We start from the raw sequence: 54,679 nt of genomic DNA, 5'->3' as shown, positions 1-54,679 counted from the left end.
AACGGGCAGTCAGGGCGGGGCGCCAACCCTTCGGGCAACTTCGTGCGCATCCTGCATGACGACGGCACCATGGGTGTGTATCTGCATCTCAAGCAGGGTTCGGTGAGCGTCAGGGAAGGCGAGCGCGTGGCCGTGGGGACGCCGCTGGGGCGTTCGGGCAACACCGGCAACAGCACCGGGCCGCATCTGCATTTCGTGGTGCAGCGCAACGTGGGGCTGGCGCTGGAGTCGATCCCCTACGAGTTCGCCCAGCCGGTGCAGAACCTGCCCAATTTCGCAATTGGCGGGAATTGATTGCACCTGTGGGAGCGCGCTTGCCAGCTCCTGATGCGTGGTAACGCCGCCCCGGACGCTCCGCGTCCGATGGCTGGCCGACGCAGAGCGTCGTGGGATGCATTCCCACGCGGAGCGTGGGAACGATCACGGCGTCTGGTGGATCAATCCAGCTTCAAGACCTTCGCCAGCACGATCTTCGGGCCTTTCATCTTTTTGATGATGATGCGCAGCCCTTCGACTTCCATCACTTCCTCTTCCTCAGGCACGCGCTTGAGGCTGTCGTAGATCAGGCCTGCCAGGGTTTCGGCCTCGACGTGGTCCAGATCGATGCCCAACAGGCGTTCGACCTTGAACAGCGGCGTGTCGCCTCGTACCAGCAGTTTGCCGGGCTGGTAGGCGAGGATGCCGCGCTCGGCCTTGCGGTGTTCGTCCTGGATGTCGCCGACCAGCACTTCCAGCACGTCTTCCATGGTCAGGTAGCCGATGACCTTGCCGTCGGCTTCCTCGACCAGCGCGAAGTGCGCGCCACCCTGGCGGAACTGCTCCAGCAGGCGCGACAGCGGCATGTGCTTGGACACGCGCTCAACCGGGCGAATCAGTTCGGCGAGGTTGAAGGATTCAGGAATGTGATCCAGCGCCGCCAGCTCCAGCAACAGGTCCTTGATGTGCAGAATGCCTTCGAACTCGCCGCTTTTTGCGTCGTACACCGGGTAACGGCTGAATTTGTGGCGGCGGAACAGCGCAAGAATTTCTTTCAGCGGCGCGTTGGAATCCAGGGTAACGAGGTCTTCCCGGGAGTTGGCCCAGTCCACCACTTCGAGCTCGCCCATTTCCACGGCCGAGGCCAGCACGCGCATGCCCTGGTCGCTCGGGTCCTGGCCACGGCTGGAGTGCAGGATCAGTTTCAGTTCTTCGCGGCTGTAGTGGTGCTCGTGATGCGGGCCAGGCTCGCCCTGGCCGGCAATGCGCAGAATGCCGTTGGCGCTGGCGTTGAGCAGGTAGATCGCCGGGTACATGACCCAGTAGAACAGGTACAGCGGCACCGCCGTCCACAGCGACAGCAGCTCGGGCTTGCGGATGGCCCAGGACTTGGGCGCCAGCTCGCCGACCACGATGTGCAGGTAGGAGATCACGAAGAAGGCGGAGAAGAACGACACGCCCTTGATGACTTCCGGCGAGCCGATGCCGACAGCTTCCAGCAGCGGTGCCAGCAGGTGCGCGAACGCCGGCTCACCGACCCAGCCAAGGCCCAGCGAGGCCAGGGTGATACCCAGCTGACAGGCCGACAGGTAAGCGTCGAGCTGGCTGTGAACCGTGCGCAGGATGCGGCCGCGCCAGCCGTTCTTGTCGGCGATGGACTCCACGCGCGTGGCGCGCAGTTTGACCATGGCGAACTCTGCCGCAACGAAGAAACCGTTGAGCAGGACCAGGATCATTGCGAAGAGAATCATGCCGAAGTCGGCGAAAATTGAAGCCAGGCTAATACCAGGGGAAGGGTCCATGATGGAGTTTTGCAGGTTCCGTATAAGTGCAGGGATGAAATAAACCCTCACAAATGGAGGGCATAAGCAGCGCAATTTAGCGGCTATCTGCCGCCTTTACTAGGCCTTGGTCATCTGGACCGGGGCAAAGTTGCAGATAAACACACTGCCTTTGCCCAGCACGCTGTTGATCTCAAGCGAGCCACGGTGTCGCAACAGCACGTGCTTGACGATCGCAAGGCCCAGCCCCGTGCCACCGGTGTTGGAGGCGCGGCTGGAGTCCACCCGATAGAAACGCTCGGTCAGGCGGGGGATATGTTTGGGGTCGATGCCAATGCCAGAGTCCTGCACGCTCAGGTGCACGCCCCGGCCGTCGACCCACCAGCGGATGCGGATCTGGCCTTCGGCCTGGGTGTATTTGACCGCGTTGAAGATCAGGTTGGAGAACGCACTGCGCAATTCCGCTTCACTGCCCTTGAGGCTCGTGTCGCTATCGATATCCAGCGTGATCTTCTGATTCTTGCTGCCCGACAGCGCCTGCGCGTCGGCGGCGATGCTCTGTAGCAGGGCGGGTACCGCGATAGGCTGGTTGTCGGAGGGGTAGTCGGTGGCTTCGAGCTTGGCCAGCAGCAACAAGTCATTGAGTAGCGTCTGCATGCGCCCGCCTTGCTGCTGCATCTGTTGCAGCGCGCGGGCCCAGCGCGGGTTGATCTCGTCCACGTTGTCCAGCAGCGTCTCCAGGTACCCGCAGATCACGGTCAACGGCGTGCGCAGTTCGTGGGACACGTTCGCGACGAAGTCCTTGCGCATCTGCTCAAGCTGATACAGCCGGGTCACATCGCGCACCAGCATCAGGTGCTCATTGTTGCCGTAGCGGGTAATCAGCATCTGGATGCGCAGGCGGTCGTTGACCGGGGAGGGGATCTCAAGCGGCTCGGCGTAACTGCCTTGTTCGAAGTATTCCTTGAAGCGCGGATGGCGCACCAGGTTGGTCACCGGCTGGCCGCTGTCCTGGGGCGTCTTGAGGCCCAGCAGGGTTTCAGCGGCGCGGTTCCACCACTCCAGGTTGCCCTCGCTGTCGAGCATGATGACTGCGTCTTTGAGCGCTGCGGTGGATTCCTGAACACGGTCGATGACCGCCTGCAGGCGGCCTCGCACGCGCTGGTCGCGGCGTTGCAGGTGATAGATGCTGTCGAAGACTTCGCCCCACAGGCCGTATCCATCCGGTGGCGGCTCGTCAGGCTTGTGATGGCGCAGCCAGTGATGCAGGCGCATCAGCTGTTTGAGGGTCCAGGCCAGGTAAAAGCCCAGGCCGATTGTCAGGCACCAGCCGTAATGGCCGCTGACCAGGCCCGCCAGCAGCGAGACTGTAATCAACAGCAGCAGATGGCGGATCAGGGTGCCATGCCAGTTGTGGTTCAATTAACGCGTCCTTGTCTTCAGCGAACGGATTCGCTCCCAAAAGCTGTCTCAGCTTTTGGTGGAAAAACGGTAGCCAGTACCGCGGACGGTTTGTACCAGATTTTCGTAGGCATCACCGAGTGCTTTACGCAGGCGACGAATGTGTACATCAACGGTGCGCTCTTCGACGTAGACGTTGCCGCCCCAGACCTGGTCCAGCAACTGCCCGCGGGTGTAGGCGCGTTCCTGGTGAGTCATGAAGAACTGCAGCAGGCGGTATTCGGTCGGGCCCATCTCGGCAGGTTTGCCGTCGATGGTCACGCGGTGGCTGATCGGGTCCAGCAGCAGGCCGCCGACTTCGATTGGCGATTCGCCATCGTTGGGGCCAGCGCGGCGCAGCACGGCCTTGAGGCGTGCGACCAGCTCGCGAGGAGAGAATGGTTTGGTGATGTAGTCATCGGCGCCGACTTCAAGACCCTGGATCTTGTTGTCTTCTTCACCCTTGGCCGTGAGCATGATGATCGGGATGTCACCGGTCAGCTCGTCGCGCTTCAGGCGGCGGGCCAGCTCGATGCCGGACGTGCCGGGCAGCATCCAGTCGAGCAGGATCAGGTCGGGTTTGCGGTCGACGATGACGGCGTGAGCCTGTTGAGAGTTCTCCGCCTCCATGCAGTCATAGCCGGCCATTTCCAGCGCAACGGCGATCATTTCGCGAATGGGCGCTTCGTCGTCGACGATCAGAATGCTCCTGCCAACCATGCCTCGAACCTCATGTCATTTAACTGTCTTGGGGCGCATTAGATAACGGAATTATTGCAGTCGTGTGACAGGTTAGTTGGCCACGGGCGTAATGTCCGGTCCAGAGCTACGCTTGTGGTCTTGTCCCACAAAGATTGTCCCACCCTGGATCAACAAAAAGAGGATGTACCTATGGCTAGAATTTCCACTGCTGTTATGGGTCTCTTGGGCGCTGCCGCGCTGGCATCGTCCACACTGGCCTTCGCTCATCATCAGGCGATGGAAAAGGACGGCGTACTGACCGACCACCATGGCATGACGCTCTACACCTTCGACAAGGACACCTCGGCCGGCAAGTCGGTCTGCAATGACCAGTGCGCAACCAACTGGCCGCCGCTCAAGGCCGGTGCCGAAGACAAGGCCGAAGGCGACTGGACCATCATCAAGCGCGACGACGGTGCCTCGCAGTGGGTCTATAAAGGCAAGCCGCTGTACACCTATAAGGAAGACAAGGCCGGTGACAAGACCGGCGACGGTAAAGGTGGCGTCTGGCACGTTGCCAAGCCTTGAACTAGAGGCTGACGTTGCGCTGGCCTGCGGTCAGCGCAACCACCGCTTTACCTCAACCAATAGTCCAGCACGATCCCCACGAAAATCGCCAGTCCCGCCCAATGGTTATGCAGGAATGCCTTGAAGCAGGCCTGTGGATCCTTGCTGCGCGTAGACCAGAATTCCCAGGCGAAACAGCCGGCCGCCACCAGAAGGCCGAGGAAGAAATACAGCCCAAGCTCGAAGCGCGAACCGGCCAGCATCAGGCAGAACAGCGCCAGGCATTGCAGGGTCAGGATGATCACGCGGTCGGCATCGCCGAACAGCACAGCGGTGGATTTCACGCCGATCTTCAGGTCGTCCTCGCGGTCGGTCATCGCGTAGTAGGTGTCGTAGCCCACCGTCCATAACAGGTTGGCGATGTACAGCAGCCAGGCGGCGGCGGGCAGGTTGCCGGTCTCGGCGGTGAACGCCATCGGCATGCCCCAGGAGAACGCAGCGCCCAGCACCACCTGCGGGTAATAGGTGTAGCGCTTCATGAAGGGGTAAGTCGCGGCCAGCGCCAGGCCGCCGAATGACAGCCAGACTGTCGTGGCGTTGGTTAGCAGTACCAGCGCGAAGCTCAGCCCCACCAGCACCGCGAACAGCATCAGCGCTTCCCTGGAAGTGACCTTGCCGCTCACCAGCGGGCGCTGCTCGGTGCGTTTGACGTGGCCATCGACCTTGCGGTCGGCAAAGTCGTTGATCACGCAGCCGGCGGCACGCATCAGGAACACGCCGATCACGAAAATCAGCACGTTGCCCAGCGACGGCGAACCCTTGCCCGCGATCCACAAGGCCCACAGCGTCGGCCACAGCAGCAGGTAGATGCCGATGGGTTTATCGACGCGGGTCAGTTGAATGAAGTCCCAGGTGCGTGGGTGCAGGCGGTTCAGGGACTTGAGCAGCGACAGGTACATCAGTGACGCTCCTTGTTGAAGTCGGCGGCTTGATCGATGGCGTGCCAGACGGTGGGCAAAAACACTTCGGCCACCAGAATGCTCAAGCCACCACGGCTAAAGCACGACCGGCGCCCCCACAGGCCGTGCGCGGCATCGGCGTTCGGCAGCCATTCTTGCGGGTATTGGCAGATCTGCAACGGGCCGCGGGTGAAGGCGCGGTCGCTGAACAGCAGCTCGCCCAGTGAGCGGGTGCCCAGCTCATCCATGTGCAGGCCGTCGTGTTCCAGCGCCTGGCGGCCGGCCACACTGCGGGCGAACACCCACTTCTGGCCGTGGCCTTGCAGGTATACCTCGCGCACCCAACCCTCGCTGCCCTGGGGCAACTGCAAGGCGCTGCACTCATCGGCGCGCAGGGTCTGCCAGCCTTCGAACTGTGGCGCGACGCTGAAGCCATCGTGGGACAGGCGGGTCAGGCGGCGGGTCAGGGAGTCTTCGTGGAACAGCCACTCGAGGACGACAGGTTCGGGCGTTTGCGTCAGTTCATCGCGCAGCAGCCATCGGGGCGTCGGACTTGCAGGATTTTGCTGGATCACAGTGAGCAAACATTGGCAGTAATCGAGGCGGCGAGCTTAGCATGATTGCAGGGCCTCACTTGAAGCCGGGACGCGGCTTTGGCGTCAATGAAACTTGCGTCATCGCCCCCCGATCAGTAAAACGCCCTGACCCGGTTGAAAACCTGCGCGAGCACAGCGCGGCGGCCGGGCACGTTTAGCCTTGGAAAACGAGAGAACCGAACCATGAAAAAGTGGCAATGCATTGTCTGTGGCCTGATCTACAACGAAGCCGATGGCTGGCCTGATGACGGCATCGCGCCGGGCACCCGCTGGGAAGACGTACCCGAAGACTGGCTCTGCCCGGACTGCGGCGTAGGCAAAATGGACTTCGAAATGATCGAAATCGCCTGATCCGCCATTCCCCAAACGACTCAAGGAGAAATGAATGAACGCACCTGTGGTGATTGTCGGTACTGGCCTTGCGGGCTACAACCTGGCCCGGGAATTTCGCAAGCTCGATGGCCAAACGCCGCTGCTGCTGATCACCGCCGATGACGGGCGTTCCTACTCCAAACCCATGCTCTCCACCGGCTTTGGCAAGAACAAGGATGCCGACGGCCTGAGCATGGCCGAACCCGGCACCATGGCCGAGCAACTGAACGCCGAAGTGCGCACCCACACCCGGGTCAGCGGCATCGACCCTGGCCACAAGCGCCTGTGGATCGGCGAGGAAGCGGTGCACTATCGCGACCTGATCCTGGCCTGGGGCGCGCAAACGGTAAGCGTGCCGGTGGAAGGCGACGCCGGCGATGCGATCTTCCCGATCAACGATCTGGAAGACTACGCCCGCTTTCGCGCGGCGGCGGCAGGCAAGCGCCGGGTACTGATCCTGGGCGTGGGCCTGATCGGCTGCGAGTTCGCCAATGACCTGATCGTCGGCGGGCATGAGGTGGATCTGGTCGCGCCCTGTGAGCAGGTGATGCCGACGCTGTTGCATCCTGCAGCCGCAGCGGCGGTGCAGGCCGGGCTCGAAGGCTTGGGCGCGCGATTCCATCTGGGGCCGGTGCTGACGCGACTTTCGCGCCGTGAAGATGGCCTTGAGGCGCATCTCTCCGATGGCCAGGTGATCGAGTGCGATCTGGTGGTCTCGGCCATCGGCCTGCGCCCGCGCGTCGATCTGGCCGCCGCTGCCGGCCTTGAGACGGGCCGGGGCGTGGTGGTGGACCGTCACCTGAAAACCTCTCACGCCAACATCTACGCGCTGGGTGACTGCGCCGAGGTCGATGGCCTGAACCTGTTGTACGTGATGCCGCTGATGAGCTGCGCCCGGGCGCTGGCGCAAACCCTGGCGGGCACGCCGAATGCCGTCAAATACGGGCCGATGCCGATCACCGTGAAAACCCCGGTGTGCCCGCTGGTTGTCTCCCCCGTGCCCAAGGGCATGGAAGGCGTATGGACAGTCGAAGGGCAGGGCGCGGACATCAAGGCGCTGTGCCACGCCGCTGACGGAAGCCTCTTGGGATATGCCCTGACAGGCGCGGCGGTGATGGAGAAACTGGCCCTGAACAAGGCGCTGCCGCCGCTGCTGGCGTAAATAACTGTCGTTCTGTCGGATAAGGCACGTTTTTGTTGATACAAACGTCGCTCACGCACTGGCGTCGGAATCGGCGCCATGCCATCCTCATTGCGGTCTGCCGCTACGTAGAGCCGTTGCGGCACCTGCTCGCTGCCCCTGGAAGGGCTGCACGGGACATAAAAACAAAAAACCGTAAAAGAGGCTTCATATGCGTAAACCAGAACTCGCAGCCGCTATTGCTGAAAAAGCAGATCTCACCAAAGAACAAGCCAATCGTGTCCTCAACGCCGTCCTGGATGAAATCACCAACGCCTTGCACAAGAAGGACAGTGTGACGCTGGTTGGCTTTGGCACCTTCCTGCAACGCCATCGCGGCGCACGCACAGGTAAAAACCCACAGACCGGCGAGCCGGTGAAAATCAAGGCCAGCAACACCGTTGCGTTCAAGCCGGGCAAGTTCCTGAAAGACAGCGTCAATCCGTAATACCACGCTGGACGCCTTGCGGAGGGCGAACAGCGTACAGATGGGCATACCCGGACAGCGGGATGCCCATTTTTATTGCCCGCGTTTCGTGTGGTGCCACAACCACTTTGCGACCGGCAGGTTCTGCTTCTGTCCCTCATCATCAAGCCCGATACACTGCCGCTAAAAGCTGCATTGGCTGCTCAACGGTAGAGGTCTTGGACATGAAGTTTCGTTTTCTTCTCTGGATGCTGGGGCAGTTGATGGCCCGCGCCAGCCGCAACAACCCCGCATTCCAGCAACAACTGGCGGGCAAGGATCTGACCTTTCAATTGCAGACCACCGACGGCAAGGTGGCCCGGCATTTTGTCGTGCGTGATCAGCGTGTCGTCAGCCGGGGTGGCGCGGTAGCATCGCCAGCGTTCGCCATCTCATTCCGGGACGCCGCCTACGGCTTCGCCACGATGCAGGCGAAGAACAAGCAGTTGGCGTTCATGCAGGGGATTCAGGACAAGAACATTCAGGTGACCGGCAACACCGGCCTGGTGATGTGGTTTCAGGGCCTGACGAAGTACCTGAAACCGAAGAAGAAATAACGCGCAAACCCGTAGCAGTCCGGCTTGCCGGCGTCGACGCCCTCAAGATTGCCATCGTCCGGATGCGGCCCAGGCCAAGCGCGCTCCTACAAAGGGCTTGTGTTCACCTCAAACCCGTAGCAGCCGGGCTTGCCCGCGGGAGCGATCTTGAAGACGCCCCCGCCGGCAAGCCGTGCTGCTACGGGTCATGCGGTGTCAGTGAAACTGCGAAGCCAGTTCGCGCAGCAGCACTTCGGCTTCGAGCACTTTTTGCACCACTTCTTCGGCTTTCTCGCGCGGCAGCTCCAGGCGCTCGAACAGCTCGTCCGGGATGCCTTCCACCGGTCCCGAGCCAATGCCTTCCTTGCGCAGCAGACGTACCGCCAGGCACACCAGGTTGGCGTACTCGTGGTATTCGCCGGCGTACTGCGGGTCGTGCTGGAAGCGCAGGGCGGTCGCCAGTTCTTCGGGCATGTCCCAGTTGCGCATCAGCCAGGAACCGATCTGCTCGCGGCTGATGCCCAGCAGGTGCTGCTCCACGAAGCTGTGGTGCAGGTGCGGGTTCACTTCGATCTGGCGGCAGATCAGCGAGAAGTGCGGCGGAAACACGTGAGCCAGCAGCAGATAGCCGAAGTTGTGCAGCAGACCGGCCAGATAAGTCAGGCCGCTTTCCGGGCGCTTGGCGCGCGGCATGGCGCGGGTCAGGCCTTCGATTACCGCAGCGGTGTAGATCGACTGCTGCCAGTAAGGCGTGGCGTGCTGCGGATGGTCCTTCGGCAGTTCGAGGGTCTTGCCCAGTGCCAGGCCCAGGGCCAGGTTGATGACCAGGTCAAAGCCCAGCACGCGAACGATGGCGTCCTCGACCGAACGGATCTTGCCGGCAGAACCGTAATACGGCGATGCGGCCCAGCTGACGACCTGCGCGGCCAGCGCCGGATCGGTTTCCACGACGCCAGTGATGTCATCGATGGTGGCGTCCGGGTCTACTCGCAGCTTGATGATCTTCTGCGCGGTGTCGGCCAGCGGTGGAATTTCCACGGTCGCTTCCAGACGCTGCTGGATCCGGCGGGCCGTGAAGTTCTGCACCGCCTTGGTGATTTCCTCGCGGTCATCGTCAGGACGGGTCAGGTTCGGCTGCACGGAGGTGACGGGCTCGCCAAAACGCGCGGCGCTGGCTTTGCTCAGCAGGGTCTTGAAGTCGTCGCTGCCTATTTCCAGCAGCAGGCCTGGCTCGCCAGAATCGATCAGCACGGTCGATTCCTGCAGCACGCGCTCATCGTACAGGCAAGGCGAGCTGGTCAGCGCCGGAAGCGCCGGCAGGGCATGCAGATTGTTCTTGCCCAGCATCTGGCTCAGATGATCCTGCGAGACCGCCGTCAGCTTGCGCCCGGTGAGTTCGGTCAGGCGGTTGAGATCCAGCAGCTGATTTTGCGGGAACAGGATCAGCAATGCGCCGACGGAATCGTGTACCAGAATGGCCTGGACCTTCTGCGCGCTGGGGAGGTTTTCGTCGTCCATGACTTCGCGGTAGCTGATGGCAGCTTTGCCAAGCAACTGCCGGATGACAGACGGGGCGTGTTGGGTTGCGTCGATTTGGGCAACTTCTGTCATGGCCTGTATCCAGATTCCTACAATTGCTGAAGTATAACCAGCTTAGTTGTCGTATAGGTGAGACAAGTTCTTATTGCTGACTGAATCACACTTGCCCGTATTGCTGCCCGTGCCGCAGCCATCTTTCGAGCAAGGGGCTGACGTGTTGCGGCCAGCGTTCCAGCAGCGCCTGAGCGGCGTCTCTGACCGCGGGCAGCAGGTCGGCGTCGCGCATCAGGTCCGCGACCTTGAACTGCAACAGGCCCGTTTGTCGGGTGCCGAGCATCTCGCCCGGCCCGCGCAATTCGAGGTCTTTCTCGGCGATCACGAAGCCGTCGTTAGTCTCGCGCATGATGCCCAGACGCTGCTTGCCGATCTGTGACAATGGCGGGTGGTACAACAACACACAATGACTGGCCGCGCTACCCCGGCCAACCCGCCCGCGCAACTGGTGCAACTGCGCCAGGCCCAGGCGTTCCGGGTTCTCGATAATCATCAGGCTGGCATTGGGCACGTCCACGCCGACTTCGATCACCGTCGTCGCCACCAGCAGTTGCAGGTTGCCCTGCTTGAACTCGGCCATGACCGCAGCTTTTTCGGCGGGCTTCATGCGGCCGTGGATCAGCCCGACCTTGAGCTCGCCCAGTGCGCTGGTCAGTTCTTCAAAGGTGGTCTCGGCGGCCTGGCAGGTCAGCTCTTCGGATTCTTCGATCAGCGTGCACACCCAGTAGGCCTGACGGCCTTCGGCGCAGGCATTGCGCACGCGCTCGACCACCTCGATACGGCGGCTGTCGGCCACCAGCACGGTGTTGACCGGCGTGCGGCCCGGCGGCAGTTCGTCGAGGATCGAGGTATCTAGGTCGGCGTAGGCGCTCATCGCCAGGGTTCGCGGAATCGGCGTTGCGGTCATGATCAGCTGATGCGGGCACATCAGGCCGCCCACGCCTTTCTTGCGCAACGCCAGGCGCTGCTGCACACCGAAGCGGTGCTGTTCGTCGATGATGACCAGGGCCAGGTTCTTGAACTGCACCTCGTCCTGGAACAGCGCATGGGTGCCGACGACCATCGGCGCGCCGTTGGCGATCTGTTCCAGCGATGCGGCGCGGGCCTTGCCCTTGAGCTTGCCCGCCAGCCACGCAGTCTCGATGCCCAGCGGTTCGAGCCAGCGGGTGAAGTTGATGTAGTGCTGCTCGGCCAGAATCTCGGTGGGCGCCATCAGCGCGACCTGATACCCGGCTTCCAGTGCCTGCAATGCTGCCAGCGCCGCGACCACGGTTTTGCCTGCGCCGACGTCGCCCTGAATCAGCCGCAGCATCGGTTCCTGCTGACTGAGGTCGTAGGCGATTTCCTTGCCCACACGTTGCTGCGCGCCGGTAGGCGGGAAGCCGAGGTTGGCGAGGAACTGTCTGGGCAGGCGCTTGGCAATCGGCAGCGCCGGGGCGCGTTGGGAGCGCAGGCTTTCACGCAGGCGTTGCTGGGAAAGCTGGTGCGTCAGCAGTTCTTCGAATGCCAGCCGGTGCTGTGCCCAGTGATGGCCCAGCGCGAGCTCTTCGACATCGGCGTCGGCCGGCGGGTGATGCAGGTAGTGGATGGCATCGGCCAGCGGCGCCAGTTGGTAGTCCCGGGCCAGTTCGTCCGGCAGCCAGTCCGGCAGGCTGCGCGGGCCGAGCATGCCCAGGCTCTGCTGGGTCAACTGGCGCAGGCGCTGCTGGGTCAGGCCTTCGGTGGTCGGGTAGATCGGGGTGAGGGTCTGCTCCACCGCGATGTGCTCTTCGCCGGTGATGGCGCGGTATTCGGGGTGATAGATTTCCAGCCCCGACGCGCCGGGCCGGGCTTCGCCGTAGCAACGTACGTGGGTCCCACGCTTGAGACCGTCTTTCTGGGCATTGCTGAAGTGATAGAAGCGCAGGCTCAGCACGCCCGTGCCGTCACCCAGCCGCACCAGCAGGCTGCGGCGCTTGCCCATGACCACGTCTGCGCCACTGACCACGCCTTCGATTACCGCATCCTGCCCGGGCCGCAAGGCGCCGATGGGCACGACGCGGGTGCGGTCCTGATAACGCAGGGGCAGGTGGAACAGTACGTCCTGGATATTTTCCAGTCCGACTTTCGCCAGCTTTTCAGCCATGGCCTCGCCGACGCCCTTGAGCGCCGTGACCGAGACGTGAGACAGCTCCGTCATACCGCTACTTAGCTCGCCTGTGCCTGGGCTTTGGGGCGGGCTACGGAGCACAGGCGGATCGAGTCGGCCAGGATCTCGATGGCCTTTGGACGCGGGAAACTGGCACGCCAGGCGATGGCGACGGTGCGGAACGGAACCGGTGCGGACAGCGGACGAACCTCGATCACGCCGGGGGCGTAATGGTGGCTGTCAACGGCCGACATCGGCAGGATCGAAACGCCCAGGCCCGAAGCCACCATGTGGCGGATGGTTTCCAGCGAGCTGGACTCGACCGTGGTGTGCTTGGCGCTGTCGCCGCCCTTGACCAGGGTCGGGCAGGCTTCGAGCACCTGGTCGCGGAAGCAGTGGCCTTCGCCCAGCAGCAACAGGCTCTTGTCGTTGAGCGCTGCGGCGTCGATGGAGGTCTTCTGGGTCCAGGGGTGATCGGCCGGCATCAACACGTAGAACGGCTCGTCGTACAGGGACATGGTCAGTACGTCGGCTTCGTTGAACGGCAGGGCGATGATGATCGCGTCGAGTTCACCGTTGCGCAGTTTGTCGCGCAGCACGTGGGTGAAGTTCTCTTCGATATACAACGGCATCTGCGGGGCGACCCGGTGCAGTTGCGGAATCAGGTGGGGAAACAGGTAAGGGCCGACGGTGTAGATGGCGCCGACCTTCAGCGGGGCGGTCAGTTGGTTCTTGCCGGTCTGGGCCAGTTCACGGATGCCCTGGGCCTGTTCGAGCACCTTCTGCGCTTGAGCCACGATGCCCTCGCCAACCGGCGTCAGACGTACCGCACTCTTGCTGCGCTCGAAAATCAGCACACCGAGTTCATCTTCCAGCTTCTTCACGCCTACCGATAGGGTCGGCTGGCTGACGTGGCAGCGTTCGGCGGCATGGCCGAAATGCTGCTCTTGAGCGAGGGTAACGATATAGCGCAATTCTGTGAGGGTCATAGCGTGCGTCCATGAAGTTGCGGCCCCAGCATAGCGGGTGCAATCGATAGACGCACGTTATCAAACCCTCTGTTGTCGCAAAATCACCGTTTCAACGTTTATCCAGGGAATAAACGAAGGGCGCGACCACTTCCAGCGTGCCGTTGTTGAGCAGTTCGGCCGGCGGCTTTGGCAACGGCTGGGCACGACGAATCATTTCCAGTGTGGCCCGATCCAGCGAGGCACTGCCTGAACCGCCGGCAATTTCGTAGGACAGTACGCGGCCTTCGCCATCCACGACGAAGCGCAGACGGTTGATGCCCTGCATGCCACGACGACGCGCATCATCCGGATACTTCTTGTACTTGCTCAGGTGGCGCAACAGATCGCCCTGCCAGCTTGGCAGTGCGGTGCTCGGTGGCGTTGGCGGAGCAGGTTCCGGTGCGGCCGATTTCTCGGGCTTTGCGGTCGAAGGGGGAGTGTCCACCGGCTTTTCATCGGCAGGCTTTTCTTCCTTCGGCGGCTCGACCTTTTTAACGGGCTTTGGCGGCTGTGGTTTCGGCTTGGGCTTGACCGGTTTTGGAATGGCGATTTCCGGCTTCGGCGCTTCGGCGATTGGCGGAATCGGCAGTTCCTCTTCCGGCGCAGGCGGCTGCGGCGGTTGCACCACTTTGGGCGGTGGAGGCGGAGCGGGCTCGGGTACAGGCGCCAGCTCAACCATCATCGCCGCCGGTGGCAGCTCGATGGCCTGCGGGGCGGACCAGTGCAGCGCGACGAAGATCGCCCCGGCATGGACCGCCAGCACCAACAACAGACTACCGCTATAGCGCGTCAGTTTTTGGCGCGTATTGATCATTTCTTACCAACCGTCTCAAGACCGACCAGGCCGACTTTCAGGTAACCGGCCCCGCGCAGCGCGTTCATGACTTCCATCAGGTCGCCGTAATCCACGCCCTTGTCGGCCTGGAAGAAGATGGTGGTGTCTTTCTTGCCCTTGGTCTTGGCGTCCAGCACCGGACCGATCTGCTCGCGAGCGACCTTCTCGTCGCCCAGGTACAGGCTCTGGTCGGCCTTGACGCTCAGGAAGATCGGCTTCTCGGGTCGGGGCGCCGGCTTGGCCGTGGAGGCGGGCAGGTCGACCTTGATGTCCACGGTGGCCAGAGGCGCCGCCACCATGAAGATGATCAACAGCACCAGCATGACGTCGATGAACGGCGTCACGTTGATTTCGTGGTTCTCGGCGAGGTCATCGCCACCTTCGTTTAGATGCAGGCCCATGGCTTACCCCATTTTTACCATGTGCGGTTGCTGGGCACGTTCGGCGGTCGGCTGGTGGTCCAGGTCGCGGCTGACCAGCAGCAGTACCTGGGCCGAGGCATCGGAGACCTGCGCCTTGTAGCCTGCGATGGAGCGGGCGAAGACGTTGTAGATGACAACGGCAGGAATCGCCGCAACCAGGCCCAGTGCGGTGGCCAGGAGTGCCTCGGCGATGCCGGGAGCGACGACTGCAAGGTTGGTGGTCTGGGTCTTGGCGATGCCGATGAAGCTGTTCATGATGCCCCACACGGTACCGAACAGGCCGACGAAGGGCGCGGTGGAGCCGATGGTGGCGAGCACGCCGGTGCCCATGCTCATGTTGCGGCCGCAAGCGGCAACCAGACGCTCCAGGCGGAAGCTGACGCGCTCCTTGATGCCTTCGCGCTCGCGGCTGTTGACCGACAGGTGCATTTCTTCGAGGGCATCGTGCACCAGCAGGTTGGCCAGGGTGCCTTGCTTCTTGGCACCGGCGCTGGCTTCGTCCAGAGTACGGGCGCGCTTGAGGGCGGCGATTTCACCCTTGAGGCGACGCTTGGCGCCCAGCAGCTCGAAGCCTTTGGCGATCCAGATGGTCCAGGTGATGATCGAGGCGATGGCCAGGCCAATCATCACGGCTTTGACGACGATGTCGGCGTTCTTGTACATGCCCCATGGCGACAGGTCGTGGGACATGCCCAGGCTGTTGTCTTCGGCAGCGGCTTCAACCGACTCGACCGGTGCAGCGTCCTGAACGGCAGGGGCTGCGGTGGTGTCAACTGGCGTAGCGGCAGGGGCTGCAGGTTGAACCGCCGGTGCCGGGGACTGAGCCGGAGCGTTCGAGTCGGCCAGCGCCACAGGCGCCAGCATGAGGCTGAACAATACGGCGGCAATCGCGCGACCTGCACGTGGCAGGGCCGAAGACGTGATCGACGAAGCGGGGGATTGATTAAGTGTCATGCTGGCCCGACCTGATATGAAAAAGGTGTTTCGTTCTGAATGCGACGCGCTGGCACGAGGCGAGCGGTGAAGAACAAAGGGCCGATATTATTGCAAGTAATTCTTGTTAACAAAAGTAATAGAGTATCTTTTTTTAACACGAATGCGTCCCGATGGTCGCATTCCAGCCTTGTTTTACGGACTAGAACCTACTTTTGATGTGGAGATTGGCCATGACGGTGCCATCCGTTTTGATAGCTGGCTGCGGGGATATTGGCGGGCGTCTGGCCGCTGAGCTGTTGCCTCAGGGGTGGACGGTCTACGGATTGCGCAGGAGTGTCGCCAAGCTGCCCCGCGGCGTGCGCGGGGTCAGTGGCGACCTGTTCGACGCACGCATGCCCGAGCAATGGCCGGAAGGGCGTATCGATTACCTGGTCTACAGCGCGACGCCCAGTCAGCGCGATGAAGCAGGGTATCGCGCGGCGTATGTCCAGGGCTTGCGCCACGTGCTGGCCTGGACCGAACGCAGCGGGCAGCGGCCCAAGCGGATTCTGTTCGTCTCCAGCAGCAGCGTGTATGGGCAGCAGGACGGGGAGTGGATCGACGAGACGTCGCCTGCCGAAGGCACAGGCTTTTCCGGACAGGTGATGCGCGAGGCCGAGCAGGTGGCGCTGAACAGTGGCATCCCTGCAAGCATCGTCAGGCTCACCGGGATCTACGGTCCGGGGCGCAGTGACCTGATGAATCGTGTGCGTCAGGGCTACAGCGTGGCCGTTGAGCCACCTCTCTATGGCAACCGGATTCATGCCGACGATGCGGCGGGCTTGCTGGCGTTTCTGCTGCAGGCCGATGCGCGCGGCGTGGCGCTCGAGGATTGCTACCTGGGCGTCGATGACGCGCCTGTGGCGCTGGCTGAGGTGGTCGACTGGATGCGCGAGCGCCTGGGAGTGACGCAGTGGTCGGATGAAAACAGCGTTCGCCGCGCAGGCAGCAAGCGGTGCAGCAATGCACGGGCCAAAGCGCTGGGGTGGGCGCCGCGTTATGCCAGTTACAAGGAAGGGTATGAGGCGATGTTGGCTGGCGAGTGATCGTCCATCCACACAAAACCCTGTAGGAGCGCGCTTGCCCGCGACGGCGGTGTGTCAGGCGATGGCTGTGTTGAATTCATCGACGCTGTCGCGGGCAAGCGCGCTCCTACAGGTTGGTGTGGATCAGTTTTTCTCCAGCACCCAATGCCGCTCGCCCGGACGCAGGTCGGGCATTTCGGTTGGCTGGGCGTTGTTCACCGCCTGGAAAATCTCCAGCTGCTTGCCCGTGCGCACGAACACCCACGGATTGCCGCGCTCGTTCTTTTCCAGCCACATGCTGTCGTATTCGCCGCTCATGGCAGCGCAGTCGCCGGCCAGACAAAGTGCGTAGCGGTCATTGCCCGGCAGGCCGCTGACGGTACCGTCCGGCTGGAATTCGACGATGCTGCCTTCACCTTCGCCATTGACGATTTTCCACTTGCCACCCAGATAGGCGGTGTAGAGCGCCCGTTCGAAGGCTGCACCCGGCTGTGCGCCGGCCTGTGCGGCTTCCTTGGGTTGGCGGAAATGCTGTTCGGGTCCTGTGTCGCTGGCGTTCTGCACCAGTTCATCGCCCTTGAGCTTCAGATCGTCAGAGGCGCTGCCATAGACGTTGACCTTCCACAGACCCTCGGGGTCTTTGGCGATCTTGCCTTCGGTCAGCTCGAAACCGTTATAGGACGTAGCCTGGCCTGCCGCCGTATTGATGTTCCATTCCAGCGTCGGGCCATACGCCAGCAGCGATTGGCGCAGATTGCCACCTTCGGCAGCGGCATCGATGGCAGCCTGGTTGATCCAGACGCCGTCGGGCGTCTTGTTGGAATGGCTGGCGCAACCGCTCAATAGCGCGGCCAGCAGCGAGAGGGCAAATGCGATACGCATATGCGGAGTCCTTTCTTTGCTCGGGGGTAGCGGAGCGTGGATGCGCTCCGCGAGGGGATTTACTCGAGGACCAGCACGGCGTCCATTTCAACCTGGGCGCCACGCGGCAGGGCAGCGACGCCGATTGCAGCGCGTGCCGGGTAAGGCTGTTCGAAGTATTTACCCATGATTTCGTTGACCTTGGCGAAGTGGCTCAGGTCGGTCAGGAAGATGTTCAGCTTGACGATGTCCTTGAACGAACCGCCAGCCGCTTCAGCCACGGCTTTCAGGTTCTCGAACACCTGGACGGTCTGGGCTTCGAAGCCTTCGACCAGTTCCATGGTCTTGGGGTCCAGAGGAATCTGGCCGGACATGTAGACAGTGTTGCCTGCCTTGATCGCCTGCGAGTAAGTGCCGATTGCGGCCGGGGCTTTGTCGCTGGAGATGACGGTCTTGCTCATGAAAAACTCCTGTTGGCGGTTTGGCTACGCGCGCATGCGGGTGATGCGTATCACGCCGGTCAGGGCGCGCAGTTTCTTGATCACGCGGGCCAGATGCACACGGTCGTGCACGCTGACCACCAGTTGAACCACGCTGATGCGGCCATCGCGCTCGTCCATGCTGATTTTTTCGATGTTGCCATCCGCTGCGTTGACGCTGCTGGCCAGCAGGGCAATGAGCCCGCGCTGGTGTTCCAGCTCGACGCGCAGCTCGACGTTGAATTCGCCGGTGACGTCCTTGGCCCAGGAAAGCTGGATGCATTTTTCCGGGTTGTGGCGGATTTCACTGATGTTGCGGCAGTTGTCCAGGTGCACGACCATGCCTTTGCCCGCCGAGAGATGGCCGACGATCGGGTCCCCCGGAATCGGTGTGCAGCATTTGGCGTAGCTGAGCACCAGGCCCTCGGTGCCGCGAATCGCCAGCGGCCCTTCGGCGCTTGGCAGCTCCTCGCCTTCGCTGGCCAGCAGGCGGCGCGCCACGACGTAGGCCATGCGGTTGCCCAGGCCGACGTCTTCAAGGAGATCTTCGATGACTTCGACCCGGTACTCGGCCAGGATCGCTTGCAGGCGTTCGCGCGGGATCTTGTCCAGGCTGCTGTCGAAGCCGTTGAGCACCTTGTTCAGCAGGCGTTCGCCCAGGCTGATGGACTCGGAACGGCGCTGCAGCTTGAGGGCGTGACGGATATGGGTACGCGCCTTGCCGGTGACGACGAAATTGAGCCAGGCAGGGTTGGGTCGTGCGCCCGGCGCGCTGACGATCTCAACCGTCGAGCCGCTTTGCAGCGGTTCGGACAGCGGCGCCAGGCGGCGGTTGATCCGGCAGGCGATGCAGCTGTTGCCGACGTCGGTGTGCACCGCATAGGCGAAGTCCACCGCTGTGGAGCCCTTGGGCAGCTCCATGATCCGGCCCTTGGGCGTGAACACGTAGACCTCGTCCGGGAACAGGTCGATCTTCACGCTTTCGATGAATTCCAGCGAGTTGCCGGCGCGTTGCTGCATTTCCAGCACGCCCTTGACCCACTGGCGGGCGCGAGCGTGAGTGCCCTTGGGCTGCTCGTCGCCAGAAGACTTGTACAGCCAGTGCGCGGCGATCCCGTTGTTGGCCATCTCTTCCATTTCCCGGGTGCGGATCTGGATTTCGATGGGCACGCCGTGCATGCCGAACAGCGTGGTGTGCAACGACTGGTAGCCGTTGGCCTTGGGAATCGCGATGTAATCCTTGAAGCGGCCGGGCAGGGGTTTGTACAAATTATGTACAGCGCCGAGCACGCGGTAGCAGGTGTCGACCTTGTCGACGATGATCCGGAACGCATAGACGTCCATGATCTCGTTGAAGGCCCGACGCTTGCCGCGCATCTTCTTGTAGATGCCGTAGAGGTGTTTCTGCCGGCCGCTGACTTCGCCCTCGATGCCATCGACCGCCAGGCAGTGGCTCAGCGATTCTTCGATCTTGTTGACCAGTTCCTTGCGGTTGCCGCGGGCGCGCTTGACGGCCTGGCCAATGCGCGTGGAGCGCATCGGGTACATGGCCTTGAAACCCAGGTCTTCGAATTCGATACGCACGCTGTGCATGCCCAGGCGGTTGGCGATGGGCGCGTAGATTTCGAGGGTTTCCTTGGCAATGCGGCGGCGTTTCTCGCCCGACAGCACTTCCAGGGTGCGCATGTTGTGCAGGCGGTCGGCCAGCTTGACCAGGATCACGCGGATGTCGCGCGCCATGGCCATGGCCATCTTCTGGAAGTTCTCGGCCTGCGCCTCGGCCTTGGTCTCGAAGTTCATCTGGGTCAGTTTGCTGACCCCATCGACCAGTTCGGCCACGGTTTCGCCGAACTGCGCACACAGCGCTTCCTTGGCGATGCCGGTGTCTTCGATCACGTCATGCAGCATCGCGGCCATCAGGCTCTGATGGTCCATGTGCATGTCGGCAAGGATATTGGCCACCGCCAGCGGATGCGTGACGTAGGCTTCACCGCTGCGACGGCGTTGGCCGTCGTGGGCTTGTTCGGCGTAGAAGTACGCTCGGCGAACCAGGTTGACCTGGTCAGTGCCGAGGTAGGTCGAGAGGCGATCGGCGAGGGCGTCTATGCTCGGCAAGATAGGACTCCTTGCCGAGGGCTGTGACCCTGCGCCTTGCTACGTCGACCGGGCATAGGCTTAGACGGCCTCGTTGGACTCGTCCTCGAACGCTGCGAACAGTGGTTCATCTTCAACGATTTCGGCTTCTGCAATGACGGAGTAGTCCATCAGGCCTTCTGCGATTTCACGCAGGGCAACAACGGTAGGCTTGTCGTTTTCCCAGGCTACTTTAGGCTCTTTACCGCCGGTAGCCAGTTGACGCGAACGCTTGGTGGCGAGCATGACCAGCTCAAAGCGGTTATCTACATGTTCCAGGCAGTCTTCAACGGTCACGCGGGCCATGGGTATTCCTCGTAGCAAATGCGGTATGCGCGGTGCCCGGATGGGCGAGCGGACTCGGTAGTTTACAAGTGGACAGGCAAAAGCTTCAAGCGGCAAGCCACGAGCGGTCGGTTTTGACACGTTTTCAATGCTTTGCCCGGCCCCGTAGGAGCGCGCTTGCCCGCGATGGCGTCAATCAATCCAACACAATCATTGCCTGACACACCGCCATCGCGGGCAAGCGCGCTCCTACAGGTTCGTGGTGTAACCACACCGGCAGTGGCGTGTTTATGCCAACAATTGTGTCAGCAACTGGCTATGACGCTGCTGCTGGTGTTCCTGGCTCAGCAGGTTGGCGCGGAAAATCGCCTTGAGGTCTTCCAGCGCCGTGGCGAAATCGTCGTTGATGACGATGTAGTCGTACTCGACGTAGTGGCTCATCTCGCTCACGGCTTCGCGCATGCGGCCTTCGATGATCTCGTCGCTGTCCTGGCCACGGTTGGTCAGGCGCTGGCGCAGGGCCTGCTGGGTTGGTGGCAGGATGAAGATCGAGCGGGCGTGGGGCATCAGTTTGCGCACTTGCTCGGCGCCCTGCCAGTCGATTTCCAGAATCAGGTCGTGGCCTTCGTCCAGGGTCTGCTGCAGGCGGCTTTGCGAGGTGCCGTACAGGTTGCCGAAGACTTCGGCCTGCTCCAGGAAGTCACCGTGCTCGATCATCTGCACGAACTCGGCGCGATCGACGAAGTGGTAGTTCACACCGTCCACTTCACCCGGGCGCATGGCGCGGGTGGTGTGGGAAACGGAGACGCGGATCTGCGGCTGGGCATCGATCAGGGCTTTGACCAGGCTGGTCTTGCCCGCGCCCGAAGGGGCGGAAACGATATAAAGAGTGCCGGTGCTGTGGGTCATGTCGGAGGTGGCCTTACTCAATGTTCTGCACTTGTTCGCGCATCTGCTCGATCAACACCTTGAGGTTGACCGCAGCCTGGGTGCTACGAGGATCGAAGGCTTTGGAGCCCAGTGTGTTCGCTTCGCGGTTGAGTTCCTGCATCAGGAAATCCAGCCGACGCCCGGCCTGTCCGCCGGTCTTGAGCACCCGACGCACTTCGGTGACGTGGGTGTTCAGGCGGTCGAGTTCTTCGGCGACGTCGCTTTTCTGCGCCAGCAGTACCATTTCCTGTTCCAGGCGCTGCGGATCGAGTTCGGCCTTCATGTCGGCGAAGCGATCCAGCACCTTCTGGCGCTGGGTGGCGAGCATCTGCGGCACGAGGGTGCGCAGGGTAGCGACCTCGGTGCTGATGGACGTCAGCCGTTCGTCGAGAAGTTTGGCCAGGTCCGCGCCTTCACGGGCGCGACCGGCCTTGAGTTCGTCCAGCGCTTCGTTGAACAGCGCCAGGGCGTCATTGTTCAGCGCCTGCGGGTCGCTGGCGTCGCCGACCAGAACCCCCGGCCAGGCCAGGACTTCCAGCGGGTTCAGCGCAGCCGGCTGCTTGATGAGGCTGGCAATGGTCTCGGCTGCCGCCACCAACTGGCTTGCGCGTTCGCGATCCACCTGCAGCGGTTTGCCGGCACTTTCTTCGGTAAAGCGCAGGGTGCACTCGATCTTGCCCCGGGACAGGCCTTGACGCAGCGCTTCGCGAACGGCGCCTTCCAGGTCGCGGAAAGCTTCGGGCAGGCGCAGGTGCGGTTCGAGATAACGATGGTTGACCGAGCGCAGTTCCCAGCTCAGCGTGCCTTGGGTGCCGGCTCGTTCGGCGCGGGCGAAGGCCGTCATGCTGTGCACCATGGCAAGTACCTCTATAAAGTCAGGCGTTGGCGGTAGCCTGTTCGGGGCGGTGATCTGCCCGAATGAATGTCGTGCGAAAACGACAGGCTATAAAGGCGCAAGATTGTAGCGCAGAGCAGGTCGCGCGCCCAAATGTCCAAATGCCGCAACTGCCGTGGGAATTGGCCATCGGATGTGTGAGGCGTTCGGTTTTGTCGTTTCGCGAGCGTGCCAGCGGTCATCGACGGCTCATTAGATGCCCCAGCGCGAGCTTGCGCCTCTATAATGCACCCAAGTTTTCCGTCTCAGTACAGGTATCCCAGATGAAACGTCCAAGTGGTCGCGCTGCCGATCAGCTCCGCTCGATCCGCATCACCCGCAACTACACCAAACACGCCGAGGGGTCTGTGCTAGTCGAGTTCGGTGACACCAAGGTGATCTGCACCGTCAGCGTCGAAAACGGCGTGCCGCGCTTTCTCAAGGGTCAGGGCCAGGGCTGGTTGACTGCCGAATACGGCATGCTTCCCCGCGCAACGGGCGAGCGTAACCAGCGTGAAGCGAGCAAGGGCAAGCAGGGCGGCCGGACCCTGGAAATCCAGCGCCTGATCGGCCGTTCGCTGCGCGCAGCCCTGGACATGTCCAAGCTGGGCGACATCACGCTGTACGTTGATTGCGATGTGATCCAGGCCGACGGCGGTACTCGCACCGCTTCGATCACCGGCTCCATGGTGGCGCTGATCGATGCCCTCAAGACCATCAAGAAGCGCGGCGGCCTGAAAGCCGGCGACCCGCTCAAGCAGATGATCGCCGCCGTTTCGGTGGGCATGTATCAGGGCGAGCCGGTGCTGGACCTGGATTACTTGGAAGACTCCGCTGCCGAGACCGACCTGAACGTGGTGATGACCAGCACCGGCGGTTTCATCGAAGTGCAGGGCACTGCTGAAGGCGCGCCGTTCCAGCCAGCAGAGCTGAACGCGATGCTGGCGCTGGCCCAGAAAGGCATGAACGAAATCTTCGAATTGCAGAAGGCCGCGCTGGCCGACTGATTCGGGCTTCACCACCATCTGAAAAGGGAATGTTCGATGATCGACAGTCAACCGCCGTTGCCAGTGCCGAGCAAGGAAGTGCGCCAGTGGGCCATGTTGTGCCACTTTGCAGCGTTTTTCGGCCTGATCTTTCCGTTCGGCAACCTGCTGGGGCCGTTGATTGTCTGGCAGTTGAAGAAAGAAGCTGACCCTTTCATCGATGCCCAGGGCAAGGAAGCCCTCAACTTTCAGATTACCGTGGCGATTGCGGCGATGATCTGCTTTCTGCTGATGGTGATCGTCATCGGCTTCCCGCTGCTGATGCTGGTGGGCGTCGGCGCACTGGTGCTGACGATCATCGCCGGGATCAAGGCCAATGACGGCGTTGCCTATCGCTACCCGTTCACCTGGCGGCTGATCAAGTAACCCGCTGCCCGGCGCCCCGTAGCAGCACGGCTTGCCGGCGGGAGCGGTGTATCAGCAAAATATGCATCGCCTGACACGCCGCCCCCGCCGGCAAGCCGGACTGCTACGCGATTGGGGTGTTCCTGGGGTGCAGACAAGCAAAAGCCGACTTCACGTCGGCTTTTCTTTTGGTCAACTGAACGTCAGATGGTCAACGTCCAGTCGTAGTCCACGATCAGCGGCGCGTGTTGCGAGAAGCGCGGCTGGCGTGGCAGGCGTGCGCTGCGTACGAAACGGCGCAGGCCCGGGGTCAGCAGTTGATAATCGAAGCGCCAGCCCAGGTTGAGCATCTCGGCCTGTTCGTTATCCGGCCACCAGCTGTACTGGTCGCCTTCGCGGCTGACTTCGCGCAGGGCATCGACATAGCCCATGTTGCCGACAATCTCGTCCATCCAGGCACGCTCTGGCGCCAGGAAGCCCGGGGATTGCTGGCTGTCGCGCCAATTCTTGATGTCCAGCTTCTGCTGCGCCACATACAGCGAGCCACAATAGATGTACTCGCGACGTTTGCGCCGCTGCTTGTCCAGGTACTTGCCGAAGTCGTCCATGAGCTTGAACTTCTGGTTCAAGTCTTCATCGCCGTTCATCCCGGAAGGAAGCAGCAAAGTTGCAATACTGACTTTGTCGAAATCGGCCTGCAGGTAACGCCCGTAACGGTCGGCTGTTTCAAAGCCCAGACCGTTGATGACCGCTTTCGGCTGCAACCGCGAATAAAGTGCCACGCCACCCTGAGTGGGGACTTCGGCATCGCAGGCATAAAGGAAGTAACCGTCCAGTTGGTAGGCCGGGTCATCCAGTTCGAAGGCGGAGGCGCGGGTATCCTGAAGGCAGATGACGTCGGCATTCTGGGCTTGCAGCCAACTGAGCAAACCACGCTCGACTGCAGCCTGAATACCATTAACGTTCACACTGATGATCCGCATAAATGGCCCCAAAAATCACGTGCGTGTATGATACCCGAGCTCTACCTAATTAGCTAAATCCGTGGTATTCGGGGCTTTTTTCATGCATGCGTATCAGCGCGATTTCATTCGTTTTGCCATCGATCGTGGGGTTTTGCGCTTCGGTGAGTTCACTCTGAAGTCCGGACGGACCAGTCCTTACTTCTTCAATGCCGGTCTTTTCAACAGCGGTTCGGCACTTGCCCAACTGGGCAAGTTCTATGCGGCCGCCGTGGTTGAAAGCGGTATTTCCTTCGATGTCCTGTTCGGCCCGGCCTACAAGGGTATCCCCCTGGCGGCCACGACGGCCGTGGCTTTGGCCGACCGGCATGACATCGACACGCCCTGGTGCTTCAACCGCAAGGAAGCCAAGGACCACGGTGAAGGCGGCAGCCTGGTAGGCGCTGCGCTGGCGGGCAATGTGCTCATCATCGACGATGTGATCACCGCAGGCACCGCGATTCGCGAAGTCATGCAGATCATCAAGGCCCAGGGCGCCAATGCCGCTGGCGTGCTGATCGCGCTGAACCGTCAGGAGCGTGGCAACGGCGAGCTGTCGGCGATCCAGGAAGTCGAGCGTGACTTCGGTATTCCGGTGGTGAGCATCGTTTCGTTGAATCAGGTGCTGGAATTCCTGGCAGACGATCCGCAGCTCAAGCAGCATCTGCCAGCCGTTGAGGCGTACCGGGCTCAGTACGGAATCTGAGTCGTCAGAGGATCGGGATTTTTATGCTCAAGCCGGGCGCAGTAGGTCTTTCGTTGTTGCTGAGTGTCGGTTGCATCGCAGGCGTTCAAGCCGATGACAGCCCGGGCATCATGTTCTACCGGTACATCGACAGCCGTGGCGTGACCGTCATGGACCGTCAGGTGCCGGCGGAGTATTCCGGCAAGGGCTATGAGGTGCTCAACCAGCGCGGGCGGGTCATCCAGGTGGTGCCCCCTGCGCCGACCGCCGATGAAATGCGCGAGGCTCAGGCGGCTGCGCAGGCGGCCAAGGTCCAGGCCGATGCCGATGCGCAGTTGCTGCACTTGTACAGCAGCGTGGCGGACGTCGACCGTGCCCGCACGCGCAAGTTGGCGGAGCTCGATACGCTGATTTCCGTGGCCCAGGGCAATATCCAGAACCTGGCGACCCAGCAAGGGGTGTTGCAGGGGCAGGCGGCCGATCAGGAGCGAGCGGGGCGTCCGGTTCCGCAAAGCCTGATCGATCAGATGAGCGATGTGCGCGACCAGCAGCAGAATCTCAAAGGAGACATCCTGCGGTACCAGAACACGCGCAAGCAGGCTGACGCCGATTTCGCGCAGGACCGCGCGCGATTGCAGCAGTTGCTGACGCAGTAGGTTTTTCTGCTGCAAACATCTCCCGTAGCAGCACGGCTTGCCGGTGGGGTCGATCTCAAGGACGCCCCCGCCGGCAAGCCGTGCTGCTACGAGTGATTCACCCGTCTAGAGATCGATCAGGCGCGCTTGCGGTTGCTGATGAGGGTGCCGACGCCGGTGTCGGTGAAGATTTCCAGCAGCACGGCGTTCGGTACGCGGCCATCGACGATGTGCGAGGTGGTCACGCCGCCCTGCACGGCCTCAAGGGCGCAGCGGATCTTGGGCAGCATGCCGCCATAGATGGTGCCGTCGGCGATCAGGCCGTTGACCTGCTCGGTGGTCAGGCCGGTCAACACTTTCCCTTCCTTGTCCATCAGGCCCGCGATGTTGGTCAGCAGCATCAGCTTTTCGGCTTTCAGCGCTTCGGCCACCTTGCCCGCGACCAGGTCGGCGTTGATGTTGTAGGACTCGCCATTGGCGCCCACGCCAATCGGCGCGATTACCGGGATGAAGTCACCCTTGACCAGCATGTTCAGCAGATCGGTGTTGATGCCCACGACTTCGCCAACGTGGCCGATGTCGATGATTTCCGGCTTGGTCATGTCCGGGGTCTGGCGGGTCACGTTCATCTTTTTCGCGCGGATCAGTTGCGCGTCTTTACCGGTCAGGCCGATGGCGCTGCCGCCGTGACGGTTGATGAGGTTGACGATGTCCTTGTTGACCTGGCCACCCAGCACCATTTCCACCACGTCCATGGTCTGGGCATCGGTGACGCGCATGCCGTCGATGAAGTGACTCTCGATGGACAGGCGCTTGAGCAGGTCGCCGATCTGCGGGCCGCCACCGTGAACCACGACCGGGTTGATGCCCACGGCCTTCATCAGCACGATGTCGCGCGCAAAGCCGGTTTTCAGCTCTTCGCTCTCCATGGCGTTGCCGCCGTACTTGATCACCAGCGTCTTGCCGACGAAGCGTCGGATGTAAGGCAGCGCTTCGGAAAGGACCTTGGCGGCGTTGGCTGCGGCATCACGTTCGAGGGTCATTTGGGCTCCACTGAAGAAAATTTGATCAAAAAGGAAGTTCTAGGTCCGGTGCTACGTTGTTCAACTGGGTGCGGAACACGTCCTTGATCCGTTGCAGTTCGGCCTCGGTCTCGGCTTCGAAGCGTAATACCAGCACCGGGGTGGTATTGGAAGCCCGAACCAGGCCCCAGCCTTTCGGATAATCGACGCGTACGCCATCGATGCTCGTCAGGTTGGCGTTGCCCCACTGCGCATCACGCTCCAGCGCCTGGATGATGCTGAATTTGCTGGTCTCGGTAACCTTGACGTTGATCTCCGGTGTAGACAGATCGTTCGGGAAGGTCTGGAACAGCTCTTCAGCGCTGAGTTTTTCCTGGCTGAGTATCTCCAGCAGGCGCGCAGCGCTGTAGATACCGTCGTCGAAACCGAACCAGCGTTCCTTGAAGAAGATGTGGCCGCTCATCTCGCCAGCCAGCAGCGCGCCGCTTTCCTTCATCTTCTTCTTGATTAACGAATGACCGGTTTTCCACATCACCGGACGCCCGCCGTACTCCTGGATCAACGGAATCAGGCGCCGTGTGCATTTGACGTCGAAAATGACGTCGGCACCCGGATTGCGCTTGACCACATCGCGGGCGAACAGCATCAACAGGCGGTCAGGGTATACGACGCTGCCCGCGTTGGTGACGACACCTACGCGGTCGCCATCGCCGTCGAATGCCAGGCCCACGTCGGCGCCGGTTTCCTTGACCTTGGCGATCAGGTCCTGGAGGTTTTCCAGTTTGCCCGGGTCCGGGTGGTGGTTGGGGAAGCTGCCGTCGACCTCGCAGAACAGCGGGATGACTTCGCAATTGAGGGCTTCGAGCAGTTGGGGCGCGATGACCCCGGCTGCGCCATTGCCGCAATCCACCACCACTTTCATGCGCCGCGCCAGCACCACATCGTTGATGATCTGGCCTTTGTACAGGTCAAGAATATCGACCTTGCTGACGCTGCCCTTGGCCGGCGGCAGGTTGTTGCGCTTGATGCGGTCGTGCAGCGCCTGGATCTGCTCGTTGGCCAGAGTGTCGCCCGCGATCACGATCTTGAAGCCGTTGTAGTCCTTGGGGTTGTGACTGCCGGTGAGCATCACGCCGGTGCGGCCGGCCAGCACGTTGGCGGCGTAGTACAGCGCGGGCGTTGGCACCAGGCCGATATCGCTGACGTGGCAGCCGCTGTCGTACAGGCCTTTGATCAGTTGGGCCACCAGCTCCGGGCCGGAAAGACGACCGTCGCGGCCGACGCTGACGTTGGGTTCGCCCTGTGCCTGGGTCTGGGCACCGATGGCGCGGCCGATCCAGTAGGCGGTTTCGCCGCTGAGGGTTTCGCCGACGATGCCGCGAATGTCATAGGCGCGGAAGATGGTGTCCGGAAATGCAGGTGCGATGGAAACGGTGCTGCTCATTGCGTGGGATTGCTCCGACTCCAGAAACTGCGACTCGTCGATGACATCGAGGTCGAGAATGTCTGTGTCCTGAAACAGTGGATCGGTCAGCTCGCTGTCATCGGCATCCTGCGACGTAAAGACAGCCTTGCTGCCTGGCGAGCTGGACGGGGCCGCGGCAGAACCGTTGCTGGCGACGACCGGGGTCGGCGGGGTGCGCAACGAGATCCGCGCCATGCTCTGCGCCAGGCTGTTCAGGGCCGGCAGGCTGAGGCTGAAGGCTTTGACGGCTTTGCCGCCCGAGAGTTCTTCAAGCAGTTGTTCCAGCTGCCGGGCGTCGGCCTTGACCCGGCGCTTGAGCGCGCTTTCGTTCAGGTACAGACCCAACAGCACGCTGCCAATAGCCACCAGCGCCGCCAGGAGCAACATCAGCGAGGGCGGTGAAGACACCAGGGCGGGGCCAGGGGCGAACGTCAGCTTCCAGTTGGGGAAGCCGGTGGCGAATTCGATCGGGCGGCCACCATCGGTTTGCCCGCGGGTCAGGAAGCTCTGGGCGGCTGCATCGCCAAACTGCTGGCTCAGCACGATCTGGCCGACGTCGGCGGGTGCCTCTGGCAGGGCGTTGGTCAGCCGTTGCAGTTTGAAACCCAGCAGCAGGGTGCCGGTGACGGGCGCATCGGCGGAAGTGCGCACCGGTGCGACGCTGTAGACCACCCAGTTGTCGCCCACCTTGCGGGCTTCGGGGGTGGGCGTCTCGCCTTTGGCGGCCTTGGCGAGCATGTCCAGGGTCGCGAAGCTGATCGGCAGGGCGCCCTGATTGTCGACGGTGTTGAAGCCGATGGGGTTCACACGCGCGCCGATGACGCTGTCACGGTGGGCAAGTTGACTCTGGACGGCTTCGATCCGCGCCGGGTCGTTGCTTTGCAGGGCCTCACCCAATGCAGGGTCCTGCGCGGCAGCCTGGGTGCCGGCGTTGATCTGGCGCAGGGCCTTGCCGATGGCGCCGGCTTGAGCGGTGCCCCAGGCCTGGGCCAACTGGTCCTGTTGCTGGGGCTGGCTCATCAGGCCGAGCCAGACCAGGACCCCGGCGGCCACTATGCCGATGAGCGAAGGGAGAAGGCCCGGGCTTGCCAGGCTCAGGTTGGCGTCCTTGACCGTTGCATCAGTCGTTTCCTGGCCTGCGGCCGCTTTGGCTGTGCGTTTGATGCCTTTCAAACTCGACTCTCCCTGCTCGGTCTTACGGGTGCGGATGAGGTGTTCTGCATCCTGCCAGGCCCGCTCAGGGCTTCATCGGCAGGCCTGCCAGTGAATTGTGCCGCACGATCAATGGCTGCCGGAATGTCCGAAACCGCCTGCGCCACGCTGGCTTTCGTCGAATTCCTGAACCACTTCGAAGTGCGCCTGAACCACGGGCACCAGTACCAGCTGTGCGATGCGCTCGCCGATGGAGATCTTGAACGCGGTCTGGCCACGGTTCCAGCAGGAGACCATCAACTCGCCCTGGTAATCGGAGTCGATCAGGCCGACGAGGTTGCCCAGCACGATGCCGTGCTTATGGCCCAGGCCCGAACGCGGCAGGATCAGCGCGGCCAGGCTCGGGTCTGCGATGTAGATCGACAGGCCGGTCGGGATCAGCAGGGTCTGGCCGGGCTCAAGCACCGTGTCCTCTTTGAGCATGGCGCGCAGGTCCAGGCCGGCCGAGCCTGTGGTGGCGTAGGCCGGAAGCGGGAATTCGCCGCCAATGCGTGGGTCGAGGATCTTGGCTTGTAGAGCGTGCATACGTGATTAAACCTGTTTCATACGGTCAGCGATAAAAGTCACCAGCTGGCGGGCAATCTTGCCCTTGCTGGTCTGTGCGAAAAGCGTTTCGTGCAATGCCCGGTCGATCACGCTGCAGGCGTTCTCTTCGCTGTTGAAGCCAATGCTTGGGTTGGCGACGTCATTGGCGATGATCAGATCAAGGTTCTTGTCCTTGAGCTTGCGCGCGGCGTAGTCGAGCAGGTTCTCGGTTTCGGCGGCGAAACCGACACTGAAGGGGCGGTCCTCACGCTGGGCGATGGTCGCCAGAATGTCCGGGTTGCGGACCATCTGCAGCAGCAGGCCATCTCCCTTCGTAGGGTCTTTCTTCAATTTTTGTGGGGCGACGACTTCCGGGCGGTAGTCAGCGACTGCGGCAGACGCGATGAACAGATCGCAGGGCATGGCGGCTTCGCAGGCAGCGAGCATGTCGCGGGCGCTGACCACGTCGATGCGCGTCACCCGGTCCGGGGTCTGCAGGTTCACGGGGCCGGTGATGAGCGTGACCCGTGCACCGGCTTCCACGGCAGCTTCGGCCAGGGCGAAGCCCATTTTCCCGGAGCTGTGGTTTGTGATGTAGCGCACCGGGTCGATGTTTTCCTGGGTCGGGCCGGCGGTGATCAGTACGTGTTTGCCGGTCAGCGTCAGGCGCTCGAAGCAATCGGCGGCCAGTTGCGCAAGGTCGTTGGGTTCGAGCATGCGGCCGTAACCCACGTCGCCACAGGCCTGGCTGCCACTGGCAGGGCCGAAGATGCGGAAGTTGCGGGATTCCAGAGTCGCAAGGTTGGCCTGCACGGACGGGTCGCGCCACATGGCCTGGTTCATGGCCGGCGCGACCGCGACGATAGCGTCGGTGGCCAACACCACGGTGGTCAGCAGGTCGTTGGCGATGCCCTGGGCCAGGCGCGCCATCAGGTCGGCAGTGCCCGGGGCGATCAGCACGAGGTCGGCCCACTTGGCCAGTTCGATGTGGCCCATCGCGGCTTCTGCCGCCGGGTCCAGCAGATCCAGGTGAACCGGGTGGCCGGACAGCGCCTGCATGGTCAGCGGGGTGATGAACTCGGCGCCGCCACGGGTCATGACCACGCGTACTTCGGCGCCGTGGTCGCGCAATCGACGCACCAGCTCTGCACTTTTATAAGCCGCGATGCCACCGCCGACGCCAAGAACGATTCGTTTGCGATACAGCCGCTGCATAGGCCTGCCTTTTGGTCGAGTTTACACGCGGCAAACAAGTCGCCTCCCAAGGCCCGGCTGCCGCGTAAAAAAGATGGCTAAGATAGCACAGCGACCGCACGGGAACAGCGGCGCCCACAGTCAGGGAGGTGCTATGAGTATTCGCGATTGGCCAGCCGCCGAAAGGCCCCGGGAGAAGTTGCTCGAACGAGGGGCTGCGAGCCTTTCCGATGCCGAGCTGTTGGCTATCTTCCTGCGCACGGGTGTGTCGGGGAAGAGCGCCGTGGACCTGGCCCGGCATCTTCTAAGCCGGTTCGGCAGCCTGCGGGCGCTGCTCGATGCCAATCTGGCCGCGTTCAGCAGCGAAATGGGCCTGGGCCCGGCCAAGTTTGCGCAATTGCAGGCCGTCATGGAAATCGCCCGGCGTAATATGGGCGAGGACCTCAGGCGCGGCTCGGTGATGGGTAGCCCGACACAGGTACGCAGCTACCTGAAGGCCTTGCTGCGGCACGAGCCTCACGAGGTGTTCGGGTGTCTGTTCCTGGACAGCAAGAACCGCGTACAGGCTTTCGAGGCGCTGTTTCAGGGCTCGATCAACATGGCCCATGTGCATGCCCGGCAGGTGGTCAAGCGGGCGCTGGCGCACAACTGCGCGGCGGTAATCCTCTGCCACAACCATCCGTCCGGCGTGTGCGAGGCCAGCCAGGCGGACATCGACCTGACGCAAAGCCTGAAGAAAGCCCTGGCGATGGTGGATGTCGTGGTGATCGACCATGTGATCATCGGCGACGGTGATCCGTTGTCGATGGTGGAGCATGGGTTGATGTAGGCCTTGATGCCTGTAGGAGCGCGCTTGCCCGCGACGGCGGTGTGCCTGAGACGAATCCGTCGACTGACACACCGCCATCGCGGGCAAGCGCGCTCCCACAGGGAAGCAGGGATCCTTCGTCCTACTTCACCATCACCTTGGCGAAATCCTGCCGCCCGAACGGGCTGACGTCATAACCCAGCACATTCTTGCGGGTCAGGGCGAAGGCGGTCGGGTGTGCCAGCGGCAGCCACAGGGCCTGTTTCTGGATCTGCTCCTGGGCCTGGTGATACAGCTTGCTGCGCTTGTCCTGGTCCGGCACGGCCTTGCCTTCGCTGATCAGCTTGTCCAGGCCTTCATCGCAGTAACGCGCGAAGTTGGTGCCGGACTTCACCGCCGCGCAGGAGAACTGCGGCGTCAGGAAGTTATCCGGGTCGCCGTTGTCGCCGGCCCAGCCCATGAACAGCAGGTCATGCTCGCCAGTCTTGGCGCGACGAATCAGCTCGCCCCACTCGATGACCTTGATTTCCGCCTTGATGCCCACCGCCGCGAGGTCGTTCTGCAGCAGTTGCGCGCCCGCATTGGGGTTGGGGTTCAGCAGGCTGCCGGAAGGGCGGGTCCAGATCGTGGTCTTGAAACCGTCCTTCAACCCGGCCTTGGCCAAGAGGTCCTTGGCTTTCGCCACGTCATGCTTGTAGCCGGGCAGGTCGCTGGCGTAACCCCAGGTGTTCGGCGGGTACGGGCCATTGGCGGCACGGGCCGAGCCTTCGAACACCGCCTTGAGGTAGGTGTCTTTGTCGAACGCCAGGTTGATCGCCTGGCGCACCTCGGGCTTGTCCAGCGGCGGATGCTGGCTGTTGATCGCGATGAAAGCGGTCATGAATGCGTCAGTCTTTTCGACTTTCAGGTTCGGATCCTTGCCTGCTTCACTGACGTCCAGCGGCTTGGGCGAGAGGGCGATCTGGCATTCGTTCTGGCGGATGCGTTGCAGCCTGACGTTGGCATCGGGGGTGATCGCGTAGATCAGCGCATCGACCGCCGGTTTGCCGGCGAAGTAATCCGGGTTGGCTTCATAGCGCACCACCGAATCCTTCTGGAAACGCTTGAAGATGAACGGCCCGGTGCCGATTGGCTGGCTGTTGAGCTTCTCCGGCGTGCCGGCTTTCATCAGTTGCGCGGTGTATTCGGCCGAATAGACAGAGGCGAAGCCCATGCTCAGGGTGGCGAGGAAGGTCGCGTCCGGGTGGTCCAGGGTGATGCGCACGGTATTGGCATCCGGCGCCTCGACCTTCTTGATCAGCGATGGCCACTGCATGGACTGGGCGTGCGGGAAGCCCTGCACCGCGACCTTGTTCCACGGGTTGGCAGGGTCCAGCATGCGCTGGAAGCTGAACACCACGTCATCGGCGTTGAAGTCGCGGGTTGGGGTGAAATAGTCGGTGTGATGGAATTTCACCCCGGAGCGCAATTTGAAGTCGTAGGTCAGCCCGTCGGGCCAGACGCTCCAGCTTTCCGCGAGGCTGGGCACAAGCTTGCCGGTCTGGGCGTCGTAATCGACCAGGCGGTTCATCAGCACGTCGGCCGAGGCGTTGGTGGTGGTCAGCGAGTTGTATTGCACCACGTCAAAGCCTTCGGGGCTGGCTTCGGTGCAAACGCTCAGGCTGGTCGCGGCCTGCGCCATCAGGGGGGCGGACAGGGACGCAAGCAACAGGGGTAACACAGCTAGGCGCATGGCGAGTTTCCTTTCTGAAATGGCCCATCTGCCGGCGCAGTCTGGAGAGAGATCAACCCTAGACCATGCGTCGGCCCAGAACAATCGCTGTGGCGCGACGAGTGGTATATTTCCCGTCGCGCCCCTTGGCGCTGGCCCTGCCAGACTCAAAGCCCTGAGTTTCTTGCAGGTAATTCGTCGTTTGTGTTGTTGCTCCGAAGGGTTTCTGGTATAAAGCAGCGCTCTTTTCTAGGGGCCCGCTGCCTTCACCGCAGGTGTGGCCGGTAAGACCCCTGAAGAAACGCGGCGCCTGGCGCCAAATGACTGAGAGATTAAGCGGCCAACCCATGCCGGGTTGGGCATGTGGTTTTAGAGGGCTGAGGCATGTCGAGAGTCTGTCAAGTTACCGGTAAGGGTCCGGTAACCGGGAATAACATTTCCCACGCAAACAACAAAACCCGTCGTCGTTTCCTGCCAAACCTGCAGCATCATCGCTTCTGGGTTGAGGAAGAGAAACGCTTCGTACGTCTGCGCGTATCTGCTAAAGGCATGCGTATCATCGACAAGCGTGGCATCACGGTTGTTCTGGCCGAAATCCGCGCTGCTGGCGCCAAGGTTTAAGGGAGAGAATCATGCGTGAATTGATCCGTCTGGTGTCGACCGCTAATACCGGCCACTTCTACACCACCGACAAGAACAAGCGCACCACTCCGGACAAAATCGAAATTAAAAAATTCGATCCGGTTGCTCGCAAGCACGTGATCTACAAAGAAGCCAAAATCAAGTAATTGATTTTCGCCTCTTACGAAAAAGCCCGCAGCGATGCGGGCTTTTTTGTGGGCGATCGATTCGTGTAGGAGCGCGCTTGCCCACGATAGTAGTGTGTCAGTCAAAGAAATTTCACAGACACACCGCGATCGCGGGCAAGCGCGCTCCTACAGGTCAGGCCTTCTGTTCGAACACCACGTAGATCTTGCGGCACGCCTCCAGCACTTCCCAGGTCCCCTTGAACCCCGCCGGGATCACGAAGCGATCCCCCGCACGCAGGGTCTTGGCGTTGCCTTGCTCATCGCGCAGCACCGAAACCCCCTGCACGATCTCGCAATATTCATGCTCGGTGTAGTTGACCTTCCACTGGCCCGTTTCGCCCTCCCACACGCCCGCGTTCATTTGCCCGCAGGGGCTGTTGTAGTGGTTGTAGAGGGTTTGCGCCGGGTCGCCCTTGAGGATCTTTTCTGCCGCTGGCGTGTAGCGTTCTGCGCTGGTGCTGGCTTCGCTGAAATCGACGATGCTTTCGATGCTCATGTCCCTGGCTCCTGAATGGGCGATGGAGGATGGTGATTGAGTGAGGCTGTGTTGCGATAGTGCCAGATCCCTCTGACGGACTGACAGACCGGCTGTTGAATAAAATGCACGATAAAACGCCTTTTAGCCTATTTTTGTCCAATATATTGGAAATTCCCTCAAGGCTGGTTTAGGGTGACGGATGCCTTTGGCCGATCCGGCAGCGCGTCAGGTGATCTCCTGCAGCACGGTTCATGAGCGCGAGGGCGCGCACAATTCACAAGAGGAGGACGTTTCATGACCACCCTGACTCAAGCTGACTGGGAAAAACGCGCCCAGAATCTGAAGATCGAAGGCCGTGCCTTCATCCATGGCGAGTACACCGACGCCGCATCCGGCACCACCTTCGACTGCATCAGCCCGGTCGATGGCCGGTTCCTGGCCAAGGTTGCCAGCTGCGATGCGGCCGACGCCCAGCGTGCCGTGGAAAGCGCCCGCAAGACGTTCAATTCCGGCGCCTGGTCGCGTCTGGCACCGGTCAAGCGCAAGGCGGCGATGATTCGCTTCGCGGCGCTCATCAAGGAAAACATCGAAGAGCTGGCCCTGCTCGAAACCCTCGACATGGGCAAGCCGATCAGCGACTCCTATGGCATCGACATCCCGGGCTCCGCGCAAGCGTTGAGCTGGAGTGGCGAGGCCATCGACAAACTGTATGACGAAGTTGCAGCCACCCCCCACGACCAACTGGGTCTGGTGACCCGCGAGCCTATCGGCGTGGTTGCGGCCATCGTGCCGTGGAACTTCCCGCTGCTGATGGCCTGCTGGAAACTGGGCCCTGCGCTGTCGAGCGGTAACTCGGTGGTGCTCAAGCCGTCGGAAAAATCCCCGCTGACCGCCATCCGTGTTGCGCAACTGGCTATCGAAGCCGGCATTCCTGCTGGCGTGCTGAACGTGCTGCCGGGCTACGGTCACACCGTCGGCAAGGCGCTGGCGCTGCACATGGACGTCGACACTGCGGTGTTTACCGGATCGACGAAGATCGCCAAGCAATTGCTGGTGTACTCCGGCGAATCCAACATGAAGCGCGTCTGGCTGGAAGCGGGCGGCAAGAGCCCGAACATCGTTTTCGCTGATGCGCCTGATCTGCAGGCAGCGGCTGAATCGGCGGCCAGTGCCATCGCTTTCAACCAGGGCGAAGTTTGCACTGCGGGCTCGCGCCTGCTGGTGGAACGTTCGATCAAGGACAAATTCCTGCCGATGGTGATCGAGGCGCTCAAGGCCTGGAAGCCGGGCAACCCGCTGGACCCTGCGACCAACGTGGGCGCGCTGGTCGATACCCAGCAGATGAACACCGTGCTGTCGTACATCGAAGCCGGCCACACCGATGGCGCCAAGCTGGTCGCTGGCGGCAAGCGCATTCTTCAGGAAACCGGCGGCACCTACGTGGAGCCAACGATTTTCGACGGCGTGACCAACGCCATGAAGATCGCCCAGGAAGAAATCTTCGGGCCGGTGCTGTCGGTGCTGACCTTCGATACCGCAGAAGAAGCGGTGCAGATCGCCAACGACACGCCTTACGGCTTGGCAGCGGCGGTGTGGACGGCAGACCTGTCCAAGGCGCACCTGACGGCTCGTGCGCTGCGCGCCGGTAGCGTGTGGGTCAACCAGTATGACGGTGGCGACATGACGGCGCCGTTCGGTGGCTTCAAGCAGTCGGGCAACGGCCGCGACAAGTCGCTGCATGCGTTCGACAAGTACACCGAGCTTAAGGCGACCTGGATCAAGTTGTAAGAAGGGTTCGCGCAGACGCCTGAACTGCGCGGCGGCTTCATTCGCGAGCAAGCTCGCTCCCACAGGGATCGCTTACGCCTGTGGGAGCGAGCTTGCTCGCGAAGGCGTCGGTTCAGGCAACATCGATATCATGAGCAGCCGGGTTCCCCTCAAAAGAGCCCGGCTGTTTTGTCTCGGCGGGAGGGCAGCAATGCGTTGGGGTACCTATTTTGCGGTGCTGTCGTCCGTGCTGAGCGTCGGCCTGGCGCTGGGCGTGAGCATGCCGTTGGTGTCGCTTCGCCTTGAGGCCTGGGGCTATGGCAGCTTCGCAATCGGCGTCATGGCAGCGATGCCGGCCATCGGCGTGCTGCTGGGCGCGGGCCTGGCCAGTCGCCTGGCGGCGATGCTGGGCACGGCGAATCTGATGCGCCTGTGCCTGTGGGGCGGTTCGATTTCCGTGGGGCTCTTGGCGCTGCTCCCGCATTACTGGATCTGGCTGGGCTTGCGCCTGATGCTCGGCGTGATCCTGACCATGGTGTTCATCCTCGGCGAAAGCTGGATCAACCAGTTGGTCACCGAAAACCTGCGTGGCAAGCTGGTGGCGCTGTACGGCAGTTGCTATGCCCTGAGCCAGTTGGGCGGGCCGGTGCTGCTGGGCGTGATCGGCACCGGGCACGACTACGGCTTCTGGATCGGCACAGCCCTGCTTGCTGTCTCGCCATTCGTATTGCTGGGGCGAACCGGCGCACCGAGTGCCGAGGAAAGTCATGTCAGCCTGCGCGATCTGGGCGGCTTCTGTCGGGAATTGCCTGCCATCGCGTGGGCCATTGCCTTGTTCGCCGGTTTTGAGGCGATGATTCTGACCTTGTTGCCGGTGTATTGCCTGGAGCAGGGCTTTACCCCTGAAATTGCTTTGGCGATGGTCAGCACCGTGGTGGTCGGCGACGCTTTGCTGCAACTGCCGATTGGTGCGCTGGCCGACCGGATTTCGCGCCGGGGCCTGTTCTCCGGGTGCGCGCTGGCCCTGATGCTGTCGAGCCTGGCGATTCCGCTGTTCATCGACACGATTGCGATCTGGCCGCTGTGGGTGCTGTTCGGCGCCAGCGCGGGCGGGCTGTTCACCCTGTCGCTGATTCTGATCGGCGAGCGTTATCGCGACGACGCGTTGGTGCGAGCCAACGCCCACGTGGCGCAGTTGTGGGGCGTCGGCTGTCTGCTCGGGCCATTGGCGGCCGGGGCCGGGAGCCAGTGGATCAGCGGGCAGGCGCTGCCGTTGTTGATGGCTGCGGGCGCCATGGGCCTGGTGGTGTTGTCCCGGCGCCGAGAGGCGTTCGGTCCGCAACCCGTCGCGGCTTAAAGCATCCGCTCAAGACCGACGGCACTGGCAAACCAGGCATTGAGCCTGCGCCACCAGTCCCCGGGCTCCTTGTAGATCGTGTGCATCTTGCCGTTGTCTTCGGTGACCCACACCACGCGGTCGTTTTCCAGCTTGGCCTGGTAGCTGATGGCCGGCGCCATACCTTGCAGGGCCAGGTCACGCAGGTAGCCGGTCAGCTCGGGGCTGTCCACCAGCACGCCGACTTCGGTGTTCCACAGTACCGAGCGCGGGTCGAAGTTGAACGAGCCGACGAAGGTCTTGCGCTGGTCGAAGATCATCGCCTTGCTGTGCAGGCTCGATTCGGAGCCGCCCTTGAAGGTCTTGGTGCGCAAAAACCTCGGTCCGCTGCCGCGATTGCTCGGGTCTCCAGGCTGGCGGCGCAGTTCGAACAGCTTCACGCCATGGGCCAGCAGCGCCTTGCGATAGGGCGCGTAGCCGCCATGCACCGCAGGCACGTCGGTGGCCTCCAGCGAGTTGGTCAGCAGGCTCACGGATACGCCGCTGTCGGCAAGGCCGGTCAGGTAGGTCAGGCCCTGCTGGCCGGGCACGAAATACGCCGAAATCATCATCAGTTCCTGATGCACGTTCAGCAGGTCCGGGCTCAGCTGGGTGGTCAGCAGCAGGTGCGAATCGGGCTCACCGCGAGACAGCACCTTGGTCGGCGCATCCCACAGCGCCTGGTTATGGGCCCAGATCAGTTCATTGAGCCAGGTCTTCATGCGCGGATGGGTCTTGTAGGCCATCAGCCGCTCATACAGGGCCTTCTTCTCGACGTGAGACTGATCCAGCGATGCGGCCAGGCGCTTGCGCGCTTCGGCCAGATCCTTCATGTCAGGCGGCCAATACAGAAAATCATCGACCGGCTTGCTCAGGGTGCTGTTCCAGTACTGGTCGAAGCTGTGGCTCAACTGCTCGGCGACCGGGCCGACGCTGAGCATGTCGATGTCGGTGAAATTCAGGTTGGGCTCGGCGTCGAAGTATTCGTCGCCCAGGTTGCGCCCGCCGACGATGGCCACGGCGCTGTCGGCCAGCCAGAGCTTGTTGTGCATGCGCCGGTGTTGCAGCGACAGGTTGAACAGCCGGCCCAGCGAGCGGGTGGCGCCAGTGCTGCGGCCCAGGTTCAGGGGATTGAACAGGCGAATCTGGATGTTGGGGTGGGCGGCGAGGGTGGCAATGACTTCATCCAGGCCGTCGCTGGTGGTGTCATCCAGCAGGATGCGCACGCGCACGCCGCGATCAGCGGCCTTGAGCAGTTCGTCCACCAGCGCCCGGGTGCTCAGGCCGTCGTGGACGATGTAGTACTGAAGGTCCAGGCTGGTCTTGGCGTTGCGGATCAGCTCGGCTCGCGCCATGAAGGCTTCGGTGCTGTTGGGCAGCAGGCGAAAGCCCGAGCGGCCTTCATGGGGTGCGGCCTGGGCCAGGATCGAGCGGCCAAAGGCGGATTCCGACGCCAGCAGCGCCTGGCTTGGACCATCCTGTTGCACGGGCGAATGAGTGCAGCCACCCAGGCCCAGGGCAAAAGCCAGAAAGAGGGGCAGTGCCCATTTGTGTGTCAACGCAGTCATCCGAATGGTCCACCATGGCGATATGACCGCATTTTCGGCAAAAGGTTAAGTCATGCCGGCTCAGTTTGCGCCATCAGCCGTGCGGCCGTGACGCCTACCCTGCGCACGGCCTCTTCGATCTGGGGTGTGGGTTTGGCGGCGAAGTTCATGCGCAGGCAGTTTCTGTATTTGCCCGACGCCGAAAAGATGTTTCCGACCGCAATCTGTACGCCCTGGCCTTCCAGTGCGCGATTCAGACGCAGGGAGTCGAAATCCTCCGGTAGCTCGATCCAGAGCATGAAGCCGCCCTGCGGGCGGCTGACCCGCGTGCCCTCCGGAAAATAGCGGGTCACCCAGTCGGTCATCAGGTCCCGGCTGCGCTGGTACTGGCCGCGCATCCGGCGCATGTGCGGCTCGTAGAAGCCGGCCTGAAGGAATTCGGCAATCGCCAGTTGCGGCTGGGTCGCTGTGGAGCCGGTGCTGATGTACTTCATGTGCAGCACGCGGTCCAGATAGCGCCCCGGAGCTACCCAGCCCACCCGCAGGCCCGGCGCCAAGGTCTTGGAAAACGAGCTGCAGAGCAGCACGCGGCCATCTTCGTCGAAGGATTTGATGGTGCGCGGGCGAGGGTAGTTGTAGGCGAGGTCGCCGTAGACGTCATCCTCGATGATCGCCACGTCAAAGCGTTGCGCCAGGGTCAGCAGGGCCCGCTTGCGGTCCTCGGGCATGATGTAGCCCAGCGGGTTGTTGCAGTTGGGCGTCAGCTGTATGGCTTTGATCGGCCATTGTTCGAGCGCTAGCTCCAGTGCATCCAGGCTGATGCCGGTGATGGGGTCCGTGGGGATTTCCAGCGCCTTCATGCCCAGGCCTTTGAGGGCCTGCATGGCGCCGTGGAAGCTGGGCGAGTCCACGGCGACGATATCGCCGGGCTCACAGATCGAGCGAATGCTGACGGCCAGTGCCTCCTGCGCCCCGGTGGTAATCACCAGGTCATCCGGCGCGATGCTGGTGCCCGAGTCCAGCAGCAACCGCGCGACCTGATCGCGCAACACCTGGGTGCCGTGGACGTTGTCGTAATACAGGCCGGGCATGTCCAGGCGGCGATTGATCTTGCCCAGCGCCTGGATCAAGGGTCGCAACGTGGGGCTGGTGATGTCCGGCATGCCGCGCGCCAGTTGCACGATATCCGGGCTGGGCGTGGCACGGGCCAGTTCCAGCACCTGGTCCCATTGCGAAATATCCACAGGCCTTTGTGCGGGGCGTCCTACGGCGGGCAAGGCGGGTGTCTTGCGTCCTACTGGGACGAAATACCCTGACTTGGGCCGGGGGGACGCCAGTCCATTGTCTTCCAGCAATCTATACGCCTGCTGCACGGTGCTCAGGCTCACGCCGTGTTCCAGGCTCAAGGCACGGACCGACGGCAGCCGGTCGCCGGGGCGATAGAAACCGTTTTCGATGCGCGTGCCGAGCAGTTCGGCAAGATTGACGTAGAGGGTCATGGCGTACTCCCGCAGGATGTTCCGGTATTCGACCGATACAGATAGGGCAAAAATACAGCATTCAGCCGGGGCTGTGCTGGATCTGTATGCAAAAAATTGGAATTCTTTGGATCTGTAATGGTTTTCCATACAGACGCATCATGGATTCACTGCAAACCCATGATGAGGTGTCTGGAAATGAGCGGGATGAGCGATGTCAGGTTGACGCTGTATGCACAGGAACTGGTTGAAGAACAGGGCGTATCGGTCCGCGTGAACGCGCCCGAAGGTTTGAGCCTGTGGGGGCTGTTTCAGCATCGTCGGGCGACCCGTCGTGCGCTGCTCCGACTGACCGCTGACCAGTTGCGCGATATCGGCTTGAGCTATGAGCAGGCGCGTAACGAGGGGATCAAACCATTTTGGAAGGACTGAGCCGGCCGTCACTCGCGAAGCCTGGGATGGCGCAGGGAGGGCAGGGATCGCCCGCAGGTTTTGCCCGCGCCAGGTGTGAGGCACAATAGGGCCTTTCACAGGGAAATCTGACGCGATGAGCTGCAACAGCCAGAAAATCCGCGATTTGCGGCGGCAGATCCCGTCTTTCGAATGCGTGCCCGGCTGCCATGACTGCTGCGGCCCCGTCACCACCTCTTCCGAAGAAATGGCCCGCCTGCCGCGCAAGACAGCCGCCGAGCAGGAAGCGGCGCTCAACGAACTGAACTGCGTGCATCTCGGGCCCGACGGCTGCACGGTCTATGACGAACGCCCGCTGATCTGTCGGCTGTTTGGCACCACCGCGTCCCTGCCATGCCCCAATGGTCGCCGCCCTGAAGTCCTGATTCATCCCAGAGTCGAGATGCAGGTACACGAGTTCATCGCCTCGACGCGGCAGGTGTTGGTCTGACGCAACGCCTGTAGGAGCGCGCTTGCCCGCGACTGCGGTGGATCTGTGACATCGATGTCGTCTGACACGACGTCGTCGCGGGCAAGCGCGCTCCTACAGGGATTTGTGTGTCACTCCGGAATCGGCAGGTTCAGGCTCTCCTTCACCTCTTCCATCACGATATAGCTCTTGGACTCCCGCACATGGGGCAGTTTGAGCAGGATGTCCCCCAGCAGCTTGCGATAGGACGCCATCTCCGAAATGCGCGCCTTGACCAGGTAATCGAAGTCCCCGGACACCAGGTGGCACTCCAGCACATGGGGCAGTTTGAGCACGGCGCGGCGGAATTCCTCGAAGGTGTCGCCGGACTTGTAATCCAGGCTGATCTCGACGAACACCAGCAGGCTGGCCTTGAGATTCTGCGGGTTGAGGCGGGCGCTGTAGCCCATGATGATCCCTTCGCGCTCAAGCCTTCTGACCCGCTCCGTACAGGGCGTGGTAGACAGCCCCACGCGCTCGCCCAGCTCCGTGAAGGAGATTCTGCCGTCGCCCTGCAGGATGCGCAGGATGTTGCGATCGATCTTGTCCAGCTCACGTTTGGACTGGTGTTGGGTGCGCATCGAACAACCCCCTCTGGTCAAAGCCTTCGTTGTCGAGAATTAAAGCTGAATATAGGATTTTATACAGTTAAATGCACTGCTCATCGCTGCATATACTGCGCACATCCTTGTTTAAAACTTGAAAACGTCAGCGGATATCCGCGATGAGGAAATCAACATGCGCGTTCTGGTCCTTGGAAGTGGCGTAATCGGTGTCACCAGTGCTTATTACCTGGCCCGTGCTGGCTTCGAGGTGACTGTCGTCGACCGTCAGCCTGCCGCTGCCATGGAAACCAGTTTCGCCAACGCAGGTCAGGTTTCGCCTGGCTATGCCTCGCCGTGGGCCGCGCCGGGCGTGCCGCTCAAGGCCATCAAATGGCTGTTGCAGCGTCATGCTCCGCTGGCGATCAAGGCCACAGCCGACATCGATCAGTATCTGTGGATGGCGCAAATGCTGCGCAACTGCACGCAAAACCGCTATGCCGTGAACAAGGAGCGCATGGTGCGCCTGTCCGAGTACAGCCGCGATTGCCTGGACGAACTGCGCGCCGAAACCGGTATTGCCTACGAAGGCCGCAGCCTGGGCACTACCCAGCTGTTCCGCACCCAGGAGCAGGTGGACAACGCCGCCAAGGACATCGCCGTGCTGGAACAGGCCGGTGTGCCTTACGAAGTGCTGGATCGCGAAGGCATTGCCCGGGTCGAACCGGCGCTGGCCAGCGTCAGCAACATTCTGAGCGGCGCCCTGCGTCTGCCGAACGACCAGACCGGCGACTGCCAGATGTTCACCACGCGCCTGGCCGAGATGTGTGTGAAGTTAGGCGTTGAATTCCGTTTCGGCCAGTCGATCGAGTCGATCGATTTCGCGGGCGACCGGATCAACGGCGTACGTGTGAACGGCAAGCTGGAAACCGCCGACCGCTACGTGCTGGCGCTGGGCAGCTACTCTCCGCAGTTGCTCAAGCCGCTGGGCATCAAGGCGCCTGTCTATCCGCTCAAGGGTTATTCGCTGACCGTGCCGATCACCAACCCGGCCATGGCCCCGACCTCGACCATCCTGGACGAAACCTACAAGGTGGCGATCACCCGTTTCGACGACCGCATCCGCGTCGGCGGCATGGCCGAGATTGCCGGTTTTGACCTCTCGCTGAATCCCCGTCGGCGTGAAACGCTGGAGATGATCGTCAACGATCTCTATCCTCAGGGCGGCGATCTGACCCAGGCCAGTTTCTGGACCGGCCTGCGCCCGACCACGCCGGACGGCACGCCTATCGTGGGTGCCACACCGTATCGCAACCTGTTCCTCAATACCGGCCACGGAACACTGGGCTGGACCATGGCCTGCGGCTCCGGTCGTTTGCTGGCCGACCTGATCGCCCGCAAAAAGCCTCAGATCAGCGCCGAAGGCCTCGATATTTCCCGCTATGGCAGTTCCAAGGAGATCGCAAAACATGTCAGTACAGCGCCAGCTCACCAATGAGCGCATGAGTCAGGTCGTCATCCACAACGGCACCGTTTACCTTGCCGGCCAAGTGGCGAACGACATGACCGGGAACATCGAGCAACAGACCCGCGAGGTGCTCGGCAACATCGAGCGCCTGTTGGATCTGGCTGGCACCGACAAGAGCCGTCTGTTGTCGGTGACGATCTACCTGAATGACATCGGCTCCCACTTCGCCACCATGAACGGCATCTGGGACACCTGGCTGGCCAAAGGCGTCGCCCCAGCCCGTGCCACCGTCGAAGCGAAGATGGCCGCGCCGGATGTGCTGATCGAGATGTCGGTAGTCGCTGCTTTGCCGTAATGCCACAAACGTCCCTGTAGGAGCGCGCTTGCCCGCGACAGCGGTGTGTCAGTCGAGCCATTCGTAACAGACATACCTCAATCGCGGGCAAGCGCGCTCCTACAGTCCGAACACTTCAGACCCGAGCCCCACCATGCGTCCAGCCCGCGCCCTCATCGATCTTCAAGCCCTGCGCCACAACTACCAACTGGCCCGCGAAACCACGGGTGCCAAAGCGCTCGCGGTCATCAAGGCTGATGCCTACGGGCACGGCGCGGTACGGGTGGCCCAGGCGCTGGAATCCCAGGCCGACGGTTTTGCCGTGGCCTGCATCGAGGAAGCCCTGGAACTGCGCCAGGCGGGGATTCGTGCGCCGGTGCTGCTGCTGGAAGGCTTTTTCGAGGCTGACGAACTTTCGCTGATTGTCGAGCACGATTTCTGGTGCGTGGTGCACTCCACCTGGCAGCTCGAGGCCATCGAGCGCACGGCGGTCGGCAAGCCGCTGACGGTCTGGCTGAAGATGGATTCTGGCATGCATCGCGTCGGTATCCACCCCGCCGAATACCAGGCCGCCTGCCAGCGCCTGCAGGCCAGCGGCAAGGTCGCGAAGGTGGTGTTGATGAGCCACTTCGCCCGCGCCGACGAACTCGAAAGCACCCGCACCGACGAACAAGTGGCGATCTTCCAGACAGCACGCGAGGGGCTGTCGGCTGAGATCAGCCTGCGTAATTCCCCGGGCGTCATGGGCTGGCCCGAGGTGCCGAGCGACTGGGTACGTCCCGGGATCATGCTGTACGGCGCGACGCCCTTCGATCAGTCACAGCCGGTGGCTGACCGCCTGCAACCGGTCATGACCCTCGAATCCAAGGTTATCTGCGTCCGTGAACTGCCCGCTGGCGAGCCCGTTGGCTACGGCGGCGCCTTCGTCACCGACCGCCCCATGCGCATCGGCGTGGTGGCCATGGGTTATGCCGACGGCTATCCACGTCAGGCACCCACTGGCACCCCTGTGATGATCGATGGCCATCGCAGCCAACTGCTGGGGCGTGTTTCCATGGACATGCTCTGCGTCGACCTGACCAACGTTCCAGGCGCAGGCCTGGGCAGCCGCGTTGAATTGTGGGGCAAGAACGTGTTGGCCAGCGACGTCGCTTCCAGTGCCAGCACCATTCCCTATCAGATCTTCTGCAACCTCAAGCGCGTGCCACGGCTCTATTCCGAGGCTTGAGGCCTTAGGCGCGCCCACCCCAGACAAACACCCGCCGACGCTGGCGGGTGCGGGTCCCTTTGCTAATCTGGTCAAGTGTTGTAAATACTGAACGCGGTTGCGATCATTGCGACCCGTAGACCGTGATTGACTATAAGGAGGACCCCCGCATTGGACGTCGGCGAACGACTGCAATCCATTCGCAAACTGAAAGGTCTGTCGCAACGTGAACTCGCCAAAAGAGCGGGCGTGACCAACAGCACCATTTCCATGATCGAGAAGAACAGCGTCAGCCCCTCGATCAGCTCCCTGCGAAAAGTGCTGGGCGGCATTCCAATGTCCATGGTGGAGTTCTTTTCCGAAGAGCTTGAGCCGCAGAACCCCACGCAGGTGGTGTACAAGGCCAGCGAGCTGATCGATATTTCGGACGGCGCCGTGACCATGAAGCTGGTGGGCAAATCCCATCCTGGCCGGGCGATAGCATTCCTCACCGAGGTGTATCCGCCAGGCGCCGACACGGGCGACGAAATGCTCGTCCACGAAGGCGAGGAGACCGGCATTCTGGTCGAAGGACGCCTTGAACTGGTGGTCGGTCTCGATACTTATGTGCTCGAGGCTGGCGACAGCTACTATTTCGAAAGCACCCGACCCCATCGCTTTCGCAATCCGTTCGACGCTCCGGCGCGGCTCATCAGCGCTGCCACCCCGGCGAACTTCTGATTCACGCGTTCTCCCCATCCTTGTGCCGGTGGGGGGCGAAGCCCTCGGGTCGATGTGTCAATAACCCTGCTGTCTTCAGGGATGTTACGACCAACGGGCGACCCGCTATAATCTCGTCACCTGCGACTTACCGTGATCGCAGGAGCGTTATAGCCACCATGAGGGTGAAAGCGTGAACCATACCAATAAGATCCTCGCTGCAGTTGCAGGTCTGGCCATGTGGGTGCTGACCGCCCAGGCCACCACTCAAGACGATCTTGCCAAGCGACTCGAACCGGTCGGGCAGGTTTGCGTGCAAGGCAAGGAGTGCCCGGGCATGGACGTCGCGGCCACTGCGGGCGGCGGCGGGGGCGCGAAGTCGCCTGACGATGTGATCGGCAAACATTGCAACGCCTGCCACGGCTCGGGCCTGCTGGGCTCACCGAAGATCGGCGACAGCGCCGACTGGGGCAAGCGCGCCAAGGAGCAGGGCGGCCTGGACGGTCTGTTGGCCAAGGCGATCACGGGCATCAATTCCATGCCACCGAAGGGCACCTGCGCCGATTGCTCGGACGAAGAGCTCAAGGGCGCGATCAAGAAGATGTCTGGTTTATAAGATGCACCCTTACCTGTAGGAGCGCGCTTGCCCGCGACGGCGGTGTGTCAGCCGACAAATCTGGCACAGGCATACCGCAATCGTCCGGATGCGGCCCAGACCAAGCGCGCTCCTACAGCGGGGATGTGTTTCAGGTCATGCAGCAAAACCCGCCCCCGCCCGGTCCAAGCTCCATCGAATGACCCTTCAGGAGAGGCCGGATGCCCCATTCCTGCTCGATCGAGCAAGCTGTCGACCATGTACTGGCCGAACTGCCGCCGCACATCCACATGGGCATGCCGTTGGGGCTGGGCAAGCCCAATCGCTTTGCCAACGCGCTCTATGCCCGCATCAAGACCTTGCCCGAGCGGCAACTGACGATCTACACCGCGTTGTGCCTGGGGCGTCCCAAGGCGGGTGACGGATTGCAGGGGCGGTTTCTGGAGCCGTTCCTCGAACGGGTCTTCGGCGACTACCCCGAGCTGGACTTTCTCACCGACCTGCACAAGAACAGCCTGCCCGAGAACGTGCACGTCGAGCAGTTCTTCATGCAGCCCGGCAGCCTCCTGGGCAGCCCTGCGGCGCAGCAGGACTACGTCAGCAGCAACTACAGCCACGCCGCCCGGGACATCAATGCCAATGGCCTGAACCTGGTGGCGCAACTGGTGGCCCACGATCCCCAGCGCCCGGATCACCTGAGCCTGAGCTGCAACCCCGACATCACCCTCGACCTGCTGCCCATGCTGGAAAAACGTCGTGCGCTTGGCGAAAACATCCTCATGCTTGGCCACGTCCACACCGACTTGCCCTACATGCCCGGCGATGCCGAGGTGGGCGTCGACACGTTCGACCTGCTGATCGAACACCCGGAGCGCAGCACGCTGTTCTCCACGCCCAACATGCCGGTGGGGTTTCAGGATCATTTCATCGGCCTGTATGCCAGCACCCTGGTGCGCGACGGAGGCACCTTGCAGATCGGCATCGGCTCGATGGGCGATGCGTTGACGGCCGCCTTGCTGGCGCGGCAGGCCAACAACGACATGTATCGCGCCTGCCTGGCCGAGCTGGACGGGATTTCCACCTGGCGACCGTTGATCGAGGCCGAAGGCGGGGTCATGCCCTTTGGCGCGGGGCTTTACGGCTGCAGCGAGATGCTGGTCAACGGCCTGCTGGTGTTGCTCGATGCCGGGATCATTCGGCGCAAGGTCTATCCCGACGTGAGCTTGCAGCTGCAGGCGGACGCGGGCCTGCTCGATGAGTCGGTCCATGACAACGGGGTTCTGATCCACGGCGGATTTTTCCTGGGACCACGCAGCTTCTATCAGCGTCTGAGCGAGTTCACGCCACAGCAACTGGCGCAGATCGACATGACCGCCATCAGCTACATCAATGAGCTGTACGGCAACGAGGCGCTCAAGCGCGCACAGCGCAAGGATGCCCGGTTCATCAACAGCTCGTTCACCGTCACCCTGCTGGGTGCGGCCGTGTCCGACCAGTTGGAGGATGGGCGGGTGGTCAGCGGCGTGGGCGGGCAGTACAACTTCGTCGCCCAGGCCCATGCGCTGGAAGGCGCGCGTTCGATCCTGATTCTGCGCAGTTGGCGTGAGTCCGGCGGCGAGGTCAGCTCCAATATCGTCTGGGAGTACGGGCACACGACCATTCCCCGGCATTTGCGCGACATCGTCGTTACCGAATATGGCATCGCCGATCTTCGCGGCAAGACCGATGCGGCAGTGATCGAAGCCTTGCTCAACGTCACCGACTCACGTTTTCAGCAGGGGCTGATCGACCAGGCGCAGAAGGCGGGCAAGTTGCCCAAGGGGTTCCGACTCGACCCGCTGTTCACCCGCAACACGCCCCAGCGGTTGAAGGAAATACGCGACCAGTTTGCGCCGTTGTTCGTGGAATACCCGCTGGGCACTGACTTCACCCCGGTGGAGCGGGATCTGCTGCGGGCGCTGAACTGGCTCAAGAGCAAGTTCAAGCTCACCGAGATTCTCGATCTGGGCAAGGCGGCGCTCGAGGCGCCGGAGCCCGAGGCGTTTCCTGAGCATCTGCGGCGCATGGAGCTGGATGATCCGCAGGGCCTGCGCGAGGACCTGTACCAGCGGCTGCTGCTGGCAGGGTTGCAGGCCACAATCCTGTAGGAGCGCGCTTGCCCGCGACGGCGGTGTGCCTGTGACAAATTTGTCGGATGACACGACGCCGTCGTCCGGATGCGGCCCAGTCCAAGCGCGCTCCTACAGGTGGTTGTGGTCGTTAGCCCAAGGTTTTGACGATCAACAGCACCGCCGCAACAAATCCGGTTACGGCAAACAACTGCTGCAGCCTGGGCCCAGCGAGAAACCGCGCCATCTGCCGTCCGGCGATCAACCCCACCACGGCCCCCGCCGCAAACGGCACGCCGACCGCCCAGTGCATCACGCCGCTGAAGCTGGCGCTGATGACGCTGCCGGTGGACACCAGGGCGATCACCGCCAGCGATGTGGCGACGATGCTTTTCATGTCCAGGTCGGTGTAGCGGGTCAGGGCCGGGATGATGACGAAGCCGCCCCCCACGCCCAGCAGCCCGGACAGCACGCCCGACACCACGCCGGTGATCGCCAGCGAGCGTGCGCAGGGCAGGGTCCAGCGCAGGCGGCCTTCCAGCGGGTTGAGCACGCAGGGCAGGAACGCCGCGCGCTCCGGTGGCTTGCCGTGGTGAAGCTCGTGGGCCGCCTTGCGATAGATACGCGCGCAGGCGTAGATCAGCACCCCGGCGAAGGCCAGTGCCAGCGGCGCGTTGGGGATCTGGTGCGCCAGCCACAGGCCCAGGGGCGTCAGGCACATGCCGATCAGGGCGATGAACAGCGCCGCCCGATAACGCACAATGCCCTGACGCAAGCCCAGCAACGCGCCGACCGCAGCGGCCAGGCCCACGGCCAGCAGCCCCACGGGTGCTGCCTCGACCATGCTCAGGTGCAATGCGAAAACCAGCAACGGCACCGCAAGAATCCCGCCGCCGGCGCCTGTCAGCGCCAATACCGCTCCAATGATTGTGCCGAGGCCGGCTCCGATCATTTCGTGTTCAGTCATGTTCAGTGGGGCTTATTCTGGTTGGGCTCATTGATTCAAACGTAGCAGTCCGGCTTGCCGGCGACAGCGATCTTGAGGGCGCCGACGCCGGCAAGCCGGACTGCTACGTGGCGGCGGAATTACAAGGCATTGATCGGAATCTTGAGGTAGCGAACGCCGTTGTCCTCGGGCTCGGGCATGTGGCCGCCGCGCATGTTGATCTGCACCGAGGGCAGGATCAGCACCGGCATTTCCAGCGTCGCGTCGCGCTTTTCGCGCATCTGCACGAAGGCGTCTTCATCGATGCCTTCGCGAATATGAATGTTGCTGGCGCGTTGTTCGGCGACGGTGGTCATGTACATCAGGTCGCGGCCGTTGGGCAGGTAGTCGTGGCACATGAACAGTCGGGTCTGCGGCGCCAGGCTGAGAATCCGCCCGATGGAGCGATACAGCGTGCGCGCATCGGCGCCGGGAAAATCGCAGCGGGCGGTGCCGTAGTCCGGCATGAACAGCGTATCGCCCACGAACGCGATGGCTTCATCGCCCAGATCGACCACGTAGGTCATGCAGGCCGGGGTGTGCCCTGGCGTGTGCATGGCGCGGGCTTGCAGCGAGCCGATCTGGAAGTGCGCGTCGTCTTCCAGCAGCCGGTCGAACTGGCTACCGTCCCGGGCGAATTCGCCCTTGGCGTTGAACAGGGTGCCAAAGACTTTCTGCACGCGGGTGATGTGGCTGCCGATGGCCACCGTGCCGCCCAGTTGTTCCTTGAGGTAGGCCGCCGCGGAGAGATGGTCGGCGTGAACGTGGGTTTCCAGAATCCATTCCACCGACACGCCGGTTTCACGGATTCGGGCGATCAGCCTGTCAGCCGATTCGGTGCGCGTGCGCCCGGACTTGTGGTCGTAGTCCAGCACGCTGTCGATCACCGCCGCCTTGAGTGTCGAACGGTCGGTCACCAGGTAGCTGATGGTCGAGGTCTGCGGGTCGAAGAAGGCTTCAACGCTCAGTTTTTCGCCGATGTTCATGCTTCTCTCCGTCTGTTGCTGCCTGCTGTAGGAGCGCGCTTGCCCGCGATTGCGGGGTGTCAGTCCATGAATTGGTCGTCTGACACACTGCGGTCGCGGGCAAGCGCGCTCCTACAATGGATTACTCCACGAATGTCACCTTACCGTCGGCCAGGGATTTCACCCGAGCCAGTGACTCTACACGATAGCCCTGGGCATCCAGTTCCGCGCGGCCGCCCTGGAACGACTTCTCGATCACGATCCCCAGGCCCGCGACGCTGGCGCCGGCCTGTTTGATGATCGAAATCAGCGCCTGGGACGCTTTGCCGTTGGCGAGGAAGTCATCGATGATCAGCACGCGGTCGCTGCTGGTCAGATGGCGCGTGGAAATGGCGATGGTGCTTTCGGTCTGCTTGGTGAACGAGTACACCGTCGCCGAGAACAGGTTTTCAGTCAGGGTCAGGGACTGGTGCTTGCGCGCGAAAATCACCGGGATGCCCAGTTTCAGGCCGGTCATCACCGCAGGCGCGATGCCCGAGGCCTCGATGGTGACGATCTTGGTGATGCCCGAATTGGCGAACAGCGTGGCGAATTCGTCGCCGATCTGCTGCATCAGGACCGGATCGATCTGATGGTTGAGAAACGCGTCGACCTTCAGTACCTGCTCGGAAAGTACGATGCCTTCCTCGCGAATTTTCTTGTGCAGTGCTTCCACGGCAGTTCCTCGGTGCGCAAAAGATGCGCGAAATGGTTGTTTATCTTTTCAGCATGGCGCGAATGTCCGCCAATGCCGTATTGCCGCGAACGGCTTTCACTTCGGTTGGTGTGTCGTCGTTGCCTTCCCAGGCCAGGTCGTCCGGTGGCAATTCGTCCAGGAAGCGGCTCGGCAGGCAGTCGATGATCTCGCCGTACTGCTTGCGCTTGGCGGCGAAGGTGAACGCCAGGGTCTGGCGGGCGCGGGTGATGCCCACGTAGGCCAGGCGGCGTTCTTCCTCGATGGTGTCGGCTTCGATGCTGGAGCGGTGCGGGAGGATTTCCTCCTCCATGCCCATGATGAACACGTAGGGGAATTCCAGGCCCTTGGATGCGTGCAGCGTCATCATCTGCACGCCCTCGGCGCCGTCTTCCTCTTCCTGCTGGCGTTCGAGCATGTCCCGCAAGACCAGCTTGCCGATGGCTTCCTCGATGGTCATGCCGCCTTCTTCGTCTTTCTCCAGCGTGTTCTTCAATGCCTCGATCAGGAACCACACGTTGCTCATGCGGTAATCGGCGGCCTTGTCGCTGGAGCTGTTCTGACGAATCCAGTTCTCGTAGTCGATGTCCATGACCATGCTGCGCAGGGCGGCGATCGGATCCTGAGTCGCGCACTGCTGACGCACGCCGTCCATCCAGTGCTTGAAGCGCTTGAGACGGTCGGTGAAGCGGCCGTCCAGATGCTCGCCCAGGCCGATTTCGTCGGTGGCGGCGTACATCGACACCTTGCGCTCGGTGGCGTAGTTGCCGAGTTTTTCCAGGGTGGTCGAGCCGATTTCCCTGCGCGGCACGTTGATCACCCGCAAGAAGGCGTTGTCGTCGTCCGGGTTCACCAGCAGGCGGAAATAGGCCATCAGGTCCTTCACTTCCTGGCGGCCGAAGAAGCTGTTGCCGCCCGACAGGCGATAGGGAATCTGGTGGTGCTGCAGTTTCAGCTCGATCAGCTTGGCCTGGTAGTTGCCGCGGTACAGGATCGCGAAGTCGCTGTAGGGGCGGTCAGTGCGCAGGTGCAGGCTCAGAATCTCGACCGCCACGCGTTCGGCTTCGGCGTCTTCGTTCTTGCAGCGGATCACGCGGATTTCATCGCCGTGACCCATCTCGCTCCACAGTTGCTTCTCGAACTCGTGGGGGTTGTTGGAGATCAGCACGTTGGCGCAGCGCAGGATGCGGCTGGTGGAGCGGTAGTTCTGCTCCAGCATCACCACTTTGAGCGACGGGTAGTCGTCCTTGAGCAGCATCAGGTTTTCCGGCCGCGCGCCGCGCCAGGCATAGATTGACTGGTCGTCGTCGCCCACCACCGTGAACTGGCAGCGCGTGCCGATGAGCATCTTCACCAGCAGGTACTGGCTGGCGTTGGTGTCCTGGTATTCGTCCACCAGCAGGTAGCGGACCTTGTGCTGCCATTTTTCGAGGATGTCGGCGTGTTCCTGGAACAGCTTCACCGGCAGCAGGATCAGGTCGTTGAAGTCCACCGCGTTGTACGCCTTGAGCGTGCGCTGGTAGTGGGTGTAGACGATGGCGGCGGTCTGCTCCTTGGGGTTGCGCGAGTTGGCCAGGGCTTCTGCAGGCAGGATCAGGTCGTTTTTCCAGGAATCGATCATGTTCTTGATCTCGTCGACGCCGTCGTCGCCCGAGTATTCCTTCTGCATGATGTCGGTCATCAGCGCCTTGACGTCAGTTTCGTCGAAAATCGAGAAACCGGGCTTGTAACCGAGGCGAGCGTGTTCCTTGCGGATGATGTTCAGCCCCAGGTTGTGGAACGTCGAAACGGTCAGGCCGCGCCCTTCGCCTGCGCGCAGCAGGGTGCCGACCCGTTCCTTCATTTCCCGCGCCGCCTTGTTGGTGAAGGTCATGGCGACGATGTACTGGGCACGGATGCCGCAGTTCTGGATCAGGTGGGCAATCTTGCGCGTGATCACGCTGGTCTTGCCGGAGCCAGCACCGGCGAGCACCAAAAGAGGGCCGCCGACGTAGTTCACGGCTTCCTGTTGCCGGGGATTGAGTCGGGACATGGGGAATTGAGGAGGTCGCTGTAAAAATGGGCGAGCATTTTAACAGGGTCCGTGGATTGTGCAGCGACCGTCTGACACTGTGATGCGCCGCGCTATCAATATTTCGCCGATTTGTTACATTTGCGCATCACGCGGGGATTCACGCGTTCGGCGACCCTCATCCGAATGGGCGCCGATGTCTTTGGATTGTGTGGGGATCTAGCTTGTCTACGCCTGTCGAACCCTTGCGTTTGCTGCTGCTGGCGGACACGCCGCATTGGTCAGCGTTGTTACGCGAGTGCCTGGTGCCCCTTGGGGACGCCGTTTTTCTCGACAGTGCTTCGAGCTGGGAAGCTATTGGCAGCTGGATAGACCCCTCTCATACCTACATTCTTTTGACGACACCCGATTTGCAGCCTTTCGCGGGGCAGTGCAACTGGCCCACGGTGCTGCTGCTGGACGCCGAGCCCGAGCATGATCCGGTGGGCGTCAGCGACTGGCTGGTGCGCGATTCCCTGAGTACTCACAGTTTGCGCCGCTGTCTGCGTCATGTTCGCGAGCGCGGGCTGCTGGAAAACACCCTACAGCGTCTGGCGGAACAAGACCCGTTAACGGGTATCGCCAATCGGCAGGGTTTTCAGACGCTTCTTACAGCTCGATTGGCAGAGTTCGACGGTCGAGGTCTGGCGCTGGGGCATCTGGACCTGGATAACTTCCGCCGCGCCAACGATGCACTGGGCCATCAGGCAGGCGACCGGCTGATTCTGCAGGTCGTCTCGCGCTTGAAAAGCCAGCTTGAGGCCTGCGATCAACTGGCGCGCCTTGGCAGCGACGAATTTGCCCTGCTGATCGACACCCGACGCGCCCCGGAGCGTGCCGAGTGGATGGCCGAGCGCATTACCGAGG

General features: G+C 62.1%; 56 protein-coding genes (2 of these 56 cut by a window edge). 25 read left to right on the top strand and 31 right to left on the bottom strand.

What is annotated here, in order from left to right:
- Positions 1-294: the end of a peptidoglycan DD-metalloendopeptidase family protein gene (locus ACIPOO_RS09755; RefSeq protein ID WP_400606188.1), read on the top strand. The gene continues 615 nt to the left of window position 1, outside the view; 294 of the gene's 909 nt are visible here — the last part of the coding sequence; its start codon lies beyond the left edge, outside the window; the stop codon is at positions 292-294.
- Between the two features lie 143 nt (positions 295-437).
- Here ACIPOO_RS09755 and ACIPOO_RS09750 read toward each other — a convergent pair whose 3' ends face one another.
- From ACIPOO_RS09750 to phoB, 3 genes are all read right to left on the bottom strand, one after another.
- The gene (locus ACIPOO_RS09750; RefSeq protein WP_274135564.1) at positions 438-1,778 is read right to left on the bottom strand and encodes a hemolysin family protein; all 1,341 of its coding nucleotides are present in this window, start codon (positions 1,776-1,778) and stop codon (positions 438-440) included.
- Positions 1,779-1,877: 99 nt separating this feature from the next.
- Positions 1,878-3,179, bottom strand: a complete 1,302-nt coding sequence (gene phoR, locus ACIPOO_RS09745) for a phosphate regulon sensor histidine kinase PhoR (RefSeq protein WP_400606186.1) — start codon at positions 3,177-3,179, stop codon at positions 1,878-1,880.
- 48 nt (positions 3,180-3,227) lie between these two features.
- Positions 3,228-3,917, bottom strand: a complete 690-nt coding sequence (gene phoB, locus ACIPOO_RS09740; protein ID WP_062379821.1) for a phosphate regulon transcriptional regulator PhoB — start codon at positions 3,915-3,917, stop codon at positions 3,228-3,230.
- Positions 3,918-4,088: 171 nt separating this feature from the next.
- Here phoB and ACIPOO_RS09735 point away from each other — a divergent pair, with 171 nt between their 5' ends.
- Positions 4,089-4,466 (top strand): hypothetical protein, encoded by a 378-nt coding sequence (locus ACIPOO_RS09735; RefSeq protein WP_400606184.1) that lies wholly within the window; start codon positions 4,089-4,091, stop codon positions 4,464-4,466.
- A gap of 47 nt (positions 4,467-4,513) precedes the next feature.
- On the opposite strand, the gene ubiA is transcribed toward ACIPOO_RS09735, so the two are convergent.
- On the bottom strand, positions 4,514-5,404 hold the full coding sequence (gene ubiA / locus ACIPOO_RS09730; protein ID WP_400606182.1) for a 4-hydroxybenzoate octaprenyltransferase: 891 nt from the start codon (positions 5,402-5,404) through the stop codon (positions 4,514-4,516).
- Complete coding sequence (locus tag ACIPOO_RS09725; RefSeq protein WP_400606180.1) at positions 5,404-5,979, bottom strand: chorismate--pyruvate lyase family protein; 576 nt, start codon at positions 5,977-5,979, stop codon at positions 5,404-5,406. Before ACIPOO_RS09725 ends, ubiA begins: the two co-directional genes overlap by 1 nt.
- A 204-nt stretch (positions 5,980-6,183) precedes the next feature.
- Here ACIPOO_RS09725 and ACIPOO_RS09720 point away from each other — a divergent pair, with 204 nt between their 5' ends.
- From ACIPOO_RS09720 to ACIPOO_RS09705, 4 genes are all read left to right on the top strand, one after another.
- On the top strand, positions 6,184-6,351 hold the full coding sequence (locus tag ACIPOO_RS09720) for a rubredoxin (protein ID WP_108236219.1): 168 nt from the start codon (positions 6,184-6,186) through the stop codon (positions 6,349-6,351).
- 34 nt (positions 6,352-6,385) lie between these two features.
- The gene (locus ACIPOO_RS09715; RefSeq protein WP_400606177.1) at positions 6,386-7,534 is read left to right on the top strand and encodes an NAD(P)/FAD-dependent oxidoreductase; all 1,149 of its coding nucleotides are present in this window, start codon (positions 6,386-6,388) and stop codon (positions 7,532-7,534) included.
- Positions 7,535-7,724: 190 nt separating this feature from the next.
- Positions 7,725-8,000 (top strand): HU family DNA-binding protein, encoded by a 276-nt coding sequence (locus ACIPOO_RS09710; RefSeq protein WP_037017594.1) that lies wholly within the window; start codon positions 7,725-7,727, stop codon positions 7,998-8,000.
- Between the two features lie 203 nt (positions 8,001-8,203).
- The gene (locus ACIPOO_RS09705) at positions 8,204-8,575 is read left to right on the top strand and encodes an SCP2 sterol-binding domain-containing protein (protein ID WP_274135552.1); all 372 of its coding nucleotides are present in this window, start codon (positions 8,204-8,206) and stop codon (positions 8,573-8,575) included.
- Between the two features lie 195 nt (positions 8,576-8,770).
- Here ACIPOO_RS09705 and ACIPOO_RS09700 read toward each other — a convergent pair whose 3' ends face one another.
- The 6 genes from ACIPOO_RS09700 to exbB form a co-directional block, all read right to left on the bottom strand.
- Positions 8,771-10,165 carry an aminoacyl-tRNA deacylase and HDOD domain-containing protein gene (locus tag ACIPOO_RS09700; protein WP_274135551.1) on the bottom strand — a complete coding sequence of 465 codons (1,395 nt, stop codon included), beginning with the start codon at positions 10,163-10,165 and terminating at the stop codon, positions 8,771-8,773.
- An 85-nt stretch (positions 10,166-10,250) separates the two neighbouring features.
- Positions 10,251-12,326 (bottom strand): ATP-dependent DNA helicase RecG, encoded by a 2,076-nt coding sequence (gene recG / locus ACIPOO_RS09695; RefSeq protein ID WP_400606174.1) that lies wholly within the window; start codon positions 12,324-12,326, stop codon positions 10,251-10,253.
- Between the two features lie 8 nt (positions 12,327-12,334).
- Positions 12,335-13,264, bottom strand: coding sequence for a hydrogen peroxide-inducible genes activator (locus tag ACIPOO_RS09690; protein WP_274135549.1), 930 nt, complete (start codon positions 13,262-13,264; stop codon positions 12,335-12,337).
- Between the two features lie 91 nt (positions 13,265-13,355).
- Complete coding sequence (locus tag ACIPOO_RS09685; protein WP_274135548.1) at positions 13,356-14,099, bottom strand: energy transducer TonB; 744 nt, start codon at positions 14,097-14,099, stop codon at positions 13,356-13,358.
- Positions 14,096-14,521: a TonB system transport protein ExbD gene (exbD, locus tag ACIPOO_RS09680; protein ID WP_274135547.1), complete on the bottom strand. Its 426-nt coding sequence runs from the start codon at positions 14,519-14,521 to the stop codon at positions 14,096-14,098. The genes ACIPOO_RS09685 and exbD overlap by 4 nt, the downstream gene beginning before the upstream one ends.
- A 3-nt stretch (positions 14,522-14,524) precedes the next feature.
- Positions 14,525-15,496: a tonB-system energizer ExbB gene (exbB, locus tag ACIPOO_RS09675; protein ID WP_274135546.1), complete on the bottom strand. Its 972-nt coding sequence runs from the start codon at positions 15,494-15,496 to the stop codon at positions 14,525-14,527.
- A gap of 212 nt (positions 15,497-15,708) precedes the next feature.
- Here exbB and ACIPOO_RS09670 point away from each other — a divergent pair, with 212 nt between their 5' ends.
- Entirely contained in the window at positions 15,709-16,563 is an 855-nt protein-coding gene (locus ACIPOO_RS09670) for an SDR family oxidoreductase (RefSeq protein ID WP_400606170.1), read from the top strand.
- Positions 16,564-16,686: 123 nt separating this feature from the next.
- Here the strand turns inward: ACIPOO_RS09670 and ACIPOO_RS09665 are convergent, their stop codons facing one another.
- From ACIPOO_RS09665 to ACIPOO_RS09640, 6 genes are all read right to left on the bottom strand, one after another.
- A complete protein-coding gene (locus tag ACIPOO_RS09665) occupies positions 16,687-17,424 on the bottom strand; it encodes a hypothetical protein (protein WP_274133122.1) in 738 nt (245 codons plus the stop codon).
- A gap of 59 nt (positions 17,425-17,483) precedes the next feature.
- On the bottom strand, positions 17,484-17,864 hold the full coding sequence (locus tag ACIPOO_RS09660; RefSeq protein ID WP_274133121.1) for a RidA family protein: 381 nt from the start codon (positions 17,862-17,864) through the stop codon (positions 17,484-17,486).
- Positions 17,865-17,888: 24 nt separating this feature from the next.
- On the bottom strand, positions 17,889-19,997 hold the full coding sequence (gene spoT, locus ACIPOO_RS09655) for a bifunctional GTP diphosphokinase/guanosine-3',5'-bis pyrophosphate 3'-pyrophosphohydrolase (protein WP_400606167.1): 2,109 nt from the start codon (positions 19,995-19,997) through the stop codon (positions 17,889-17,891).
- Between the two features lie 60 nt (positions 19,998-20,057).
- The gene (gene rpoZ / locus ACIPOO_RS09650; protein WP_400606164.1) at positions 20,058-20,321 is read right to left on the bottom strand and encodes a DNA-directed RNA polymerase subunit omega; all 264 of its coding nucleotides are present in this window, start codon (positions 20,319-20,321) and stop codon (positions 20,058-20,060) included.
- Between the two features lie 267 nt (positions 20,322-20,588).
- The gene (gene gmk, locus ACIPOO_RS09645) at positions 20,589-21,209 is read right to left on the bottom strand and encodes a guanylate kinase (RefSeq protein WP_400606376.1); all 621 of its coding nucleotides are present in this window, start codon (positions 21,207-21,209) and stop codon (positions 20,589-20,591) included.
- Between the two features lie 13 nt (positions 21,210-21,222).
- On the bottom strand, positions 21,223-22,086 hold the full coding sequence (locus tag ACIPOO_RS09640) for a YicC/YloC family endoribonuclease (RefSeq protein WP_400606162.1): 864 nt from the start codon (positions 22,084-22,086) through the stop codon (positions 21,223-21,225).
- Positions 22,087-22,388: 302 nt separating this feature from the next.
- Between ACIPOO_RS09640 and rph the strand changes: the two genes are divergently transcribed.
- Complete coding sequence (gene rph / locus ACIPOO_RS09635) at positions 22,389-23,111, top strand: ribonuclease PH (protein ID WP_400606159.1); 723 nt, start codon at positions 22,389-22,391, stop codon at positions 23,109-23,111.
- A 36-nt stretch (positions 23,112-23,147) separates the two neighbouring features.
- Positions 23,148-23,516, top strand: coding sequence for a DUF4870 domain-containing protein (locus ACIPOO_RS09630; RefSeq protein ID WP_274133116.1), 369 nt, complete (start codon positions 23,148-23,150; stop codon positions 23,514-23,516).
- 182 nt (positions 23,517-23,698) lie between these two features.
- Here ACIPOO_RS09630 and ACIPOO_RS09625 read toward each other — a convergent pair whose 3' ends face one another.
- Entirely contained in the window at positions 23,699-24,478 is a 780-nt protein-coding gene (locus tag ACIPOO_RS09625) for an exodeoxyribonuclease III (RefSeq protein ID WP_274133115.1), read from the bottom strand.
- Between the two features lie 82 nt (positions 24,479-24,560).
- Between ACIPOO_RS09625 and pyrE the strand changes: the two genes are divergently transcribed.
- Both pyrE and ACIPOO_RS09615 read left to right on the top strand, forming a co-directional pair.
- A complete protein-coding gene (gene pyrE, locus ACIPOO_RS09620; RefSeq protein ID WP_274133114.1) occupies positions 24,561-25,202 on the top strand; it encodes an orotate phosphoribosyltransferase in 642 nt (213 codons plus the stop codon).
- Between the two features lie 23 nt (positions 25,203-25,225).
- The gene (locus ACIPOO_RS09615) at positions 25,226-25,837 is read left to right on the top strand and encodes a DUF4124 domain-containing protein (protein WP_400606155.1); all 612 of its coding nucleotides are present in this window, start codon (positions 25,226-25,228) and stop codon (positions 25,835-25,837) included.
- Between the two features lie 116 nt (positions 25,838-25,953).
- Here the strand turns inward: ACIPOO_RS09615 and argB are convergent, their stop codons facing one another.
- The 4 genes from argB to coaBC form a co-directional block, all read right to left on the bottom strand.
- A complete protein-coding gene (gene argB / locus ACIPOO_RS09610) occupies positions 25,954-26,859 on the bottom strand; it encodes an acetylglutamate kinase (protein ID WP_400606153.1) in 906 nt (301 codons plus the stop codon).
- Positions 26,860-26,884: 25 nt separating this feature from the next.
- Positions 26,885-28,282: a phosphomannomutase/phosphoglucomutase gene (locus ACIPOO_RS09605; protein WP_274133132.1), complete on the bottom strand. Its 1,398-nt coding sequence runs from the start codon at positions 28,280-28,282 to the stop codon at positions 26,885-26,887.
- Between the two features lie 1,302 nt (positions 28,283-29,584).
- A complete protein-coding gene (gene dut / locus ACIPOO_RS09600; protein WP_274133111.1) occupies positions 29,585-30,040 on the bottom strand; it encodes a dUTP diphosphatase in 456 nt (151 codons plus the stop codon).
- A 6-nt stretch (positions 30,041-30,046) separates the two neighbouring features.
- Positions 30,047-31,255 (bottom strand): bifunctional phosphopantothenoylcysteine decarboxylase/phosphopantothenate--cysteine ligase CoaBC, encoded by a 1,209-nt coding sequence (coaBC, locus tag ACIPOO_RS09595; RefSeq protein WP_400606149.1) that lies wholly within the window; start codon positions 31,253-31,255, stop codon positions 30,047-30,049.
- A 133-nt stretch (positions 31,256-31,388) separates the two neighbouring features.
- Between coaBC and radC the strand changes: the two genes are divergently transcribed.
- A complete protein-coding gene (radC, locus tag ACIPOO_RS09590) occupies positions 31,389-32,063 on the top strand; it encodes a DNA repair protein RadC (protein WP_274133109.1) in 675 nt (224 codons plus the stop codon).
- A gap of 121 nt (positions 32,064-32,184) precedes the next feature.
- Here the strand turns inward: radC and ACIPOO_RS09585 are convergent, their stop codons facing one another.
- Complete coding sequence (locus ACIPOO_RS09585) at positions 32,185-33,774, bottom strand: ABC transporter substrate-binding protein (RefSeq protein WP_400606146.1); 1,590 nt, start codon at positions 33,772-33,774, stop codon at positions 32,185-32,187.
- Between the two features lie 363 nt (positions 33,775-34,137).
- Here ACIPOO_RS09585 and rpmB point away from each other — a divergent pair, with 363 nt between their 5' ends.
- Positions 34,138-34,374: a 50S ribosomal protein L28 gene (rpmB, locus tag ACIPOO_RS09580; RefSeq protein ID WP_274133105.1), complete on the top strand. Its 237-nt coding sequence runs from the start codon at positions 34,138-34,140 to the stop codon at positions 34,372-34,374.
- A gap of 11 nt (positions 34,375-34,385) precedes the next feature.
- Positions 34,386-34,541, top strand: a complete 156-nt coding sequence (gene rpmG, locus ACIPOO_RS09575; protein WP_062379766.1) for a 50S ribosomal protein L33 — start codon at positions 34,386-34,388, stop codon at positions 34,539-34,541.
- A 154-nt stretch (positions 34,542-34,695) separates the two neighbouring features.
- On the opposite strand, the gene ACIPOO_RS09570 is transcribed toward rpmG, so the two are convergent.
- A complete protein-coding gene (locus ACIPOO_RS09570) occupies positions 34,696-35,058 on the bottom strand; it encodes a cupin domain-containing protein (RefSeq protein WP_400606142.1) in 363 nt (120 codons plus the stop codon).
- Positions 35,059-35,334: 276 nt separating this feature from the next.
- Between ACIPOO_RS09570 and ACIPOO_RS09565 the strand changes: the two genes are divergently transcribed.
- Both ACIPOO_RS09565 and ACIPOO_RS09560 read left to right on the top strand, forming a co-directional pair.
- Positions 35,335-36,828 (top strand): aldehyde dehydrogenase, encoded by a 1,494-nt coding sequence (locus ACIPOO_RS09565; protein ID WP_274133102.1) that lies wholly within the window; start codon positions 35,335-35,337, stop codon positions 36,826-36,828.
- 190 nt (positions 36,829-37,018) lie between these two features.
- Positions 37,019-38,164, top strand: coding sequence for an MFS transporter (locus ACIPOO_RS09560; protein WP_274133101.1), 1,146 nt, complete (start codon positions 37,019-37,021; stop codon positions 38,162-38,164).
- Here the strand turns inward: ACIPOO_RS09560 and ACIPOO_RS09555 are convergent.
- Positions 38,161-39,741, bottom strand: coding sequence for a phospholipase D family protein (locus tag ACIPOO_RS09555; RefSeq protein WP_400606374.1), 1,581 nt, complete (start codon positions 39,739-39,741; stop codon positions 38,161-38,163). The two genes, ACIPOO_RS09560 and ACIPOO_RS09555, sit on opposite strands and share 4 nt — an antisense overlap.
- A gap of 59 nt (positions 39,742-39,800) precedes the next feature.
- Positions 39,801-41,228 carry a PLP-dependent aminotransferase family protein gene (locus ACIPOO_RS09550; protein WP_274133100.1) on the bottom strand — a complete coding sequence of 476 codons (1,428 nt, stop codon included), beginning with the start codon at positions 41,226-41,228 and terminating at the stop codon, positions 39,801-39,803.
- 177 nt (positions 41,229-41,405) lie between these two features.
- Between ACIPOO_RS09550 and ACIPOO_RS09545 the strand changes: the two genes are divergently transcribed.
- Positions 41,406-41,639, top strand: coding sequence for a DUF1127 domain-containing protein (locus ACIPOO_RS09545; RefSeq protein ID WP_274133099.1), 234 nt, complete (start codon positions 41,406-41,408; stop codon positions 41,637-41,639).
- A 115-nt stretch (positions 41,640-41,754) separates the two neighbouring features.
- On the top strand, positions 41,755-42,108 hold the full coding sequence (locus ACIPOO_RS09540) for a YkgJ family cysteine cluster protein (RefSeq protein ID WP_400606138.1): 354 nt from the start codon (positions 41,755-41,757) through the stop codon (positions 42,106-42,108).
- A gap of 110 nt (positions 42,109-42,218) precedes the next feature.
- Here the strand turns inward: ACIPOO_RS09540 and dadR are convergent, their stop codons facing one another.
- On the bottom strand, positions 42,219-42,707 hold the full coding sequence (gene dadR / locus ACIPOO_RS09535; RefSeq protein ID WP_274133097.1) for a transcriptional regulator DadR: 489 nt from the start codon (positions 42,705-42,707) through the stop codon (positions 42,219-42,221).
- Between the two features lie 157 nt (positions 42,708-42,864).
- Here dadR and dadA point away from each other — a divergent pair, with 157 nt between their 5' ends.
- The 6 genes from dadA to ACIPOO_RS09505 all read left to right on the top strand — a co-directional run bounded on the left by dadA (position 42,865) and on the right by ACIPOO_RS09505 (position 49,118).
- Complete coding sequence (gene dadA, locus ACIPOO_RS09530) at positions 42,865-44,166, top strand: D-amino acid dehydrogenase (protein WP_400606135.1); 1,302 nt, start codon at positions 42,865-42,867, stop codon at positions 44,164-44,166.
- The gene (locus ACIPOO_RS09525) at positions 44,138-44,491 is read left to right on the top strand and encodes a RidA family protein (RefSeq protein ID WP_400606133.1); all 354 of its coding nucleotides are present in this window, start codon (positions 44,138-44,140) and stop codon (positions 44,489-44,491) included. Before dadA ends, ACIPOO_RS09525 begins: the two co-directional genes overlap by 29 nt.
- Before the next feature lie 133 nt (positions 44,492-44,624).
- Positions 44,625-45,698, top strand: coding sequence for an alanine racemase (alr, locus tag ACIPOO_RS09520; RefSeq protein ID WP_400606130.1), 1,074 nt, complete (start codon positions 44,625-44,627; stop codon positions 45,696-45,698).
- 150 nt (positions 45,699-45,848) lie between these two features.
- Positions 45,849-46,397, top strand: a complete 549-nt coding sequence (locus ACIPOO_RS09515; protein ID WP_274133093.1) for a cupin domain-containing protein — start codon at positions 45,849-45,851, stop codon at positions 46,395-46,397.
- 217 nt (positions 46,398-46,614) lie between these two features.
- A complete protein-coding gene (locus ACIPOO_RS09510) occupies positions 46,615-46,992 on the top strand; it encodes a c-type cytochrome (RefSeq protein ID WP_400606371.1) in 378 nt (125 codons plus the stop codon).
- Between the two features lie 200 nt (positions 46,993-47,192).
- Positions 47,193-49,118 (top strand): acetyl-CoA hydrolase/transferase C-terminal domain-containing protein, encoded by a 1,926-nt coding sequence (locus ACIPOO_RS09505; protein ID WP_400606126.1) that lies wholly within the window; start codon positions 47,193-47,195, stop codon positions 49,116-49,118.
- Between the two features lie 112 nt (positions 49,119-49,230).
- On the opposite strand, the gene ACIPOO_RS09500 is transcribed toward ACIPOO_RS09505, so the two are convergent.
- The 4 genes from ACIPOO_RS09500 to rep all read right to left on the bottom strand — a co-directional run bounded on the left by ACIPOO_RS09500 (position 49,231) and on the right by rep (position 53,794).
- A complete protein-coding gene (locus ACIPOO_RS09500) occupies positions 49,231-50,046 on the bottom strand; it encodes a sulfite exporter TauE/SafE family protein (RefSeq protein WP_400606123.1) in 816 nt (271 codons plus the stop codon).
- 119 nt (positions 50,047-50,165) lie between these two features.
- Complete coding sequence (locus ACIPOO_RS09495) at positions 50,166-51,050, bottom strand: MBL fold metallo-hydrolase (protein ID WP_400606120.1); 885 nt, start codon at positions 51,048-51,050, stop codon at positions 50,166-50,168.
- Between the two features lie 121 nt (positions 51,051-51,171).
- Complete coding sequence (locus ACIPOO_RS09490) at positions 51,172-51,744, bottom strand: xanthine phosphoribosyltransferase (protein ID WP_400606117.1); 573 nt, start codon at positions 51,742-51,744, stop codon at positions 51,172-51,174.
- 40 nt (positions 51,745-51,784) lie between these two features.
- Complete coding sequence (gene rep, locus ACIPOO_RS09485) at positions 51,785-53,794, bottom strand: DNA helicase Rep (RefSeq protein WP_400606115.1); 2,010 nt, start codon at positions 53,792-53,794, stop codon at positions 51,785-51,787.
- A 203-nt stretch (positions 53,795-53,997) separates the two neighbouring features.
- Between rep and ACIPOO_RS09480 the strand changes: the two genes are divergently transcribed.
- Positions 53,998-54,679, top strand: the 5' portion of a protein-coding gene (locus tag ACIPOO_RS09480) for a putative bifunctional diguanylate cyclase/phosphodiesterase (protein WP_400606113.1). 989 nt of this gene lie beyond the right edge of the window; 682 of the gene's 1,671 nt are visible here — the first part of the coding sequence; it begins with the start codon at positions 53,998-54,000; its stop codon lies beyond the right edge, outside the window.

The organism is Pseudomonas sp. NPDC090201 (assembly GCF_044746825.1).
Taxonomy (GTDB): Bacteria; Pseudomonadota; Gammaproteobacteria; order Pseudomonadales; family Pseudomonadaceae; genus Aquipseudomonas; species Aquipseudomonas putida_AD.
This window is presented reverse-complemented; position numbering and strand designations above follow the sequence as displayed.

Bases quoted from the DNA above. Each gene is read 5' to 3' on its own strand.
- gmk (WP_400606376.1), bottom strand. From the start codon at position 21,209: ATGACCCACAGCACCGGCACTCTTTATATCGTTTCCGCCCCTTCGGGC.
- ACIPOO_RS09545 (WP_274133099.1), top strand. From the start codon at position 41,406: ATGAGCGGGATGAGCGATGTCAGGTTGACGCTGTATGCACAGGAACTG.
- ubiA (WP_400606182.1), bottom strand. From the start codon at position 5,404: ATGTACCTGTCGCTGCTCAAGTCCCTGAACCGCCTGCACCCACGCACC.
- dut (WP_274133111.1), bottom strand. From the start codon at position 30,040: ATGCACGCTCTACAAGCCAAGATCCTCGACCCACGCATTGGCGGCGAA.
- ACIPOO_RS09715 (WP_400606177.1), top strand. From the start codon at position 6,386: ATGAACGCACCTGTGGTGATTGTCGGTACTGGCCTTGCGGGCTACAAC.
- ACIPOO_RS09615 (WP_400606155.1), top strand. From the start codon at position 25,226: ATGCTCAAGCCGGGCGCAGTAGGTCTTTCGTTGTTGCTGAGTGTCGGT.
- dadR (WP_274133097.1), bottom strand. From the start codon at position 42,707: ATGCGCACCCAACACCAGTCCAAACGTGAGCTGGACAAGATCGATCGC.
- rph (WP_400606159.1), top strand. From the start codon at position 22,389: ATGAAACGTCCAAGTGGTCGCGCTGCCGATCAGCTCCGCTCGATCCGC.
- dadA (WP_400606135.1), top strand. From the start codon at position 42,865: ATGCGCGTTCTGGTCCTTGGAAGTGGCGTAATCGGTGTCACCAGTGCT.
- ACIPOO_RS09690 (WP_274135549.1), bottom strand. From the start codon at position 13,264: ATGACCCTCACAGAATTGCGCTATATCGTTACCCTCGCTCAAGAGCAG.
- phoB (WP_062379821.1), bottom strand. From the start codon at position 3,917: ATGGTTGGCAGGAGCATTCTGATCGTCGACGACGAAGCGCCCATTCGC.
- ACIPOO_RS09625 (WP_274133115.1), bottom strand. From the start codon at position 24,478: ATGCGGATCATCAGTGTGAACGTTAATGGTATTCAGGCTGCAGTCGAG.
- ACIPOO_RS09495 (WP_400606120.1), bottom strand. From the start codon at position 51,050: ATGAACATCGGCGAAAAACTGAGCGTTGAAGCCTTCTTCGACCCGCAG.
- pyrE (WP_274133114.1), top strand. From the start codon at position 24,561: ATGCATGCGTATCAGCGCGATTTCATTCGTTTTGCCATCGATCGTGGG.
- ACIPOO_RS09505 (WP_400606126.1), top strand. From the start codon at position 47,193: ATGCCCCATTCCTGCTCGATCGAGCAAGCTGTCGACCATGTACTGGCC.
- ACIPOO_RS09500 (WP_400606123.1), bottom strand. From the start codon at position 50,046: ATGACTGAACACGAAATGATCGGAGCCGGCCTCGGCACAATCATTGGA.
- ACIPOO_RS09700 (WP_274135551.1), bottom strand. From the start codon at position 10,165: ATGACAGAAGTTGCCCAAATCGACGCAACCCAACACGCCCCGTCTGTC.
- alr (WP_400606130.1), top strand. From the start codon at position 44,625: ATGCGTCCAGCCCGCGCCCTCATCGATCTTCAAGCCCTGCGCCACAAC.
- rpoZ (WP_400606164.1), bottom strand. From the start codon at position 20,321: ATGGCCCGCGTGACCGTTGAAGACTGCCTGGAACATGTAGATAACCGC.
- coaBC (WP_400606149.1), bottom strand. From the start codon at position 31,255: ATGCAGCGGCTGTATCGCAAACGAATCGTTCTTGGCGTCGGCGGTGGC.
- ACIPOO_RS09750 (WP_274135564.1), bottom strand. From the start codon at position 1,778: ATGGACCCTTCCCCTGGTATTAGCCTGGCTTCAATTTTCGCCGACTTC.
- ACIPOO_RS09630 (WP_274133116.1), top strand. From the start codon at position 23,148: ATGATCGACAGTCAACCGCCGTTGCCAGTGCCGAGCAAGGAAGTGCGC.
- ACIPOO_RS09735 (WP_400606184.1), top strand. From the start codon at position 4,089: ATGGCTAGAATTTCCACTGCTGTTATGGGTCTCTTGGGCGCTGCCGCG.
- rep (WP_400606115.1), bottom strand. From the start codon at position 53,794: ATGTCCCGACTCAATCCCCGGCAACAGGAAGCCGTGAACTACGTCGGC.
- ACIPOO_RS09670 (WP_400606170.1), top strand. From the start codon at position 15,709: ATGACGGTGCCATCCGTTTTGATAGCTGGCTGCGGGGATATTGGCGGG.
- ACIPOO_RS09720 (WP_108236219.1), top strand. From the start codon at position 6,184: ATGAAAAAGTGGCAATGCATTGTCTGTGGCCTGATCTACAACGAAGCC.
- ACIPOO_RS09540 (WP_400606138.1), top strand. From the start codon at position 41,755: ATGAGCTGCAACAGCCAGAAAATCCGCGATTTGCGGCGGCAGATCCCG.
- ACIPOO_RS09640 (WP_400606162.1), bottom strand. From the start codon at position 22,086: ATGGTGCACAGCATGACGGCCTTCGCCCGCGCCGAACGAGCCGGCACC.
- ACIPOO_RS09605 (WP_274133132.1), bottom strand. From the start codon at position 28,282: ATGAGCAGCACCGTTTCCATCGCACCTGCATTTCCGGACACCATCTTC.
- rpmB (WP_274133105.1), top strand. From the start codon at position 34,138: ATGTCGAGAGTCTGTCAAGTTACCGGTAAGGGTCCGGTAACCGGGAAT.
- ACIPOO_RS09560 (WP_274133101.1), top strand. From the start codon at position 37,019: ATGCGTTGGGGTACCTATTTTGCGGTGCTGTCGTCCGTGCTGAGCGTC.
- ACIPOO_RS09585 (WP_400606146.1), bottom strand. From the start codon at position 33,774: ATGCGCCTAGCTGTGTTACCCCTGTTGCTTGCGTCCCTGTCCGCCCCC.
- ACIPOO_RS09705 (WP_274135552.1), top strand. From the start codon at position 8,204: ATGAAGTTTCGTTTTCTTCTCTGGATGCTGGGGCAGTTGATGGCCCGC.
- rpmG (WP_062379766.1), top strand. From the start codon at position 34,386: ATGCGTGAATTGATCCGTCTGGTGTCGACCGCTAATACCGGCCACTTC.
- exbD (WP_274135547.1), bottom strand. From the start codon at position 14,521: ATGGGCCTGCATCTAAACGAAGGTGGCGATGACCTCGCCGAGAACCAC.
- radC (WP_274133109.1), top strand. From the start codon at position 31,389: ATGAGTATTCGCGATTGGCCAGCCGCCGAAAGGCCCCGGGAGAAGTTG.
- ACIPOO_RS09660 (WP_274133121.1), bottom strand. From the start codon at position 17,864: ATGAGCAAGACCGTCATCTCCAGCGACAAAGCCCCGGCCGCAATCGGC.
- ACIPOO_RS09710 (WP_037017594.1), top strand. From the start codon at position 7,725: ATGCGTAAACCAGAACTCGCAGCCGCTATTGCTGAAAAAGCAGATCTC.
- ACIPOO_RS09685 (WP_274135548.1), bottom strand. From the start codon at position 14,099: ATGATCAATACGCGCCAAAAACTGACGCGCTATAGCGGTAGTCTGTTG.
- recG (WP_400606174.1), bottom strand. From the start codon at position 12,326: ATGACGGAGCTGTCTCACGTCTCGGTCACGGCGCTCAAGGGCGTCGGC.
- ACIPOO_RS09550 (WP_274133100.1), bottom strand. From the start codon at position 41,228: ATGACCCTCTACGTCAATCTTGCCGAACTGCTCGGCACGCGCATCGAA.
- ACIPOO_RS09565 (WP_274133102.1), top strand. From the start codon at position 35,335: ATGACCACCCTGACTCAAGCTGACTGGGAAAAACGCGCCCAGAATCTG.
- exbB (WP_274135546.1), bottom strand. From the start codon at position 15,496: ATGACACTTAATCAATCCCCCGCTTCGTCGATCACGTCTTCGGCCCTG.
- ACIPOO_RS09525 (WP_400606133.1), top strand. From the start codon at position 44,138: ATGTCAGTACAGCGCCAGCTCACCAATGAGCGCATGAGTCAGGTCGTC.
- ACIPOO_RS09510 (WP_400606371.1), top strand. From the start codon at position 46,615: ATGTGGGTGCTGACCGCCCAGGCCACCACTCAAGACGATCTTGCCAAG.
- ACIPOO_RS09570 (WP_400606142.1), bottom strand. From the start codon at position 35,058: ATGAGCATCGAAAGCATCGTCGATTTCAGCGAAGCCAGCACCAGCGCA.
- argB (WP_400606153.1), bottom strand. From the start codon at position 26,859: ATGACCCTCGAACGTGATGCCGCAGCCAACGCCGCCAAGGTCCTTTCC.
- ACIPOO_RS09665 (WP_274133122.1), bottom strand. From the start codon at position 17,424: ATGCGTATCGCATTTGCCCTCTCGCTGCTGGCCGCGCTATTGAGCGGT.